Origin of the sequence: Mycobacterium sp. E3305, assembly GCF_001666785.1 — a bacterium.
GTDB lineage: Bacteria > Actinomycetota > Actinomycetes > Mycobacteriales > Mycobacteriaceae > Mycobacterium.
In genome coordinates this window covers 1-57,336 of record NZ_LZJA01000241.1, presented here as the reverse complement: position 1 = coordinate 57,336, position 57,336 = coordinate 1, and the positions used below count along the sequence as shown (strand labels likewise).

Sequence of the window (57,336 nt, the reverse complement as noted above, 5' to 3'; positions counted from 1 at the left end):
AACATCCGCTCGCTGCGGGTTTCCGGCGCGTTGTCGGCGTCGTCGCGCAGGTATTTGTTCGGCAGCGACAGCTTGGCCAGCGTGCGCCACGTCTTGCCGTACTGCACCAGGAACGACCCGGTCGTGTAGGGCAGGTCGTACTTGTCGCAGATTTCGCGCACCCGCACCGCGATCTCCGCATACCGGTTGCTCGGCAGGTCCGGGAACAGGTGGTGCTCGATCTGGTGGGACAGGTTGCCGCTCATGAACCGCAGCGCGGGACCCGCCTCGAAGTTGGCGCTGCCCAGCATCTGGCGCAGGTACCACTGCCCCTTGGTTTCGCCGATCATGTCGGTCTTGGTGAATTTCTCTGCGCCATCAGGGAAATGGCCGCAGAAGATGACCGCATTGGCCCACACGTTGCGGATGATGTTGGCCACCGCGTTGGCCTTCAGCGTGGATCGGTACGTCGCGCCGGGCGACAGGGCGGTCAGCGCCGGGAACGCGACATAGTCCTTCACCACCTGCCGGCCGGCCTTGGCCAGGAACTCGTCGACCCGCTGCCGGGCGTCGTCGTGCTCCATCCGCTTCTTGACGATCTTGCCGATCTCCACATGCTGCAGGCCGACGCCCCACTCGAAGAGCAGCGCCAGCATGGTGTTGTAGACCAGGTTGAAGATGTTGAAGCGCTTCCAGCGCTGGTCGCGGGTGACGCGCAGCAGGCCGTAGCCGACATCGTCGTCCATCCCGAGGATGTTCGTGTACTTGTGGTGCACGAAGTTGTGGGTGTAGCGCCAGTGCTTGGACGACCCGCTCATGTCCCACTCCCACGTCGAGGAGTGAATCTCGGGGTCGTTCATCCAGTCCCACTGGCCGTGCATGACGTTGTGGCCGATCTCCATGTTCTCGATGATCTTGGCCACGCCCAGCGTTACGGTGCCGGCCCACCAGGCCGAGCGGCGAGAACTGGCGGCCAGCAGCAGCCGGCCGGATACCTCCAGCGCACGCTGGGCCGCGATGGTGCGGCGGATGTAGCGGGCGTCCCGCTCGCCGCGCGAGTCTTCGATGTCCTGGCGGATGGCGTCCAGCTCAACGGCCAGGTTTTCGATGTCGGCGTCCGTCAGATGGGCGAATACGTCGACGTCGGTGATCGCCATCGTCTTCTTCTCCCTACGGTTTGATTTGTCCGTCCTGAACAGGTCAAGACCTACGCTATCGTAACCTACGAACCCGTAGGTTACCTGTGAGTAGCCTTTAGATGTCGAGCACGCAGTCGCCCGAGGCGGCCGAGACACACGTCTGAATCCGGGTGCCCGGATCGTGTTCCACGCCGGTGCGCAGGTCGCGAACGTGACCTTCCACCAGACCCACCACGCACGACTGACATATACCCATTCGGCAGCCGAACGGCATCTGCACGCCCGCCCCCTCCCCCGCGTCCATCAACGACGTGGCGGCGTCGGCGGCGACGGCGCGGCCGCTCTGCGCGAAGGTGACCGTTCCGCCCGCGCCGGCCGGCGCGGCCTTGGACACCGCGAACCGCTCCAGGTGCAGCCGGTCGCCGATGCCCGCGGCCGACCAGATCTTCTCGGCCTGGGCCAGCATGCCCTCCGGCCCGCAGGCCCAGGTGTGGCGTTCGCGCCAGTCCGGCACCTCGTGGTCGAGCAGGGCAAGGTCGAGCCGGCCCTGCGAGCGGGTCTCCCGCAGCTTCAGTCGGTAGCCCGGGTGCTCGGCCGCGAGCGTGGCCAGCTCGGCGCGAAACATCACGTCGGATTCGGTGGGCGCCGAATGCACGTGCGTGATGTCACCGATCTGGTTGCGCCGCAGCAGGGTTCGCAGCATCGACATCACCGGCGTGATCCCGGATCCGGCGGTGAGGAACAGGATCGACGACGGCGCCGGGTCGGGCAGCACAAAGTTGCCCTGGGGCGCGGCCAGCCGGACGATGGTCCCGCGCGCGACGCCGGCCACCAGGTGGGTCGAGAGGAAACCCTCGGGCATCGCCTTGACGGTGATGGTGACGGTGCGCGCGGAGCCGGATCCGGACGTCGCGGCAGGGCTGGACGTCAGCGAATACGACCGCCAGCGCCAGCGTCCGTCGACCAGCAGGCCGATCCCGATGTACTGACCCGGCTGGTAGTCGAAGTCGAAGCCCCACCCCGGCTTGATCACCAGGGTCGCGGAATCCTCCGTCTCGCGGCGCACCTCGAGGATGCGGCCCCGCAGTTCTCGCGCGGACCACAAGGGGTTCGCCAGGTGCAGGTAGTCGTCGGGCAGCAACGGTGTGGTGATGCGCGCGGCGATCTTGCGCAGCGCGTGCCAGCCGGGATGCCGGTCCGCGCCCGCGACAACGGGTCGCTTGGTCTCGACGACGTTGCCCTTGATAGCGGGGTTACGTCTGCCCAGAGGAAGCTCCTGCTCACTACGCGGCGTCTTGGTTGCGCTCACCATTGTGGTCGATTCCTGGGGCCTCACGAAACCTACGGTAGCGTAACCTACGGTTGCGTAGCCAGGGTGGCACGCCCCGAACGCGTCACATTCGGCGTCAGAGCAGCTCGAGCAGGAACGGCAGCTCCTGGTTTGCGTACCAGGCCAGATCGTGGTCCTGAGCGTCACCGACTACCAGCTCGGCGTCCTCGTCACCCAGGTCGGCGGCGTCGATGACCTCGATGGCCTTCGTCACATCCGGCTCGGCCGCCGCGTTGTCGACGTAGGCGGCGACCACTTCGTCGAGTGCGACGGGCGCGCCGAGCCTCACCACGGCGTCGTCGAGGTCGGGACGGAAGGTGACGTCGCCGACCTCGGCGGCCAGCACCGCGCGCCGCGGCGGCAAGCCCCCCTCCGCTTCCGAGTCGGCCAGCAGACGTAGCGACGCCAGCGCGGCCTCGCGCAGCGCGACCTCGGCGAGTTCGTCGTCGTCGCCCTCGGCGTAGGACTCCCGCAACGTCGGCGTCAGCGCGAACGCGGTGCCGTTGACGGGCATCAACGAGCCGTCGGCGACCAGATGCTGCAACATGGCCAGCGTGGCCGGGATGTAGACCAGCGTCACGTATCCCCCATCAGTGTGGCCGCGTAGTCGTCGACGTACTTGGACAGCTCACGCGGCGGGCGCTGGTAGTTCCCGCTCACCACCGGGGTCTTGGGCAGTTTGACGTGGGGCCGCTCGACGTCGTGGTATTCGATGGTAGCCAGCAGATGCGCCATCATGTTCAGCCGCGCATGCTTCTTGATGTCCGATTCCACGACGTACCAAGGGCTGACGGGGGTGTCGGTGTGCACCATCATTTCGTCCTTGGCGCGTGAATAGTCCTCCCGCCGATACAGCGACTCGGTGTCCATCGGGCTGAGTTTCCATTGCCGCACAGGGTCACTCAGGCGCGCCTTGAACCGGCGCAGCTGCTCGTTAGCGGAGACCGAGAACCAATATTTGCGCAGCAGTATCCCGTCGTCGATCAGCATCTGCTCGAAGATCGGCGTCTGCCGCAAGAACAGCGCATGCTCCTGCGGCGTGCAAAATCCCATGACCTTTTCGACGCCGGCGCGGTTGTACCAGGACCGGTCGAACAGCACGATCTCCCCTTTGGCGGGCAGATGGGCGATGTAGCGCTGGTAGTACCACTGGCCGCGTTCGCGTTCCGTCGGCGAGGGCAACGCCGCGATGCGGGCGACGCGCGGGTTGAGATATTCGGTGATCCGCTTGATGGTGCCGCCCTTGCCCGCCCCGTCGCGGCCTTCGAAGATCACCACGAGGCGCTGGCCGGTGTGCCGTACCCACTCTTGCAGCTTCACGAATTCCGTTTGCAGGCGGAACAATTCGGCGCGGTATACCTCTTCGGAAATCTTGGGCGCTTTCGGCTCCGCCGATTTCGCCGGTTTCGCCTTGGGGCTTTTCGTCGCGGTGCTCACATCAACGAATGATAGAACCGGCCACAGGTTTTCACCTGGACTAATTACCGGGAAGCTTCCAGCAATTCCTCGAGCGATTGGCTCAACAGGCCGGGCAGCAGTTCCACGTCGCTCATCGCTTCGCGGTCGGCGTTGATGCCGAAATACAGCATGCCGTTGTACGACGTCACGCTGATGGCCAGCGCCTGGTTGTGCAGCAACGGCGGCACGGAGTAGGTCTCCAGCAGCTTGGTGCCGGCGACATACATCTGCGACTGGGCCCCGGGCGCGTTGGTGATCAGCAGGTTGAACGTCCGCCGGGAGAAGGTGGGGAAGCTGGTGGCGACGCGGATACCCATGGCGTGCAGCGTGGGCGGCGCGAAGCCCGACAGGGTGACGATGGTCCTGGCGTCCACCAGGCGCGCACCCGTCGGGTTGGATTCGGTGGCGTGCGCGATCTGCGACAGCCGCACCACCGCGTTCGGCTCCCCCACCGGCAGGTCGACCAGGAAGGGCGTCACCTGGCTGATGGCCTGGCCGGGGCCGGTCGCGTCGAGCTGGCCGTCGGCGTAGACCGGCAGCGGCGCCATGGCCCGCACCGTCGCCGTCGGCGACACCGCCACTCCGCGTGACATCAGCCAGTTGCCCAGCGCCCCGGTGATCACCGCGAGCACCACGTCGTTGACGTCGCAGTCATACCGCGCGCGCACCGTGCGGTAGTCCTCGAGGTTGCAGCTCGCCACCGTGAACCGCCGGTGGCGCGAGACCGTGGCGTTGAGCGGGCTGCTCGGCGCGGTGCCGCGCGCCACCGCCCGCGCGAAATCGACGACCCGCCGGCCGGCCGCGAGGAGCTCGCCATGGTTGGTCACCAGGCCGCCGACGGCCGACCCGACGGCCTGCAGCTGGGTGCCCGGCCCCACGAACCAGTCGCCGATGGCGCCGAAGATCAGCCGCGCGTTACCCGGGTCGCGCTCCGGGACCCAGATGTCCTCGGGCAGCGCCGGGGGACGCCTGGTGCGGTCGGCGATGACGTGGTTGATCTCCAGCGCCGCCATGCCGTTGATCAAGGCTTGATGCGACTTCGTGTACAGGGCGACCCGGTTCTTGGCCAGGCCCTCGACCAGATACATCTCCCACAGCGGCCGCGTCTTGTCCAGCGGCCGGGCGGCCAGGCGGGCGATCAGCTCGTGCAGCTGTTCGTCGCTGCCCGGCGACGGCAACGCGGAGCGCCGCACGTGATAGGTGATGTCGAAGTCGGCGTCGTCGACCCACACCGGGCGGGCCGAACCGACCCGGACCTCCCGGACCTTCTGCCGGTAGCGCGGGATCTGCGGCAGCCGTTGTTCGACGGTGGCCAGCAGCGTCTCATAGCTCAATCCCGCGCGCGGCTTGCGCAGGATCGACAGCGATCCGACGTACATCGGGGTGGCCGTGTTTTCCAGCCGAAAAAACGACGCGTCCGATGGGGACAGCCGGGTCACCATAAGGGCGCAGTCCTCCTCGTCGAATCATCGCCCTGTTGCTTAAGGAGATGCCCCGCCCACGGTAATCGTCTCGACGGGTCCCGGCCGAGCGCGGGTACGCGCGGGCCGCGGTTGTGCCATGATGACCACTGCCTGCCCCTCTCCAGCGGGCTCACGGTTCGACCGAAGAGTTGGAGAGTGCGTGGTGAACAGCAGTCCTGTCGCGGGTCCGTCCGACGCCTTCGCCGTCCTGCCCGTCGTCGACTACGAGCCTCCCCCGCAAGACGTCCCGCCGAGCGTTCCCGCGTGCCGGCCATCGGCGCGGGCACCGCTGCGCCGCCGCGGCCCCCGCCCCTACCCGCCCGGGCGGCAACCCGCGGAGCCGGTCCGCGCGGCCACGTCGCCGCAGATGCGCCAGGCGGCGGCGTTCGCCGACGCTGCGCTGCGCCGGGTGCTGGAGGTCATCGACCGCCGCCGACCGGCCGCGCAACTGCGCCCCTTGCTGACGCCCAGCCTGGTGGATTCCGTTGTCGCGGTGAGTCAGTCGGCCACCGGGCGCGCGGGCGCCGCGGTGTTGCGCCGGGTGCGGCTGCAGCCGGCCGGTCATCGGGACCCGGATGCCGCCGCCGAGGTGTCCGGCTCCTACAGCCGGGGGAACCGGGTCCATGCCATCGCCTGCCGTGTCGAGCGGATGCCCGCCGACGCCGGCGCCCGGTGGCTGGTGGTGGCCCTCCACATCGGTTGACCGCCGGTGATCAAGGCCCGGCCGCGGGCGTCAGCGGGCCGCCGGCGTGTAGCGGGTGAGCACTGGACCCAGAATCGCCATGACGAACACGTACGACGTCGCCAGCGCGGCGACCGCGGGGATCGACGTGCCGGCCAAGCCGATGATGATCAGCGAGAATTCGCCGCGGGCGACGAGCGCCGTGCCCGCCCGCAGCTGCCCGCGCCGCGCCACCCCGTCGCGCCGGGCGGCGAAGATCCCGGTGGCCACCTTGGTCGCCGCCGTCACCGCGGCCAATATCAGCGCCGCCGGAAGCATCGGGATCAGCGCGTGCGGGTCGACCGAAAAGCCGATCGCCAGGAAGAAGATCGCGGCGAACAGGTCCCGCAGGGGGCCCAGCACCTGACGGGCGCGTTCCGCCGTCTCGCCGGTCAGCGTCAGCCCCACCAGGAACGCGCCCACGGCGGCGGATGCGTGCAGGGACTCGGCCAACGCCGCCACGATCAGGGTGATGCCGAGCACGCGGAGCAGCAGCTGTTCGGAGTCGGGGTGTTCGACCAGCCGTCCCACGTGGTGGCCCCAGCGGTAGGACGCGGCGAACGCCGCCAGCAGCGCGGCCACCGCCACCACCATGCCGCCGACCGCGTGCAGCCACCCGCCGCCCGCGGCGAGCACGGCGAACAGCGGCAGGTAGGCCGCCATCGCGAAGTCCTCGAGCACCAGCACGGACAGCACCGCCGGCGTCTCCCGGTTACCGAGGCGGTGCAGGTCCTCCAGCAGGCGCGCGATCACACCGGACGAGGAGATGTAGGTGACGCCGGCCAGGCACAGGATCGCGACGCCGTCCAGTCCGAGCAGCCAGCCCGCGACCGCGCCGGGCGCCGCGTTGAGCACGATGTCGACGCCCGCCGACGGCAGGTGGTGGCGCAGGCTGGTGGCGAACTCGGCTGCGGAGAACTCCAGGCCCAGGGTCAGCAGCAGCAGCACGACGCCGATGGGCGCGCTCGTCGTGATGAACTGGCCGCCCGCGTCCAACGGCAGGATGCCGCCCTTACCGAGGGACAGGCCCGCGAGCAGGTAGACCGGTATCGGCGACAAAGCGAATCGTCGTGCCGCGGCGCCCAATACGGCCAGCGTGGCCAGGAGGGCGCCGAGCTGTAGCAGCAGCGCCCACGAAATTTGCACCGGCTCAGCCTTTGTCGATTATCTGCTCGACGCCGGCGATGCCGTCCTGGGTTCCGATGACGATCAAAACGTCTCGGGCATGGAGCATTTCGGCCGGCCCGGGCGATGCGAGCACTTCGTCGTTGCGCACGATCGCGACGATGGAGGCGCCGGTGCGGGTGCGGGCGTGGGTGTCGCCCAAGGGGTGGTCGACGAACGGGCTGCCGGCCAGGATGTGAACCTGCCCGGTCTCGAGCCCGGGTATTTCCCGGGCCAGTTCGGTGAACCGCTCGGCGATCCGGGGCGCCCCGAGGATCGCGGCCACCACCTCGGCCTCTTCCTCGCTGAGGTGCAGGAGCGGGCGGGCCTCGTCGGGATCCTCCCGGGCGTAGACGACGACCTCGAAATCGCCGCCTCGCCGGGCGATGATGCCGATGCGGTCGCCCTTGTGATCGGTGAACTCGTAGCGAAGACCGACGCCCGGCAGCAGCACCTCCTTGACATCCATACCGTCAATCCTGACAGGTGGGACGGGGGCGCGGGCGCCGGATCGCCGACCTCCTACGGAACTGCTAGAGACTCAGCCCTGCCGCGCCATCCCCGCAGCTCGGCGTCGCGGAATAGGCACAAGCATCGACACCTCGCGGCGGTAATCGAGGTATTGGTGGCCCAGCGACGCGACCAGGTCCCGCTCCTCCAGCTGGGTGGCGACCAGGATGTAGAGCGTCATGCCGACCGAGAACAACAGATGCCCGGCCGTCATGACGGGCGCGGCCCAGAACGCGATGCCCATCCCGAGCATCAGGGGGTGCCGCACCACGCGGTAGAGGAGCCGGACGCGGAATTCGACGCTGGTGTAAGGCTGTTGGCGCGACGCCAGATACACCTGCCGGAGCCCGAACAGGTCGAAGTGGTTGATCAGGAACGTCGCCAGCAGCGCGATCGCCCAGCCGAGCCAGAACAGCGCCCACAGCAGCGCGCGGGCCGCCGGCATCCGCACCTCCCAGACGACCGTTGGCATCGTCCGCCATTGCCAGTACATCAGGGCGAGCACGACGCTCGAGAACACCACGTAGGTGCTGCGCTCGATCGACGACGGCACGAAGCGTGCCCACCACCGCTTGAACGCGGGCCGGGCCATCACGCTGTGCTGCACCCCGAAGAGGGTGACCAGGACCGCGTTGATCGGGATGGCCTGGGCGATGGGCGCGGCGAGCCCATGATCGACGCTTCGGGGCACCGCGAAATTGCCCACGAAACCGATGAGATACAGGAAGGCCGCGAGGAAGAGCAGGTACGCCGCGGCGCCGTAACCAAGCGTCAGATATCGCTTCATGGGCTAAGTGTCCGCCGCGTGCGAGCGCTCGACCATAGGTCGTTTGCCTCATCTTCCCCGGGCGGGGCACTAGGTATTTTTGACCAGTCCGTTGCGCAGCGCGTACATGCTGGCGCCGATGCGGTTCGAAACGCCGATCTTGGCGTAGGTGCGCTCGACGTGGTTGCGGGCGGTCTTCTCGCTGATCACCAGCGACGCCGCGATGTCCTTGTTGGAGGCGCCGCGCGCGACCAGGCACAGCACTTCGATCTCCCTGGGGGTCAACCCGTCCGGCCGCATTTTGGGCCGCTGCGCGGGTTGACCGGCCGCGTGCAGCACCGCTTCGACGGCGACCGATTCCAGTTCACCGGCCTGCGCCCGGCCGCGCAGCCGCCTGGCCGCCGCGTCCGGCGACATCTGCTCGCGATACGGCCTGGGCTCGCAGGCGGACTGATAGCAGACCGCGGCGGCCAGGATCCGGTCCGGCAGACCGAGCGCGGAGCCGGCGAGCCCACGCGGATACCCCGAACCGTCCAGGCATTCATGGTGATTGCCCGCGACCTCCGCGAGCTGCCGCAGGCCGGGCACCTGGTTGAGGATGCGGACCGTCAGATACGGGTGCAGCCGCACGCGTTCGAATTCCGAGGCCGTCAGCGGCCCCTCCCGGGACCAGATCTGGTTCGACACCCCGATGCGGCCCAGGTCGTGGACGTGACCCGCGCGTCGCGTCAGGGCCACCGCGTCGGCGTCGACGCCCGCGGCCCGCGCGGCGTCCCCGGCGAGCCGGGCGACCGCGCGCGAATGCCCAAGGGTGAACGGGCATTTCAGGTCGACGAAGTCGCCGAGGGCGACGAGCAGGGCGTCCAGCGACCGGTCGTCGAGCCGCTGATCCCGATCGGGCGCGGCGGCCAGTGCCGCGGCCCAGGAGTCGCCGGCCTGCGGGCCGGCCAGGATCTGCTCGCCGTGACGCAGGAAGGCGTCGGCGACCTGGGGGTCGAATTGCCCGCCGCGCCGATCACGCACCATGGCCTCGGCCCCCGCGACGCCGTAGGTGCGATGGTGCACCTCGACCATGTCGGCCAGCTGAGCGATGCGCATCTGGATCGGGATCTCGTCGCCCCGGGCGCCTGCGGGCAACCCGCCGCCGTCGTAGCGCTCGAAGGCGAACGCCACGGCCGCCTGCACGTCGGGCCCCAGCCCCATTCGGTCGGCCAGGACGGCCGCCGAGGTGCAATGCGAGTGGATCAGGCGGGAGATGTGGCCGCGCGCGTTGGCGAAAAGCGTTGCCATGACGCTCAATCGGTGCGTCAGCGGCTGGCCGCGCCCCACGTTGCCGGCCAGGAACCGCAGGTAGGGCAGCCCGGACCAGTCGACGAGATACGAGTCGTGGCGCACGGCGATGTCGTCGCCGAACCACCGCGCGTATTCGTGGGAGTCGGCGTGACAGCCGATCCACATGATCAGGGTCGTGTAATAGGTGCAATCCCGTTCGTCGGTGTCGAGCCCGAGCCGGTCGGCAAGCCTGGTCGCGATCAGCGCCGCCCGGAGCATGTGCTCGGCGGGCTGGCCCAAACCCAGGTCGATCGCCACCGACAGCGCGGCCAGCAGCTCCGCCCGGGTCGGCAGTTCGGGCTCCGACATGGGCCTCATTGTGCCCAGCTCATCGGTCCGCGGTCAGCCGATTGGCACAGTGCGTCCGACGGCGTGATGGCGGCCGGCGTCGAAGGTTTCGAAATGGCCCGAACCCACCACGAACAGGCCGCGCTGCGGCGGCCGGAAACCGGCCAGCCGCGGTTGGTGCGGCAGCGGCCCGACCAGCCCGAGGTCCACCCCGCGCCATGCCGCGCGCGAACCCGCCACCGCCCACACTTGCGCCGGGGCGATCATGAACCGCTGCCCGTTGGGCGCGGTGCCGGACAGGCGGACCCGGCCGGCCCGCAGCGTCGGGCCCGCGGCCCGGCCGAGGGCGGCCAGCAGCGCGCGGTTGGTCCACGCCCGCGCCGGCAACCGCCCGCCGACCGTGCTCATCAGTCGGGTGGACGCGGTGGTGCCGATATCGATGTGCCAGGCCAGCAATCCCGGGATCTCGACGAACAGCGACCACGGGGTGACCCAGGCGACGTCGATGTCGCACTGCACCGCATCGTTGGGCGTCGCCGAGCTGAAGAACCGGGCGCAGCTCTGCGGGCCCGGTGTCGTCGCGTAGAAGGTCCACGCCCCGTCGGGGTCGCGGTGCCACACCGACCGGTAGCCGGGCGAAAACGACGTGGCCGGAAATACCCGCAACGCCAGATAGTGTCCGCTGGCGAACGGAAGGCCCATCACGCCGAAGCCGACGAACCGTTCGTCGTCTCCGGACGGCAGGCGGGGGTTCTGCAGGACGGCCGTGGCGGCCGCCAAAGGCGATGTGATCATGCGGGAATCGTGCGCGCGGGGGTGCCGTCGACGCATGGGGCGACTGCCTCAAATCCCCGGGCCGTGGCGAGCGTGAAGCGAGCCGCACCTTCGGCGCCGAGCGTGAAGCTAGCCGCACACTCGGCGAGAAAGGCGCGCGCTAGCGGCGCTTGACCGACTTCGGCGGCTTGGCGCCGCGGCCTTGCTGCCTGGCGGCCGCGCGGCGCTCGCGCCGGGAACCGCCGCCCGCCACGCCCGCCGGCGTCCGCTGACCGTCGCCGCCGTTGCGTTGCACCTGCGCCGAGCCGTCCTCCGACGGGCCGGAGTAGGTCATCGCCGGCGCCTCGTTGTCAATCCCCTTGGCGCGTAACTGGGTTGGCGGCTCTTCCCGCGGGGGCGGGGCGGCCTCGCCCTGGTCCGCCGCGGTTCCCAGATCCTTGAGCCCCTCCGGCGTTTCCACCGGCGCGACCTGTGGGGTGGGCACCGCCTCGACCGTGACGTTGAACAGAAATCCGACCGACTCCTCTTTCATGCCGTCGAGCATCGCCATGAACATGTCGTAGCCCTCGCGCTGGTACTCCACCAGCGGGTCGCGCTGCGCCATCGCACGCAGCCCGATGCCTTCCTTGAGGTAGTCCATCTCGTAGAGGTGCTCGCGCCACTTGCGGTCGATGACGTTGAGCAACACGTTGCGTTCCAGCTGGCGCATCGCGCCCTCGCCGGCGATCTCTTCCAGCTCGGCTTCCCTTGCGGCATAAGCCCGTTCGGCGTCCTTGAGCAGCTCGTCGAGCAGCTCCTCGCGGGTGAGGTCGTCGCGGTCGGAGTCGGCGTCCACGCGCATCAACGTCTCGTGGTCGATGCCGACCGGGTACAGGGTCTTGAGCGCGGTCCACAACGCCTCGAGGTCCCAGTCCTCGGCGTAGCCGTCGGCGGTCGCACCGTTAACGTAGGCGGTGACCACGTCGCGGACCATGTCCAGCGCCTGCTCCTTGAGGTTCTCGCCCTCCAGGATGCGGCGGCGCTCGGCGTAGATCACCTTGCGCTGCTGGTTCATCACCTCGTCGTACTTGAGGACGTTCTTGCGGACCTCGAAGTTCTGCTGCTCGACCTGTGTCTGGGCACTCTTGATCGCGCGGGTGACCATCTTGGCTTCGATGGGCACGTCGTCGGGCAGGTTGAGCCGGTTGAGCATCGCCTCCAGCGCGGCGCCGTTGAACCGGCGCATGAGCTCGTCGCCCAGTGACAGATAGAAGCGGGACTCGCCCGGGTCGCCCTGGCGGCCGGAGCGGCCGCGCAGCTGGTTGTCGATGCGCCGCGACTCGTGCCGCTCGGTGCCCAGCACGTACAGGCCGCCGGCCTCGACCACCTCGGCGGCCTCCTTGCCGGCCTCCTCCTTGACCTTGGGCAGCTCCTCGTGCCAGGCCGCCTCGTACTCCTCGGGCGTCTCCACCGGGTCGAGGCCGCGCTCGCGCAGCCGCTGGTCGGTGAGGAAGTCGACGTTGCCGCCCAGCACGATGTCGGTACCGCGGCCGGCCATGTTGGTCGCCACCGTGACCCCGCCGCGGCGGCCCGCCACGGCGACGATGCCCGCCTCCTGCTCGTGGTACTTGGCGTTGAGCACGTTGTGCGGGACGCGGCGCTTCTGGAACTGGCGCGACAGGTACTCGGAGCGCTCGACGCTGGTGGTACCGATCAGGACGGGCTGGCCCTTCTCGTAACGCTCGACGACGTCGTCGACCACCGCGATGTACTTGGCCTCCTCGGTCTTGTAGATGAGGTCGGACTGGTCGGTGCGGACCATCGGCTTGTTGGTCGGGATGGGCACCACGCCCAGCTTGTAGATCTCGTGCAGCTCGGCCGCCTCGGTCTGGGCGGTACCGGTCATGCCGGCGAGCTTGTCGTAGAGCCGGAAGTAGTTCTGCAGCGTGATGGTGGCCAGCGTCTGGTTCTCGGCCTTGATCTCGACGTGCTCCTTGGCCTCGATGGCCTGGTGCATGCCCTCGTTGTAGCGGCGGCCGTAGAGCACGCGGCCGGTGAACTCGTCGACGATCAGCACCTCGCCGTCGCGGACGATGTAGTCCTTGTCGCGGTTGAACAGCTCCTTGGCCTTCAGCGCGTTGTTGAGGTAGCTGACCAGCGGCGAGTTGGCGGCCTCGTAGAGGTTGTCGATGCCGAGCTGGTCTTCGACGAACTCCACACCCAGTTCGTGCACGCCGACGGTGCGCTTGCGCAGGTCGACCTCGTAGTGGACGTCCTTTTCCATCAGCGGCGCCAGCCGGGCGAACTCGAGGTACCAGTTGGAGGCGCCGTCGGCGGGGCCGGAGATGATCAGCGGGGTGCGGGCCTCGTCGATCAGGATGGAGTCGACCTCGTCGACGATGGCGAAGTTGTGCCCGCGCTGCACCAGGTCGTCGAGCGAATGCGCCATGTTGTCGCGCAGGTAGTCGAAGCCGAATTCGTTGTTGGTGCCGTAGGTGATGTCGGCGGCATACGCCACCCGGCGCTCGTCGGGGGTCATCTGGGCGAGGATCACGCCGACCTCGAGACCGAGGAAGCGGTGCACGCGGCCCATCCACTCGCTGTCGCGTTTGGCCAGGTAGTCGTTGACGGTGACGACGTGCACGCCCTTGCCGCCGATGCCGTTGAGGTAGGCCGGCAACACCGAGGTCAGGGTCTTGCCCTCACCGGTCTTCATCTCCGCCACGTTGCCGAAGTGCAGCGCCGCCGCGCCCATCACCTGCACGTCGAACGGGCGCTGGTCGAGCACCCGCCAGGCCGCCTCGCGGGCCACCGCGAAGGCCTCGGGCAGCAGGTCGTCGAGGCTTTCGCCGTCGGCATGCCGCTTCTTGAACTCGTCGGTCTTGGCCCGCAGCTCCGCGTCGGTCAGCTTTTCGACCTCGTCGGACAGGGTGTTGACGTAGTCAGCCACCCGCTTGAGACGCTTGAGCATGCGACCTTCGCCAAGGCGCAGCAACTTCGACAGCACAGCTATGTCCCCTGTTGGTTAGGAGTCTCTTCTCTTAAGGCGACTCCCATCGTAGGTGACGACGCCGTGATGGCCGTCGTACCTCAGGAGAGCCTGATCAGCCCGTAGTCGTAGGCGTGCCGCCGGTAGACCACGCAGGGCCGCTCGGTCTGCTTGTCGTGGAAGAGGAAGAAGTCGTGCCCGACGAGCTCCATCTCGTAGAGCGCGTCGTCGACCGTCATCGGCGTAGCCGGGTGTTCCTTGGTCCGCACGATCCGACCGGGCTCGTGGCCGGCCTCGGCGCCGTCATGCTCGGCCGGCGGTTCGGGCGCACGTTCCTGCGCCGGCGGCGGCACGACCGCGGTGGCGGCGGCCAGCGACACCGGCGTCTTGTCGCCGTAGTGGACCTTGCGGCGATCCTTGGCGCGGCGCAGCCGGTTCTCCAGCTTGTCGACCGCGGACTCGAATGCCGCGTAGAAGCTGTCGGCGCAGGCCTCCGCCCGGCTTACCGGCCCGCGGCCGCGGGCGGTGATCTCGACGCGTTGACACGATTTGCGCTGTCGCCGGTTGGGCGCGTGCTTGAGCTCGACATCGAAGAGATAGATGGAGCGATCGAACCGCTCGAGGCGGGCGAGTTTCTGGGAGACGTACACCCGATAGTGGTCGGGGATTTCTACGTTGCGGCCCTTGAAGACGACTTCGGCGTTGGTCATCGGTTGAACTTGGCCGTCGGTTTGCGTCGGCGGTTGGTCGAGAATTTGACCGGAATCCACGGATAGCCTTGACATACGTGACAACTCGTTTCTCTTTCACGTCGCACGCGCCCTGCGTGCCCGGCTTGCTGACGACGCGCCGACGAGGTGGGGAGAGCGGGTCTTTTCACCTGAATCACCGCTGCAGGCTGCTCGCCGATGCAAGGTGTCGAATACTCACCCCTTCCCGCGAGTGGGGTCTCAACCTGGGAATGTCGCGACCAGTGAGTCAGACCAGTGAGTCGATTAACGTTGTTCTCGACGTTAGCTCTTGTTCGCCTCGCCATGCCACTGATTTCGCGGAGCTGTTGCGAGTTCTTCACATACTCTTGGCGACCGCACAGCCTCACGCGGCCGCGACCGTCAGCACTGCGGTGACCCGGACCCCCGCCGCCCGCAGTACCCGCACCGACTCCCGTGCCGTGGCCCCGGTGGTGACGATGTCGTCGACGATCAAGACCTCGGTGGGCGGCGCCGCGCGCCGCAGCCGCACCCGGCCCGCGACGTTGCGCTCGCGGGCCGCGGTGCCCAGGCCCACCGAGTCGCGCACCAGCGCCCTCATCCGCAGCGCCGGGGCGACGGCGATCGCGGGATGGCCGGCCACCGCCGCGCGCGCGAGCCGGGTGACCGGGTCGCCGCCGCGTCGGCGCGCCGCCGAACGGCGCGTCGGGGCCGGCACGACGGTCAGCGGGAGCTCGACGATGCCCCAGGACAGCAGCCGGTGCACACCGGCGGCCAGCGCCCCCGCCAACGGCCCGACGAGATCCGTGCGGCCGTGCTCCTTGAGCGCCAAGATCGCCTGGCGGCGGGCGCCCGCGTAGCGGCCGAGCGCGAACACCGGCACCTGCGGATCGACGCGCGGGGTCACCACATGGGGTTGGTCGGCGGCCACCGATAGCTCCCGTGTGCAGGCGGCGCACCAACGGGTCGACGGCGCCCCGCAGCCGCCGCACTGCAGCGGCAGGATGAGATCCAGCACGGGGTCAGTGTCGCCGGCGGGACCGACAACCGGGGTGATGGTGGCGACCCGCCACGCCCGGCTCCGCCGCGCTCGCGATCGCCACTAGCCAGGCAGGACCGGCGCCGCCCCGAACACCATCAGGCCCGGCACCTCCGACCACCCCTGCTGGCTTTCGGCGGCGGCCGCCGAATACTGCAGCACCCCTTGGGGAGCCCCGACGTAGACCGTCGACGGGTTGGCGGCGACCGTCAGCACCGGCATCTGCAGACCCCGGGACGGCGCGTCGGAGTTCACCCCGTCGAGGTTGACGTACGACACCGGATGGCTGGCGTCCGTGCGGGTCACCACGATGTCGTCACCGGTGCGCCAGGACAGCGACACCACCGAGTTGCCCAGCCCGAAGCCGAGCCGCCGCGGGTAGGTCAGTGCGTACTGGCCGGCCTGGGTCTGCTCGACGCTGGCCAGGATCACCTGGCCACCGATCACCATCGCGGCGCGCGTGCTGTCGCGGGACAGCTGCAGGTCGGTGATCGGACCCGGGAAGCGGGTGGACACGGCGACGGAATCGACGGGAATGCGGGCGGGCTGCCCCGACGCCGGTTCCTGGATCGCGCGCAAGACGTTGTTGCCGTCCACCACCACCCACACGGCATCGTCCAGCGACCAGCTCGGCCGCGTCAGGCCATGCCCGTCGGCGGACTGGACCGCCTCGCCGCCCAGGTCGCCGATCCACAGCGAGGCCGCCTCATCCGGCGCGCCGCGGTGCAGGGTGACGACGGACGCGACCTGTCGCCCGCTGCGCGACAGCGCGGCGCCGGTCTGGTCGCCCATCCGCCCGAAGGCCCCGGGCACATTGGCGAAGTGCTGGCCGTCCAGGGAGACCAGCGACCCGTTCACCAGCGCATGCAGCCCGGCGCCCGCGCCGTCGGCGACGCCCGGGTCGGTGGCGGCGACGTCGGAGGTCGTCCAGCCCTCCGCGAACCGGTCGTCGAGCGGGGCGCCGTCGGCGTTGATCACGTACGGGCCCCTGATGTCGGCCCGCGCCAGCGTCCAAATGATCTGCGCGGCAAGCAAAGCCCTGCTGTGCGGGTCGGTGGTGGACAGCTTCTCCAGGTCGATGCGCGCGCCCCCATAACCGCGCCCGATCCCGTTCTTGCCGCCGTCGGCCCGGGTCACCGGCCCGCGCAGCCGCAGCGGCGGGGCGAGCAGGTTGCGCACCGTGTGCGCCATCTCGGGGCGCGGCCCGCCGATCAGCTTGGAGACCAGCTCGGTCGCCAATTGGTCGTGGTCGGCCACCGCCACGTAGCGCGGATCGGGCACCACCGTCTTGCCGGTCGGGTCGGCGAAGTAGAGCGTGTTGCGCTTGTACGTCGACTGGAACTGCTGCCAGTCCAGGAACACCCCGTTGGGCAGGCGGTCGATCCGCCACCCGCCCGAGGTCTTGACCAACTCGATCGGGCCGGGGTCGGGCAGCACCCCCTCGGCGGTCTCGAACACCCCCATGTCCGACAGCGACCCCAGGATGTCGGCCCGCATGTTCGCCGAAACCCGTTCGGCGGCACGGGTTTCCACGAACACCACGTGGTCGATCAGCAGAGCGCTACCGGCGTCGTCCCAGGCGTTGGACGCCGACTGGGTGAGGAACTGGCGGGCCGCCAGGTGCCGGTTCGCGGGATCGGCTGTGGCCTTGAGGAATTCGCGCAGCAGGACGTCGGGGTCCATGCCGGGGGTCGGCTTGGGCAGGTTCGACGGCGCGGGTCGCTCGACCGTGCCGATGGCCTGCGGCGCCGACGAGCTGGGCACGCCCGCGCAACCGGCCAGCAGCAAGGCCAGCATCAGCAGGCCCAGCAGCCGGCGCATCATCCGCTCCTCTCCGCGTGTTCGCGTTGCCGCGAACGGTCTTTGGGTTGCGGGCCGGTGTTGGCGGTCGGCGGGATGGGTTTCATGGGCAGCGGGCTGGTGGTGACCTTGTGCCCGCGGACCAGCGGCAGCGTGAGCCGGAAGCACGAGCCCTCGCCGGGCTCGCCCCACGCCTCCAGCCGGCCCTGGTGCAGGCGCGCGTCCTCGACGCTGATCGCCAGGCCCAGGCCGGTGCCGCCCGACCGGCGCACCCGCGAAGGGTCGGCCCGCCAGAACCGGCTGAACACCAGCTTCTCCTCGCCCGGCCGCAGCCCCACCCCGTAGTCGCGGACGGTGACCGCGACGGTGTCCTCGTCGGCGCCCATCCGGATCTGCACCGGCTTGTGTTCGGCGTGGTCGATGGCGTTGGCGATCAGGTTGCGCAGGATCCGCTCCACCCGCCGGGTGTCCACCTCGGCGATCACCTCCTCGTCGGGCAGGTCGACGAGCAGCTCGATGCCGGCGTCCTCGGCCAGGTGGCCCACATTGCCGAGCGCGCTTTGCACGGTGCTTCGCAAATCCACCGCCTCGACGGACAATTCGGCCACGCCCGCGTCGTGGCGGGAGATCTCCAGCAGGTCGTTGAGCAGCGACTCGAACCGGTCGAGTTCGTTGACCATCAGCTCGGTGGAGCGCGCCAGGGTGGGGTCGAGGTCGGCGCTGTGGTCATAGATGAGGTCGGCGGCCATCCGGACCGTGGTCAGCGGCGTGCGGAGTTCGTGGCTGACGTCTGAGGTGAACCGGCGCTGCAGGTTGCCGAACTCCTCGAGCTGGGTGATCTGGCGGGACAGGCTCTCCGCCATGTCGTTGAACGACACCGCGAGCCGGGCCATGTCGTCCTCGCCGCGCACCGGCATCCGTTCGGACAGGTGCCCCTCGGCGAACCGTTCGGCGATCCGCGACGCCGACCGCACCGGCACCACCACCTGGCGGGACACCAGCAGGGCGATCCCGGCGAGCAGCACCAGCAGCACGGCGCCGCCGGTGATCATCGTGCCGCGGACCAGCGTGATGGTGGCCTGCTCGTTCTTCAGCGGGAAGATCAGGTACAGCTCCAGGTTGGCCACCTGCGACGAGGCGGGGGTGCCCATGATCAGCGCCGGCCCGGAGAAGCCGTCGGTGTGTACGGTCGCGTACTGGTAGGACGCCTGCCCGGCCTTGACGAAGCCGCGCAGCGAATTGGGCACCTGGTCTACGGGTCCGGCCGTGGACGCCGCGCGCGGCCCATCGCCCGGCACGATCAGCACCGCGTCGAACGCGCCGGCCAACCCGGCGCCCGACGCGGGGTCGGTCTTGGACGTCAGCGTGTTGCGGGCCAGTTGCAGGCTGCTGTCCAGGGAGCGGGTTTCCTCGCCGCTGACGATCCCGCCGACGGTGGTGCGCGCCCGCTCGATCTGTTCGATGCCCGCCTTGACCTTGACGTCGAGCACCCGATTGGTGACCTGAGAAGTCAGCACGAAGCCGAGCGCGAGAATCACCGCCAGTGACATTCCGAGCGTCAGCGCGACGACGCGCAGCTGCAACGACCGGCGCCACGCGACGGCAACGGCGCGACTCACCGCACCCATGCCGCGGGTCATGGGACCCGAACGCCCCCAGCGGCTCCTAGTCCGTCGCGGCGAGCGCCAAATCAAGGACGCTCCCGGATCACGGAGGTCCGGCCTTGTATCCCACTCCTCGAACGGTCAGCACCACGGTCGGGTTCTCCGGGTCCTTCTCAACCTTGGCCCGCAGACGCTGGACATGCACGTTCACCAGGCGGGTGTCCGCCGGGTGCCGGTAGCCCCACACCTGTTCGAGCAGCACATCACGAGTAAACACCTGCCGCGGTTTGCGCGCCAACGCGACCAGCAGGTCGAACTCGAGCGGCGTCAGGGAGATCTGCTCGCCGTTGCGCGTCACCTTGTGGGCCGGCACGTCGATCTCCACGTCGGCGATGGACAGCATCTCGGCCGGCTCGTCGTCGTTGCGCCGCAGCCGCGCCCGCACCCGGGCCACCAGCTCCTTGGGCTTGAACGGCTTCATGATGTAGTCGTCGGCACCCGACTCGAGGCCGAGGACCACGTCCACGGTGTCGGTCTTGGCCGTGAGCATCACGATCGGGACGCCCGAATCGGCGCGCAGCACGCGACAGACGTCGATGCCATTCATGCCCGGCAGCATCAGGTCCAACAACACCAGATCGGGGCGCAGTTCGCGCACCGCAGTCAGGGCCTGGGTGCCGTCACCGATGACCGCGGTGTCGAAACCCTCCCCACGCAACACGATGGTGAGCATCTCGGCCAGCGAAGCGTCGTCATCGACGACGAGAATCCTTTGCCTCATGGAGTCCATGGTGTCACCAGATCGGGACAAAACTCGGACACCACACGGGTGTTTCTTCCCCGATAAGGGCGAATCGAGACCAAATTGTGCTAACCGGCGTCCAAAGAGACGGCCAACCGGCCAGGATCGACGTCCGCGTCGACCACCAGCCACCGGCCGCCCCAGTCCGCTTCGGCGAGTCCGGCGTAGACGGCGCCGGTGCGCCGCTGGAGGCCGTCGTCGCGTTCGTAGCTGTCCCGGGCCCGCCCCGGCTCGTGCTCGGCCCGGTGCCGGGCGCGCCGCGCGGCGAGCTCGACCGGCACTCCGAGCAGCAACTGCCAGTCGGGCGACGGCAGGCCCAGCCGCTCATATTCCAGCCGCCGCACCCACTCGACCGCCGGCCCGCCCGCGTCCTGGTGCAGGCGCGCGGCGCTGTAGGCCGCGTTCGAGGCGACGTAGCGATCCAGGATGACGACGTCGTGGTCGCGGCGCAGCGCCTCGATGTCGTCGACGGCGCCCGCCCGGTCGAGCGCGAACAGCATCGCCATCCCGTAGACCGACGACGACAGGTCCCCGTGGTCGCCGTGCAGGGCCTCGGCCGCGACGTCGGCGGTCACCGATTTCCCGTAGCGGGGGAAGGCCATGATCGCCACCGACTTCCCGGTCGCCTCGAAAGCCCTGCGCAAGCCGTCGGACAGCGTCCGCTTGCCTGCGCCGTCAACCCCTTCGATCGCGATCAGCACGGCGCCAGCCTAAGCGCGACGCCGAATGCCGCGCTGGCGCGACGCTCGGCGGGCCAGCAATGACTCAGTAGCGGTAGTGGTCGGCCTTGTAGGGACCGTCGACGTCGACGCCGATGTACTCGGCCTGCTCCTTGGTCAGCTTGGTCAGCTTTCCGCCGAGCGCCTCCACGTGGATGCGGGCCACCTTCTCGTCGAGGTGCTTGGGCAGCCGGTACACCTCGTTGTCGTACTCGTCGTTCTTGGTCCACAGCTCGATCTGCGCGATCACCTGGTTGGAGAAGCTGTTGCTCATCACGAACGACGGGTGGCCGGTGGCGTTGCCCAGGTTCAGCAGCCGGCCCTCGGAGAGCAGGATGATCGACTTGCCGCTGTCGGGGAACGTCCACACATCGACCTGCGGCCGGATGTTGGTCTTGGTCGCGCCGGAGCGCTCCAGCTGGGCGACCTGGATCTCGTTGTCGAAGTGCCCGATGTTGCCGAGGACGGCGTAGTCCTTCATCGCCTTCATGTGCTCGAGGGTGATGATGTCCTTGTTGCCGGTGGCGGTGATGACGATGTCCGCCGTCCCGATCGCGTCCTCGACCGTCTCGACGTCGTAGCCCTCCATCAGGGCCTGCAGCGCGTTGATCGGGTCGATCTCCGTGACGACGACGCGCGCGCCCTGACCCTTGACCGAGTCGGCGCAGCCCTTGCCGACGTCGCCGTAGCCGCAGACCAGCACCTTCTTGCCGCCGATCAGCACGTCGGTGCCGCGGTTGATCCCGTCGATCAGCGAGTGCCGGCAGCCGTACTTGTTGTCGAACTTGGACTTGGTCACCGAGTCGTTGACATTGATCGCCGGGAACGCCAGGTCACCGGCCGCGGCGAACTGGTACAGGCGCAGCACGCCGGTGGTGGTCTCCTCGGTGACACCCTTGACCGACTCGGAGATCTTGGTCCACTTGTCCTTGTCGGTCTCGAAGCGGTTGCGCAGCAGCTCCAGGAAGACCTTCCATTCGGTGGGGTCGTCCTCTTCGGCGGGCGGCACCACGCCGGCCTTCTCGTATTGCGCGCCGCGCAGCACCAGCATGGTGGCGTCACCGCCGTCGTCGAGGATCATATTGGCCGGCTCGTCGGGCCAGGTCAGCATCTGCTCGGCGGCCCACCAGTACTCCTCCAGCGTCTCGCCCTTCCAGGCGAACACCGGAACACCCTTGGGCTCCTCGGGCGTGCCGTACGGCCCGACGACCACCGCGGCGGCGGCGTGGTCCTGGGTGGAGAAGATGTTGCACGACGCCCAGCGGACCTGCGCGCCCAGCGAAACGAGGGTCTCGATGAGGACCGCGGTCTGCACCGTCATGTGCAGCGAGCCCGAGATCCGCGCCCCCTTGAGCGGCTGCACGTCGGCGTATTCGCGGCGCAGCGACATCAGACCTGGCATCTCCTGCTCGGAGAGCTCGATGTCCCGGCGACCGTAGTCCGCGAGCGACAGGTCGGCGACCTTGAAGTCGATGCCGTTGCGGACGTCGGCGGTCAGCGAACTTTCAGTCGTCGTCATTAAAGTTCCATTCCTTCTGCGGCTTGGTTCGAAAGAGGATTACTTAGCTTAGGTATACGCTCTTGCGCCACTGTAGTCGGCGGCCCAGGCGCCGGCCGTCGTCAGGGGACGTTGACGACGCCGTGACGCTCGGCGAACGGCGTCATCAGCCGCGCGAGGTCCGCCGCCACGTCATGGTCGGCCTCGGGCGGCATCGAGACGTAGCTCATCGCCAGCCGCACGATGGCCCGCGCCAGCACGCCGGCATCCTCGTCGCTGGTGGCCACCCAGCTCTGGGTGAACGCCGTGCTCAGCCGTTCCGACGCCCGGGTGATGATGGGCCCGCTGTCGGTGGTGATGATCTGCAGCAGGTCCGGCTTGGCGACCCCGGTCAGCAGCGAGATCACCAGCGGGTCCGCCGCCGACTCCGCGAAGAAGGCCCGAAAGCCCTGCAGGAACGCCTCGTAGATCTTGCCGACGTTGGCGACGATGGCGGTATGGACGGCGTCGACCAGCCGGTCGGCCAGGCGCAGGGCGTAACCCTGCGCCAGACCCTGCCGCGACCCGAACTCGTTGTAGATGGTCTGCCGGCTGATGCCCGCGGCGCGGGCCACGTCCGAGAGCGTGATGGCGGACCAGTCGCGGGTCAGCAACAGCTCGCGCATCGCGTCCAGCACCGAGTCGCGCAGCAGGGCGCGCGACGCCTCGGGGTAGGGCATCCGCTTCACAGGCGCGACAATAGCCGCTTCGGCCATGCCGTTGGTGCCGATCACGCCCGGGCTATCTCGACCATCTCGAAGTCGGATTTCGCCGCGCCGCAGTCCGGGCAGCTCCAGTCTTCGGGGATGTCGTCCCAGCGGGTCCCGGGCGCGATGCCGTCCTCCGGCCAGCCCTTGGCCTCGTCGTATTCGAATCCGCACTGCACGCAGATGAAGAGCTTGTAATCGGTCATCGGATGGCTCCTGTCTCCTGGAAATCGATCTTTTCGCGCACCGAACAGTCGGGGCAGCACCAGTCGTCGGGAATCTCGGCGAAGGGCGTGCCCGCGGGAAGGCTTTCCCGCGGAGCGCCTTTCGCCTCGTCGTAGATGTAGTCGCAGCCCGGGCAGCGGTAGGCGCTCATGCCCTCACCCCGTAGCGGGCCAGCACCCGCTTACGCACCCGCGGGTGGATGTTCACCTTGGTGATGTCGCCGTCGTAGTGTTCGAGCACCCGGTGGTCCATCACCTTGCGCCACAGCGGCGGGACGTAGGTCAGCGAGATCATCGACGCGTACCCGCTGGGCAGGTTGGGCGCGCCCGCCATGCTGCGCAGCGTCTGGTAACGCCGCGTCGGGTTGGCGTGGTGATCGCTGTGCCGCTGCAGGTGGTACAGGAACAAGTTGGTGACGACGTGGTCGGAGTTCCAGCTGTGCACCGGTGCGCACCGCTCGTAGCGACCGCTAGCGTTCTTCTGCCGCAGCAGCCCGTAATGCTCCAGGTAGTTGACCGCCTCGAGCAGGCTGAAGCCGAAGACGGCCTGGATGATGACGAACGGGATGAGCGCCGGGCCGAAGACCGCGATCAGCACGCCCCACAACACGATCGACAGCAGCCACGCGTTGAGCACGTCGTTGGACAGGTACGTCGCGGGGTTCCACGGGTTCTTGTCCAGGCGGCGCAGGCGCTGGGCCTCCAGCCGCAGCGACGAGCGCAGGCTGCCGAACACGCTGCGCGGCAGGAACTCCCAGAAGGTCTCCCCGAAACGGGCCGACGCGGGGTCCTCGGGCGTGGACACCCGCACGTGGTGGCCGCGGTTGTGCTCGATGTAGAAGTGGCCGTAGCAGGTCTGCGCCAGGGTGATCTTGGACAGCCACCGCTCCAGCGAGTCCTTCTTGTGGCCCATTTCGTGGGCGGTGTTGATGCCGACGCCGCCGAGGACGCCGACCGACAGCGCCACGCCCAGCTTGCCCGCCCAGCCCAGCGCGCCGTCATAGCCCAGCCAGCTCAGGTTGGAGGCGGTGAACAGGTACGCGCCGAAGACCACGCTGAGGTACTGGAACGGGATGAAGATGTAGGTGCAGTAGCGGTAGTACTTGTCGTTCTCCAGCTGCTCCATCACCTCGTCGGGCGGGTTCTGCCCGTCGGGCCCGAAGCGCAGGTCGAGGATCGGCAGCAGCACGTAGACGAGGATCGGCCCGATCCACAGCGGCGCCTGCGCGGCGGCGTGCCAGCCGAGCTGGTTGAGCCCCCAGACGATCGGCAGCATCACGAAGAGCGCCGTCGGGGCGATCAGTCCCATCAGCCAGAGGCGTCGCTTCTTGTCCCGCCAGACGGGCGGCTCCACCGCCTCGGCGTCTGCCTGCTGTTCGAGTGTGGTCATATGCCAAACCTCCTTGTGAGTCACACCACGTTGGAGATTGACAATATCGCCATCAGCGTCTCGTGTCTAGACACAAGAGGTACTTTTGTAAACGGATTCGCTAGGGCACGGCGTCGGGCTCGGCCCGGGCGGGCGGTGCGACGCCCTCCGCCTCGCGGCGGCCCTGCACGGAGTGCCGATAGCCGTAGCCGACATAGATCGCGGTGCCGACCGCCAGCCAGACGCCGAACCGCACCCAGGTCAGCGCAGTCAGGTTGACCATCAGCCAGACGCACGCGGCGATCGACGCGATCGGCAGGACCGGCACCCACGGGGCGCGGAAGCCCCGCTCCAGGTCCGGGCGGGTGCGGCGCAACACCATCACGCCGGCCGAGACCAGGACGAACGCGAACAGCGTGCCGACGTTGACCATCTCCTCGAGCTTGGCGATCGGGAACACCGAGGCCGTCGCGGCCACCACCACCGCGACGAGCACGGTGATCCGGACCGGGGTGCCGTGGGAGCCGGTCTTCGCCAACTGGCGCGGCAGCAAGCCGTCGCGCGCCATCGCGAACAGCACGCGGCATTGGCCGAGCATCAGCACCATCACCACGGTGGTCAATCCGGCCAGCGCCCCGATCGCGATGATCTTGCTGGCCCAATGGATGCCGTTCGCGGTGAACGCCGTGGCGAGGTTGGCCGGCTTGTGGCCGGGCATCGTCTTGAGCTGGGTGTAGGAGACCATCCCGGACAGCACCACCGAGACCGCCACGTAGAGCACGGTCACGATCGCCAGCGACGCCAGGATGCCCCGCGGAACGTCGCGCTGGGGCCGCTTGGTCTCCTCAGCCATGGTCGCGACGATGTCGAACCCGATGAACGCGAAGAACACGATCGACGCTCCCGCCAACACCCCGTACCAGCCGTAGTGGCTGCTGTGCGCCCCGGTCATCAGCGACAGCACCGACTGGTTGACGCCCGACGCCTCGTGCCCCGCCTCCGGCTTGGGGATGAACGGCGAATAGTTGGAGCCCTTGATGTAGAAGGCGCCGACGACGACGACCAGCAGCACCACCGACACCTTGATGCCGGTGATCACCGCGGAGAACCGCGACGACAGCTTGGTGCCCAGGGCGATCAGCACGGCAACCCCGGTGACGATCAGCAGCGCGCCCCAGTCCAGGCTGACCGAACCGAGCTGCGTAGTGCCGCCGGCAAACCCGAACACGTTGCCCAGGTAGCTCGACCAGCCCTTGGCCACGACCGCGGCGCCGATCGCCAACTCGAGCAGCAGGTTCCAGCCGATGATCCAGGCGAGGAACTCCCCGAAGGTGGCGTAGGAGAAGGTGTAGGCGCTGCCGGCGACCGGCAGCGTGGAGGCGAACTCGGCGTAGCACAGCGCCGCCAGCGCGCAGGTGACCGCCGCGATCACGAACGAGATCCAGATCGCCGGGCCGGTGATGTCACCGGTCGTCGACGCGGTGACGGTGAAGATACCGGCGCCGATCACCACGGCGACCCCGAAGACGACCAGGTCCAACCAGGTCAATTCCTTGCGTAACCGGGTGTCTGGCTCGTCGGTGTCGGCGATCGATTGTTCGACCGACTTCATGCGCCATCGGTTGGCCATCCGTCGCCCTTTCCCTCTACGAAGGGGACCCATTGGTCCGTCACAGTACTGGGTACTCTGCCGAGATGGCGGACACCAAAGCAAACACCAGGGACCATGCGGTGGTCATCGGCGGCAGCATCGCCGGGCTGTGCGCCGCGCAGGTGCTCTCGGATGCGTTCTCCCGGGTCACGGTCTACGAGCGCGACGAGTTGCCGAGCACACCGTCGAGCCGGGCGACCGTTCCGCAGGACCGGCACCTGCACATGCTGATGGCCCGCGGCGCAATGGAGTTCGAGAGCCTTTTCCCCGGGCTGCTGGAAGACATGGTGGCCGCGGGCGTGCCCATGCTGGAGAACCGGCCCGACTGCATTCATCTCGGCGCCGCGGGCCACGTGCTCGGCACCGGACACACACTGCGTGACGAATTCACCGCGTACGTGCCCAGCCGGCCGCACCTGGAGTGGCAGCTGCGCAAACGCGTCCGCAACACGGACAACGTCACGATGGTGCGGCGCTCGGTGGCCGAACCGCGGTTCGACCCGGCGCGCCAGCGGGTGACCGGGGTGCTGCTGGATCCCGTCGACGGCGAGGATCCGGAATTCGTCGCGGCCGACCTCGTCGTCGACGCGGCAGGCAGGGGCACCCGGCTGCCGACGTGGCTGACGCAGTGGGGCTACGAGCGCCCGCGGGAAGACCTCCTCGACATCGGCATCTACTACGCGACCCAGCAATTTCGCATCCCGGACGGCTTGATAGCGGAGAAGGTAGTGGTCGCCGGCGCGTCGCACGACAAGTCGCTGGGGCTCGGCATGCTCTGCTACGAGGACGGCACCTGGGTGCTGACGACGTTCGGGGTGGCGAACGTCAAGCCGCCGCAGACGTTTCCGGAGATGCTGGAACTGGCCGAGGAGCTGGTCCCGCCCCACGTCAACGCGGCGCTGAAGCAGGCCGATCCCATCGGCGAGCCGGCGTTCCACGCCTTTCCGGCCAGCAAGTGGCGCCGCTACGACAAGCTGGACCGCTTCCCCGCCGGCATCATCCCCCTCGGCGACGCCGTGGCCAGCTTCAACCCCACCTTCGGGCAGGGCATGACGATGACCTCGCTGCAGGCCGGCCATCTGCGTCGCGCGCTGAAACTGCCCGACGACCAGCTGGCCGCCGAACTCAGTCGGGCCACCGCCAAGTCGACCTTCCCGGTGTGGACGATGAACGCCATCGGCGACGTCACCTTCCACCACGCCGAGACCAAGGGGCCCATTCCCTGGTGGTGGCGGCCCTCGGGCGCGCTGTTCGACCAGTTCCTCGGGGCCGCCGAGACCGATCCCGTTCTGGCCGAATGGTTTTTGCGCCGGTTCTCGCTGCTCGACAGCCTCTACATGGTCCCGCCGCCGCGCATCGTCGGCCGCACGATCGCCCACAATCTGCGGCTGTGGCTGGGCGAACGCCGTCAGGCCGCCCGTGGCGATCGCCGGCGCACCCCTACAGCCCTACGGTCGCCCTGAACAGCTTGGTGGGCTCGCGCGCGACCAGCCGGATCGGGGCGTCGTCGGCCGCCACCCAGGCGGCCATCCCCCGCTGCAGCGTCAGCGACCCGGACTTGCCGTGCACCGTCGTGCACCCCTCGGTGCACAGCAGGATCTGCGGACCCTCGTGGCTGCACGAGGCGTCGACCTCGTGGCCCAGGTAGTCGCCGTCGAGCTCCAGCAGCGCGACCGCGAATTCCTCGGCCGGAGTCTCGTAGATCAGGCCGAAGCCCTCGCGGCGCACGTGGGGGCGCACCTGTTCCTCGGTGGTCGGGGTGAAGTCGAGCACCCGTAGCAGTTCGGGGACGTCGACGTGCTTGGGGGTCAGGCCGCCGCGTAACACGTTGTCGGAGTTGGCCATCACCTCCAGGGCGAAACCGCGCAGGTAGGTGTGCAGGCTGCCGGCCGACACGAAGATCGCCTCGCCCGGGGCCAGCGTGATGCGGTTCAGCAACAGCGCGGCCAGCACCCCGGCGTCGCCGGGGTAGCGTTCCCCGAGCTCCAGCACCGTCTTGACCTCGCCGGCGAATTCCGTTGCCCCGGAGCTGATGTACTGGATGGCGCCGTCCAGCACCGCGGGCACCAGCACGTCGATGTCAGGCTGCGGCGCGGTGATCCAGGTGGTGAACAGCGCGCGCAGGCCATCGGCGTCGGACTGGTCGTTGAGCAGGTCGATGAAGGGGTCGAGGTCGGAGACGGACAGCGCCCGCAGCAACTCGACCGTGCGGGAGGCCTGCCGGAATCCGGCGAGCGCCTCGAATGGCTGCAGCGCCACCAGCAATTCGGGCTTGTGCGAGGTGTCGCGATAGTTGCGGACCGGCGAGTTCAGCGGAATGCCCAGCCGCTCCTCCCGCAGGTAACCCTCGGCCGCCTGCGCCGCGCTCGGATGGGCCTGCAGCGACAGCGGCTCGTCGGCCGCGAGCACCTTGACCAGGAACGGCAGCACGTCGCCGAACCGGGCGCGGGCCCCGGGGCCCAGCTGGCCTTCCGGGTCGGCGACCAGCGCGTCGAGCAACGAGATCTCGCCGGCGTCCGTTTCCAGCCAGGCCGGGTCGCCCGGATGCGCCCCGAACCAGAGTTCGGCCTCCGGATGGGCAGCCGGGACCGTCCGCCCGGTGAATTCGGCGATGGCGGTACGCGATCCCCAGGCGTACGTGCGTAAGGCCCCGCGAAGCAGTTCCACTGTGTTATCTATCCCCGCGCCAGGCGCGCGTAAACCGCGGCCATCTCCAGTCGAACGGCCAATACTGCCAGTTGCTGCTCGGCGCTGATGGCGCCGCCCAACGCGGGCGCGACCGTCGACCCGGCAGAGCCGCCGGGACCGTCGGGCACGTCCTCGGCGGCGAGCAGGTACACGTCGTCGAGCCCGGCGGTCCGGGCCGCCACGATGGTCTGCTCGGCGGACAACGTGAGGGCCAGCACCAGCAGCCGCCGCGGCAGCGGCCCGTCGATCTGTTCGTCGTGGAAGAGCGCGTCGGCGGGATCGGCGAAGCCGCCGGAGACCCCGGCCCGCAGCGCGACGACGGCATCCGACAGCCCGGTCGCGGCAACCACCTGGTGCGCGATCCGCAGCAGGACGGAACTGCCGTGCCGGGCCAGCGCGAGCGTCGCGGCGCAGTCGCCGGCCAGCGCCACCTGCCGATCGGCGATGCGCGCGGCAATCGTCTTGGCCGGGTTGGTGAACAGCTCGCGGGCCGCACTGTTGCGCAGCGCCTCGGCGTCCAGCTCGTCGGCCAGCGCCCGCAGGTCGACGCTGGGTCGCTGGTCGACCGCCTGCACCACCGCCAGGGCGGCGGCCAGGTAGCGGCACAACCCGAACTCGTCGGGGATCGGAAGCCGCGGCGCCAGCACCGCCGCGCGGCCAGCGGTGGCGTCCCGCAGCGGACCCTCGTACGGCGCGACGACGACGACCCGCGCCCCGCGGCGCACCCCGGTGGCGGCCGCGGTGACCAGCGCCGGATCGCCGGGATCGTCGCCCGCGACGATCAGCACGTCGAGCGGGCCGATCCACGGCGGTACCTCGGCGGTCAGCGTGATCGGCTCGGAGGCCGCTCCGGCCACCGTCGCCGCGACCATCGCGCCGGCGTTGTCGGCGGTCCCGCGGCCGGCGACCCAGATCAGGCTGCGCGGCCGGTCGTCGGCCCGCAGCGGATCCAGGGCACCCTCGTCGACGGCCGCGGCGATCGCGCGCACCTGCGCGCCCGCCGACGACGCGGAGCGCAGCAGGCCGTCCCGGTCGGCGGCGAGCAGGCCCTCGGTGTCTTCGAGATCGATCGCCCGGACGGTGTTCACGGCGCGGCCCCGGCGGGCGCCGACTGCGCCTGGATCTGAGCGCTGATCTGCGCGACCACCGCGTCTACGTCGTCGGTGCTGCGCGCCTCGACGTTGAGCCGCAGCAACGGCTCGGTGTTGGAGCTGCGCAGGTTGAACCAGCTGCCGTCGCCGAGGTCGACCGTCACGCCGTCCACGTGGTCGATCGCGTGGATGCGGCTGCCGAAGGACTTCAGCACCGCCTCGGTGCACAGCGCGGCGTCCGCCACGGTGAAGTTGATCTCGCCTGACGACTCGTAGCGCTGGTAGTCGGCGGTCAGCTCCGACAGCGGCCGGTCCTGCTCGCCCAGGGCCGCCAGCACGTACAGCGCCGCCAGCATCCCGGAGTCCGCGCCCCAGAAGTCGCGGAAGTAATAGTGCGCCGAATGCTCGCCGCCGAAGATGGCGCCGGTGTCGGCCATCATCGCCTTGATATAGGAGTGCCCGACGCGTGAGCGCAGCGGTGTGCCGCCGCGCTCGGTGACCAACTCCGGCACCGCCCGGGACGTGATCACGTTGTGGATGATGGTGGCGCCGATCTCCCGGCTCAACTCGCGCGCGGCCACCAGGCTGGTCACGGTCGAGGGCGACACCGGCCGGCCGCGTTCGTCGACGACGAAGCAGCGGTCGGCGTCCCCGTCGAAGGCCAAACCGATATCGGCGCCCGTCTCGCGGACGTAGGCCTGCAGGTCCACCAGGTTGGCCGGGTCGAGCGGGTTGGCCTCGTGATTGGGGAACGAGCCGTCGAGCTCGAAGTACAACGGCAGCAACGTGATCGAGTCGATCGCCCCGAGCACCGCGGGCGCGGTGAGGCCGGCCATGCCGTTGCCCGCGTCCACCGCCACCCGCAGGGGGCGCAGCCCCGAGGTGCTGACCAGCGAGCGCAGAAACTTCCCGTAGTCGTCCAGCACGTCGCGGTCGCTCACGGTTCCGGGCTGTCCGTCATAGCGCTCGACCCCGGCGATCACGGACTCGCTGACGGTGCGCAGGCCGCTGTCGGCGCCGACCGGCTTCGCGGCCGCCCGGCACAACTTGATGCCGTTGTAGGCCGCCGGGTTGTGGCTCGCGGTGAACATCGCGCCCGGGCAGTCCAGCAACCCGGAGGCGAAGTAGAGCTGATCCGTGGAGGCGAGACCGATGCGGACCACGTCCAGGCCCTGGCCCGTCACACCGGAAGCGAAGGCCGCGGCCAGCGTGGGCGAACTGTCCCGCATGTCGTAACCGATCACCACCTGCCGAGCGCCCTCGTCGCGCATCAGCTTGGCGAACGCCGCGCCCAACGTGGTGACCAGCGGCCCGTCGAGTTCTTCGCCGACCAACCCCCGCACGTCGTAAGCCTTGACGACGCGGTGCACGGTCGCGGCGAGCCGAGACATGCGGGGGCCTCCTGACGCCTTGAAAGGGTTCGCGTTCCTTCGCCTCTTGGCCGTCAGCCTATCGGCCCCAGGGAAACACGGGCCGCAGCGGTGCGCGGGGGCCGCGCGCCACACCCGAACGGCTAGTCCTTGGGGTCGGGCAACACCCGCAGGTGTCCGCGGCGCCGGCCCGACCGATGCTCGGGTGGCGCCAGCACACTGCTGCTTGGCGCGGTGGCCCCGCCGTGATGAATGTGCGGGTCCGCGAAGCCGTTCAGGGGCGTGCCGGTGCCGCCATAGGGCACGGCGCGCTCGACCTGGCCGCCTTCGCGCACCGCGTCGGCGAGGGCGACCAGGTCGTCCTCGTCGGGGTGCGTGGGCTCAGCATGCAGGGGACCGGCGTGGCGCACGAGATCCCATCCGCGGGGTGCGGTGATCCGGCCGGCATGGCCGACGCACAGGTCCCACGAATGCGGCTCCCGCGCGGTCGCGAGTGGCCCCACCACTGCCGTCGAGTCCGAGTAGACGAACGTCAAGGTCGCCACGGCGTAGTGCGGACACCCGGGCCGGCAACAGCGACGGGGAACGTTCACGAGCGAAAGGCTATCGTGCGCAAACGCCGGTGAAGCGCCGGACACGCGCAACCGGCGGGCCCCCGATGTTCAACCGTTACCATCGGCGCGTGGGCGATTCGCGCAGCTTCCCGCGGAGGGATCGGCCCCAGGGCCGATTCGCTTCCCACCGGTCCTCCCGCCGGGGCCGCGATGTGCGCGGCCCGCTGCTGCCGCCGACGGTGCCCGGGTGGCGCAGCCGGGCCGAGCGATTCGACATGGCGGTGCTGGAGGCCTACGAACCCATCGAGCGGAATTGGCAGGCGCGCCTCGCCGATCTCGACGTGGCGGTCGACGAGATTCCCCGCATCGCGGCCAAGGATCCCGACAGCGTGCAGTGGCCGCCGGAGGTCATCGCCGACGGGCCGATCCCGCTGGCGCGATTGATCCCGGCCGGTGTCGACGTCCGCGGCAACGCCACGCGGGCGCGAATCGTTCTGTTCCGCAAGCCGATTGAGCGACGGGCCAAGGACACCGTCGAGCTCGGTGATTTGTTGCACGAAATATTGGTGGCCCAGGTGGCCATCTACCTCGACGTGGAGCCGTCGATCATCGACCCGACGATCGACGACGAATGATGTTGCGGCGCGGCGTCAGATGATGCCGCGCTTGAGGCGGCGGCGCTCGCGCTCGGAGAGCCCGCCCCAAATGCCGAAGCGCTCGTCGTGCTCCAGGGCGTACTCCAGGCACTCGTGGCGTACCTCGCACCCCAGGCAGATCTTCTTGGCCTCGCGGGTGGAGCCGCCCTTCTCCGGGAAGAACGCCTCGGGATCGGTTTGGGCGCACAACGCCCGGTCCTGCCACTGGTCCGCGACGGGGGCCGGCATCGGCTCGGGTTCGAATGCGACTGGCGCATCAGGAACCACGGTCAAGTGCGGCCGGGCCGGTCGGACCGGCGCCGAGACGATGGGGGTGTGCGGCGTGCTCGCCATGACTCCTCGAAGATGTTCGTAAGACATACGGTCGTCCGCCTCCTCAGTTTGATTGAGAGAGTGAGTGGTTCCCACTATTTCTGATGTGTACAGACAATTCGAACAAGTGATCGAATCTCGGTCTGCGACACCGGAACCGGCCGGCCAACCGGGAAATGACACTGTTGTGATTAGACACGGGTTGACCAGCCGGGTCAAGCATTACGGCGCATTTCCATACCATCTCGTGACCGAATTACGGCGTTTCCGTTGTTTTGCGCATTCGGCGTGTCGATCACACCGACCACGACTACGCTTAAGGGCCGCGTAACGGCCCCGCCACCGCAAGGTCGCCGGGCAGTACTGTCGTCCACGTGAAGGTCACCGTTCTGGTCGGTGGGGTTGGCGGCGCCCGATTCCTGCTGGGGATTCAACAGCTGCTCGGGCTCGGTCAGTTCGGAACGCAACAGCACCCAGAAGCGGGAACCGGCAACCACGAACTTAACGCAATCGTCAACATCGGCGACGACGCTTGGATTCATGGACTGCGGGTCTGCCCGGATTTGGACACCTGCATGTACACCTTAGGTGGAGGGGTAGACCCGGAGCGCGGGTGGGGTCACCGCGACGAAACCTGGCACGCCAAAGAGGAATTGGCGCGCTACGGCGTGCAGCCGGACTGGTTCGGGCTCGGCGACCGGGATATCGCCACCCACCTGGTGCGCACCCAGATGCTCAACGCCGGCTACCCGCTGTCACAGATCACCACCGCGCTGTGCGACCGCTGGCAACCCGGTGCTCGATTGCTGCCGGCGAGCGACGACCGCTGCGAGACGCACGTGGTGATCACCGATCCCGACGACGGCACCCGCCGCGCGATCCACTTCCAGGAGTGGTGGGTGCGCTACCGGGCCGAGGTGCCCACGCACAGCTTCGCCTTCGTCGGCGCCGAAAAGGCCACCGCCACAAGTGAAGCGGTGGCGGCCATCGCCGACGCCGACGCCATCCTGCTGGCGCCGTCGAACCCGGTGGTCAGCGTCGGCGCCATCCTTGCGGTCCCCGGGATTCGCGCGGCGTTGCGCTCGGCGACCGCCCCGGTCGTCGGCTACTCCCCGATCATCCGTGGAAAACCCTTGCGCGGCATGGCCGATGCGTGCCTGTCGGTGATCGGGGTGGAATCCACCGCGGAGGCGGTCGGCCGGCACTACGGGGCGCGCGGCGGCACCGGGATACTGGACTGCTGGCTGGTGCACGAGGGCGATCACGCCGACGTCGACGGCGTCGCGGTGACCGCCGTGCCGCTGTTGATGACCGACCCCAAGGCGACGGCCGAGATGGTGCGGGCCGGTCTCGAGCTCGCGGGCGTCACCCCATGACCGAACACGGCGCCGCCGCGGCGATCGAGATCCTGCCCGTGACCGGGCTTCCCGAGTTCCGGCCCGGCGACGACCTGAGCGCGGCGCTGGCCTCGGCCGCGCCCTGGCTGCGCGACCGCGACGTCGTCGTGGTGACCAGCAAGGTGGTGTCCAAGTGCGAGGGCCGGCTGGTGCCGGCCCCGCAGGACGCCGAGCAGCGCGACGAACTGCGGCGCAAGCTCGTCGACGACGAGGCCGTGCGGGTGCTGGCGCGCAAGGGCCGCACCCTGATCACCGAGAACCGCATCGGCCTGATCCAGGCCGCCGCGGGCGTGGACGGATCCAACGTGGGCCGCGACGAACTCGCGCTGCTGCCGGTCGACCCCGACGCCAGCGCCGCGGCGCTGCGGGCCGGGCTGCGCGAGCGGCTGGGCGTCGACGTGGCGGTGGTCATCACCGACACGATGGGCCGCGCCTGGCGCAACGGCCAGATCGACGCCGCGGTGGGCTCGTCGGGTCTGGCTGTGCTGCACGGGTATTCGGGGGCCGTCGACCGGCACGGCAACGAGCTGGTGGTCACCGAGATCGCGGTCGCCGACGAGGTCGCGGCCGCGGCCGATCTGGTGAAGGGCAAGCTGACCGCCATGCCGGTCGCCGTGGTGCGCGGCCTCACGGTGGCCGACGACGGCTCGACGGCCCGGCAGCTGTTGCGGCCCGGCGAGGAGGACCTGTTCTGGCTCGGCACCGCCGAGGCCCTCGACATGGGGCGCCGGCAGGCCCAGCTGCTGCGCCGGTCCGTGCGCCGGTTCAGCGCCGAGCCCGTCGCGCCCGGGCTGATCGAAGACGCCGTCGCCGAAGCCCTCACCGCCCCGGCCCCGCACCACACCCGCCCGGTCCGGTTCGTCTGGTTGCGGACTCCCGACGTCCGGCTGCGGCTGCTGGACCGGATGAAGGACAAGTGGCGCTCCGACCTCGCCGGCGACGGCCGGCCCGCCGACTCGGTGGAACGCCGGGTGGCGCGGGGCCAGATCCTCTACGACGCACCCGAGGTCGTCATCCCGATGCTGGCTCTCGACGGCGCGCACACGTACCCCGACGCCGCCCGCACCGAGGCCGAGCACACCATGTTCACCGTCGCCGTCGGGGCGGCCGTGCAGGCCCTGCTCGTCGCCCTGGCCGTGCGGGGGGTGGGCAGCTGCTGGATCGGCTCGACCATCTTCGCCCCCGACCTGGTGCGCGCCGAACTCGAATTGCCCGCCGATTGGGAGCCGTTGGGCGCCATCGCGATCGGTTACCCCGAGGAACCCGCCGGCCCGCGCGACGCCGCGGACGCCGGGGATTTGTTGATCCGCAAGTGATACTGGCCCCATGAGATTCGCGGGCAAGGCGGCGGCGTCCGCCGACAAGGCCCGCGGCGGCTACTACACGCCCGCGCCCGTGGCCCGGTTCCTGGCCGGCTGGGTTCGCGAAGCCGGACCGCGCATCGTCGAACCCTCCTGCGGCGACGGTGCCATCCTGCGCGAGCTGGCCGCCCTCGGCGGACGGCCCCGCGGCGTCGAACTCGTCGGCGAGGAGGCGGCCAAGGCAAGGCAATTCGCGCCCGTAGACGCCGCGAACCTGTTCGGCTGGCTCGCCACCACCGAACCCGGCGCCTGGGACGGCGTCGCCGGGAACCCGCCCTACATCCGGTTCGGCAACTGGGCGGCCGAGCAGCGCGAGCCCGCGCTGGAACTGATGAGGCGCGCGGGCCTGCGGCCCAGCCGCCTGACCAACGCCTGGGTCCCCTTCGTGGTGGCGAGCTCGATCTTGGTGCGCGACGGCGGCCGGGTGGGACTGGTGCTGCCGGCCGAATTGCTTCAGGTCACCTACGCCGCGCAGCTGCGCGAGTTCCTGCTGAGCCGGTTCAGCGACATCACCCTGGTGACGTTCGAGCGCTTGGTGTTCGACGGCATCCTGCAGGAGGTCGTGCTGTTCTGCGGGGTCGCCGGCGCCGGGCCGGCCCGCATCCGCACCCTGCACCTCACCGACGCCGACGCGCTCGCGCGCGCGGCCCTGGACGTCGACTGGGCTCCCGCGCTGCTGCACGAGAACGAGAAGTGGACCAAATATTTTCTGCGCCCTGACGCGATCCGGGCGCTGCGAACGCTCAAGGGATCGGCGGCCATGACCCGCCTCGGCTCGGTCGCCGACGTGGACGTCGGCATCGTCACGGGCCGCAACAGCTTCTTCACGTTCACCGACGCGCAGGCCCGCGAACTCGCGCTGCTGCCCCACTGCGTGCCGCTCGTCTCGCGCAGCGCGCAGCTATCCGGGCTGTTCTACGACACCGACTGCCGGGCAGGCGATGTCGCGGCCGGGCGTCGGACCTGGCTGCTCGACGCGCCGCGCGAGCCGGACGACCCCGCGCTGATCGCACACATCCGGGCCGGTGAGTCCGCCGGCGTGCACCGGGGCTACAAATGCTCGATCCGCAAGCCGTGGTGGAGCACTCCGTCGCCGTGGGTCCCGGATCTGTTCCTGCTGCGACAGATTCACCTGGCGCCGCGGCTGACCGTCAACGCCGCCGACGCGACGAGCACCGACACCGTGCACCGGGTCCGGCTCTCCCCCGGCGTCGAGGCGGCCGCGCTGGCCACCGCCTTCCACAACAGCGTGACGTTCGCCTTCGCCGAGATCATCGGCCGCAGTTACGGCGGGGGGATCTTGGAGCTGGAACCCCGCGAGGCCGAGCAGCTGCCCATTCCCCCACCGGCGCTGGCCGGCCCGGGGCTGGCCGGCGACGTCGACCTGCTGTTGAAGGCCAACGAGATCGACAAGGCGCTGGACCTCGTCGACCGCCACGTCCTGATCGACCGCCTGGGTCTGCAACCCGAGGTGGTGGCGCGGTGCCGCGCGGCATGGGCCTCGCTGCGGGATCGCCGGAAGCGGCGGGGCGCCCGGTGAGCGTCCGGGAGTCGGCTATCGCGCTGCTGTCCGACTGGCAGGCGCCCGACGCCGGGCAGGATTCGTTGCGCCACGCGGTGCTTGCCTTCGTGCTCGCCCGTCCCGACGCGTGCCGCCGCGAGTGCGTGCCCGGCCACGTCACGGCGTCGGCGCTGGTGGTCGACCACACCGGCGACCGCGTGCTGCTGACGTTGCATCCGCGGCTGGGCCGCTGGGTGCAGCTGGGCGGCCACTGCGACGATGACGACCGCGACATCGCCGCCGCCGCCCTGCGCGAGGCCACCGAGGAGTCCGGCGTCGACGGCCTGCGCATCGAACCCCGGCTGGCCGCGGTGCACGTCCACCCGGTCACCTGCTCGCTGGGCGTGCCCACCCGCCACCTGGATCTGCAGTTCGTGGCGCACGCGCCGGCCGGCGCGCGAATCGCGATCAGCGACGAGTCGGATGACCTGCGGTGGTGGCCGGCCGACGCCCTGCCGGACGGGACCGACCACGCGCTGGCGTATTTGGTCGCGCGCGCTCGGGGCACCACCCGGTCGCGCGGGTCACGCTAGCGTGACCGACGGCGCCGGGCGCCACGCTGGCGTGACGCTCGGCGGAAGAGGGCGTGCGCCTTAGACGTCGCTCGAGTAGCGGATCCCGCCGTCGGGAATCGCAACGCCGGGCCAGACCCGGGCGCCGCGCAGCAGCTCGCAGCGCGCGCCGATGTCGGCGCCGTCGCCGATCACGCCGTCGCGGATCAGCGCCCGCGGGCCGATGCGCGCGCCGAAGCCGATGATCGAGCGCTCGATCACGCTGCCGGCCTCGACCTTGACGCCGTCGAAGATCACCGCGCCGTCCAGCCGCACGCCGGGCCCGATCTCGGCGCCCCGCCCGACGACGGTGCCGCCGACCAGCACCGCGCCCGGCGACACCGCCGCGCCGTCGTGCACCAGCTGCTCGCCGCGGTGGCCGTGCAGCGCGGGTGACGGCGCGATGCCGCGCACCAGGTCCGCCGAGCCGCGCACGAAGTCCTCCGGTGTGCCCATGTCCCGCCAGTAGGTGGCGTCGACGTAGCCGCAGACCTTGACGTCCGGGTCCTTGAGCAGGGCCGGGAACACCTCGCGTTCGACCGACACCTCGCGGCCCCGCGGGATCCGGTCGATGATGCCGCGGGCGAACACGTAAGTGCCCGCGTTGATCTGGTCGGTCGGCGGGTCCTGCGTCTTCTCCACGAAGGCGGTGACCCGGCCGTTCTCGTCGGTGGTGACGCAGCCGAAGGCCCGGGGGTCGCCCACCCGCACCAGGTGCAGCGTGACGTCGGACTGCTGGGCCCGGTGGAAGTCGATGATCTGGTTGAGGTCCGAGCCCGAGAGCACGTCGCCGTTGAACACCAGCACGGTGTCGTGGCGCAGGTGGCCGGCGACGTTGGCGATGCCGCCGCCGGTCCCCAGGGGGCTGTCCTCGGTGACGTATTCGATCTGCAGGCCCAGCTTGGATCCGTCGCCGAACTCCGCCTCGAACACCGCGGCCTGGTACGAGGTGCTCAGGATGACGTGCTCGATGCCCGCTGCGGCGATCCTCGACAGGAGGTGGGTCAGGAACGGCAGACCGGCGGTGGGCAGCATCGGCTTGGGCGCCGAGAGCGTCAGCGGCCGCAGCCGGGTGCCCTTGCCGCCGACCAGAATCACCGCATCGACTTGCGGGTTAGCCATTTGCGCGCCGCCCTTCCGCCAGTTTCCGTCTCCGATCCCGCAGCGCGCCGCGCACCATCAGGCGGGACCGCAACGCCAACGAGCCCCGCAGCACCCAGCGCAGCGGCGCCCGCCACCACCCCGCGTGCCGGTCGGCCAGGAACAGGTAGGTGCTCTCGTGATGCGCGGCCAGGTGGCTCGCCGGGTCGTCCCCGGTGGAGTGGCCCTTGTGGTGCAACACCTCGGCCGACGGCACGTAGACGCTCAGCCAGCCGGCCCGGCCGAGCCGGTCCCCGAGGTCGACGTCTTCCATATACATGAAGTAGCGCTCGTCGAACCCGCCGACCTGGGCGAAGGCGGACCGACGGACCAGCAGACAAGACCCGGACAACCAGCCCACCGGGCGTTCGGTGGGCTCCAGCCGCTCCTGCCGGTAGGCCGCCGACCACGGGTTGCGCTTCCAGACCGGGCCGACGACCGCGTGCATGCCGCCGCGGACCAGGCTGGGCAGGTGCCGCGCCGACGGGTACACCGAGCCGTCCGGGTCGCGAATCAGCGGGCCGAGTGCGCCGGCGCGCGGCCAGCGGGTCGCGGCGTCCAGCAGGGCGTCGATGCTGCCCGGACCCCATTGCACGTCCGGGTTTGCCACGATCACCCAGTCGTCGCCCGGGTCGAGTTGTTCGACCGCCCGGTTCACCGCGGTGCCGTACCCGAGGTTGGCCCCGGTGTGGAACAGCCGAACGTTCGGGTAGCGCTCGACGGCGGCCTCCGGCGTCCCGTCGGTGGAGCCGTTGTCGGCCATCAGCACGCACACGGGCCGCTCGGTGGCCAGCGACAGCGAGGCCAGGAAGCGCTCGAGGTGTGGGCCCGGTGAGTAGGTCACCGTCACGACCGGCAGGACGTCAGTCACGCGTCGAGGGTAACGGTCGGTCGGCGGCCGCGAGCGCCGCGACAAGCGCGGGGCGCCAGGGCCGTAACGGCCGCAGGCCCGCCGCGGCGGACTCGCGGCCCGACAGCGCGGAGTAGGCCGGGCGCGGCGCGGGCCTGGGAAACTCGGCGGTGCTGACCGGCCGGACGCGCTCGGGGTCGGCGCCGCATGCCTCGAAAATCGCGCGGGTCTGCTCGAAGCGGGACACCGCGCCCTCGTTGGCGGCGTGCAGGATCGGCCCGGGCACGCCGTCGTCGGCGATCTGCAGTAGCGCCTCCGCCAGGTCGCCCACGTAGGTGGGCGACCCGACCTGGTCGTCGACCACGTTGACCGGGCCGTCCCCGGCGGCCAGCCGGCGCATGACGGCGACGAAGTCCTTGCCGTCGGCGCCGGTGTAGACCCAGGCGGTGCGGACGATGACGGCCTCGGGAAGCGCCGCCAGCACGGCCTGCTCCCCGGCGAGCTTGCTGCGCCCGTAGACCCCCGACGGCGCGGTCCGGTCGCTGGGCTCATACGGGCGCGGGTCGGCGCCGTCGAAGTCCCCGTTGAAGACGTAGTCGGTGGAGACGTGGATGAACCGGGCGCCGACGCGCGCGCAGGCGCGGGCGATGTTCTCCGGTCCGGTGGAGTTGACGGCGTAGGCGCCGGCCTCGTCGCTCTCGGCGCCGTCGACGTCGGTGTACGCCGCGCAGTTGATCACCACGTCGCCACCGCGGACGATCCGCTCGGCGGCGGCGGGGTCGGTGATGTCCCACTCCGACGACGTGAGGGCCAGCACGTCACGGCCCTGACCGGCCGCGAGCGAGCGCAAGTAGCGGCCCAGTTGGCCCCCGGCACCGGCGATCACGATCCTGCTCGACATGGTTTGAGTTTGGCATGCGCGCAAAAGCGCGGGCGACGGCCGGGGCGCGCGGGGGTTCGCTACCCGCGAAGCGTCTGTGTCGCAAGTAACCTAGTGGGATGCCTGTGCAACGTGTGGTTCGTGTGATTGCCACTGCGCTCACGCTCGTTGTCGTCCTCGGCACCGGGCTGGCGTGGAGCAACGTCCGCTCCTTCGAGGACGGCATCTTCCACATGTCCGCACCCTCGCTCGGCAAGGGCGGCGACGACGGCGCGATCGACATCCTGCTGGTCGGCCTCGACAGCCGCACCGACGCCCACGGCAACCCGCTGTCGCAGGAGGAACTGGCCACCCTGCGCGCCGGCGACGAGGAAGCGACCAACACCGACACGATCATCCTGATCCGGATCCCCAACAACGGGAAGTCGGCGACCGCCATCTCGATCCCCCGCGACTCCTACGTCGCGGCCCCCGGCCTGGGCAAGACGAAGATCAACGGCGTCTACGGCCAGACCCGCGAGGCCAAGCGCACCAGCCTGGTCAAGGCCGGCGACTCGGCCGAGGACGCCGCCGCGCAGGGCACCGAGGCCGGGCGCGAAGCGCTGATCAAGACCGTCGCCGACCTCACCGGCGTCACCGTGGACCACTACGCCGAGATCGGCCTGCTCGGGTTCTCGTTGATCACCGACGCGCTCGGCGGCGTGGACGTCTGCCTCAAAGAGCCGGTGTTCGAACCGCTTTCGGGTGCCGACTTCCCGGCCGGCCCGCAGCGGCTGGACGGGCCGGAGGCGCTGAGCTTCGTCCGCCAGCGGCACGAGCTGCCGCGCGGCGACCTGGACCGGGTGGTGCGCCAGCAGGTGGTGATGGCCTCGCTGGCCCACCGGGTCATCTCCGGCAAGACGCTGTCCAGCCCCACCACGGTCAAGAGGCTCGAGGCGGCCGTGCAGCGCTCGGTGGTGATCTCGTCGGGTTGGGACGTCATGGACTTCGTGCAGCAGATGCAGAAACTGGCCGGTGGCAATGTCGCGTTCGCCACCATCCCGGTGCTCGACGGCGCCGGCTGGAGCGACGACGGCATGCAGAGCGTGGTGCGGGTGGATCCGCACCAGGTCGCCGACTGGGTCAGCGGGCTGCTGCACGACCAGGAGCAGGGCAAGACCGAGGAGATCGCCTACACCCCGGCGAAGACCACCGCCAGCGTGGTCAACGACACCGACATCAACGGGCTGGCGTCGGCGGTGTCGCAGGTGTTGACGTCCAAGGGATTTGGTGCGGGCACGGTTGGCAACAACGATGGCGGCCACGTCAAGGGCAGCCAGGTGCGGGCCGCCAAGACCGACGACGTGGGCGCCCAGGAGGTGTCCAAGGAGCTGGGCGGGTTGCCGGTGGTCGCTGATCCGTCCCTGGCACCGGGCTCGGTTCGGGTGGTGCTGGGCAACGACTACAGCGGCCCCGGTTCGGGCCTGTCCGGCACCGGGACGGTGATGCCCGCCCGGGTGTCCAACGTCGGTTCGGTGGCGGCGGACCCCAACGTCCCGGCGCCCTCGCCGATCCTGACCGCCGGTTCCGACAAGCCCGAGTGCATCAACTGAGCACGCTTTCCGGCGCCATCCTGGACCCGATGCTGCGGGCCGATCCGGTCGGCCCGCGCATCACCTATTACGACGACGCCACCGGCGAGCGCATCGAGTTGTCCGCGGTCACGCTGGCCAACTGGGCGGCCAAGACCGGCAACCTGTTGCGCGACGAGCTGGGCGCCGGGCCGGGCAGCCGGGTCGCGATCCTGCTGCCGGCGCACTGGCAGACCGCGGCCGTGTTGTTCGGCGTGTGGTGGATCGGCGCCGAGGCGGTGCTCGAACCGGGCGCGGCGGACCTCGCACTGTGCACCGCCGGGCGGCTGGACGAGGCGGACTCGATGGCCGGTGAGGTGGCGGTGCTGTCGCTGGACCCGTTCGGTCGTCCGGCCGCGGACCTCCCGATCGGCGTCACCGACTACGCCACCGCCGTGCGCGTGCACGGCGACCAAATCGTCGCCGAACGCCATCCCGGCCCGGCGCTGGCCGGCCGGTCCGTCGACGAGGTGCTGGCCGACTGCCAAAGCTCTGCCGCCGCAAGGGAATTGACCGCCAAGGACCGGGTGCTTTCCACCGCCGCGTGGCCAGGCCCCCGGGAACTGGTGGACGGCCTGTTGGCGATCCTGGCCGTCGGCGCGTCGCTGGTGCAGGTCGCCCATCCCGACCCGTCGGCGCTGGCGCGCCGGATCGAGACCGAGAAGGTCACCCGGGTGCTCTAGGGACGCGCGATTCATATTGATATCGCTATATTTCAATGTTAACGTCGAGCGAGCGTCGGTTGACGCGGCGACGACAAGGAGGTCCGGGCAATGGCGGGGTACGCGCTCTTGGCAAAGGCGGCATCGACTGTGGTCACCGGCCTCGTCGGCGTGACGGCTTACGAGGTGGTGCGCAAGGCCGTGGCCAAGGCGCCGCTGCACGAGACCGCGGTGTCGGCGGCGGAGCTCGGGCTGCGCGGAACCCGCAAGGCCGAGGAGGCCGCCGAGTCGGCCCGGCTCAAGATCGCCGACGTCATGGCAGAAGCCCGCGAGCGCATCGGCGAGGAAGCGCCCACCCCGGCCGTCGCCGACGTCCACCAGCACGACCACTGACCCCCGTTTACATGGCGCTCGCCACCGCCCTCGAGCCGGTCCGCTCGAAAGACCCTGCGCTGCAGGTTATTTCGGATGCGGCCGGGCGCATGCGGGTTTCCGTCGACTGGCTGCGGTGCGACTCCCGGCGCGCGGTGGCGGTCGAGGAGGCCGTCGCCAAGGAGGACGGCGTGCGTGTGGTGCACGCCTACCCGCGCACCGGATCGGTCGTCGTCTGGTACTCGCCCCGGCGGTGTGACCGCGCCGCGGTGCTGGCGGCGATTGCCTCCGCCGCGCACGTCGCCGCCGAGCTGATCCCGGCCCGCGCTCCGCATTCGTCGGAGATCCGCAATACCGACGTGCTGCGGATGGTCATCGGCGGCGCGGCGCTGGCCCTGCTCGGCGTGCGCCGCTACGTGTTCGCCCGGCCACCGCTGTTGGGCCCGAACGGCCGGATCCTGGCCACCGGCGTCACCATCTTCACCGGCTACCCGTTCCTGCGCGGGGCGCTGCGCTCGTTGCGCTCGGGCCGGGCCGGCACCGACGCCCTGGTGTCGGCCGCGACGGTGGCGAGCCTGGTGCTGCGCGAGAACGTGGTGGCGCTCACCGTGCTGTGGCTGCTCAACATCGGTGAGTACCTGCAGGACCTGACTTTGCGCCGCACCCGGCGGGCGATCTCGGAGCTGCTGCGCGGCAGCCAGGACACGGCCTGGATCCGGCTCGCCGACGGGGCCGAGGTCCAGGTCCCCATCGATACAGTGGAGATCGGCGACGAGGTGATCATTCACGACCACGTCGCGATCCCGGTCGACGGCGAGGTCGTCGACGGCGAGGCGATCGTCAACCAGTCCGCGATCACCGGTGAGAACCTGCCCGTTTCGGTCGCAGTGGGCGCGCACGTGCACGCCGGGTCGGTCGTGGTGCGCGGGCGCCTCGTGGTGCGGGCCGAGGCCGTCGGCAACCAGACGGCGATCGGACGCATCATCACCCGCGTCGAGGAGGCGCAGCACGACCGGGCGCCCATCCAGACCGTCGGCGAAAACTTCTCCCGCCGTTTCGTTCCCACCTCGTTCATCGTCTCGGCGCTCACCCTGGCGGTCACCGGGGACGTGCGCCGCGCGATGACCATGCTGCTGATCGCCTGCCCCTGCGCGGTGGGCCTGTCCACCCCGACGGCCATCAGCGCCGCGATCGGCAACGGCGCGCGCCGCGGCATCCTGATCAAGGGCGGATCGCACCTCGAGCAGGCCGGCCGGGTGGACGCGATCGTGTTCGACAAGACCGGCACGCTGACCGTCGGCCGTCCGGTGGTCACCAACATCATTGCGTTGCACAAGGATTGGGAGCCCGAGCAGGTGCTGGCCTACGCGGCCAGCTCGGAGATCCACTCCCGCCATCCACTGGCCGAGGCGGTGATCCGCTCGACCGAGGAGCGCCACATCACCATCCCGCCGCACGAGGAGTGCGAGGTCCTGGTCGGCCTGGGCATGCGCACCTGGGCCGACGGCCGCACCCTGCTGCTCGGCAGCCCCGGCCTGCTGCGCGCCGAGAAGGTGCGGGTGTCGAAGAAGGCCTCGGAGTGGGTGGACAGGCTGCGGCGCCAGGCCGAGACCCCGCTGTTGCTCGCGGTCGACGGCAAGCTGGTGGGCTTGATCAGCCTGCGCGACGAGGTGCGCACCGAAGCGGTCGAGGTGCTTAAACAGTTGCGGGACAATGGGATTCGCCGCATCGTCATGCTCACCGGCGACCATCCCGACATCGCCCAGGTGGTCGCCGAGGAACTGGGGATCGACGAGTGGCGCGCCGAGGTGATGCCGGAGGACAAGCTCGAGGTGGTGCGCGGCCTGCAGAACGACGGCTACGTGGTCGGCATGGTCGGTGACGGCATCAACGACGCCCCGGCACTGGCGGCGGCCGACATCGGGATCGCGATGGGCCTGGCCGGAACGGACGTCGCGGTGGAGACCGCCGATGTGGCGCTGGCCAACGACGACCTGCATCGCCTGCTCGACGTCCGGGATCTGGGCGCCCGGGCCGTCGACGTCATCCGGGAGAACTACGGCATGTCGATCGCGGTCAACGCCGCCGGGCTGATCATCGGCGCGGGCGGCGCGCTGTCCCCCGTGCTGGCCGCGATCCTGCACAACGCGTCGTCGGTCGCGGTGGTGGCCAACAGCTCCCGGCTGATCCGGTACCGGCTCGACTAGCTCAGCAGCAGCCGCAGTCGTGGCCGCGCCAGGCCCTCACACCCTGCCAGGCCGCGACGCCGGCGATCCCGAGCCCGACCGCCGGGTCGATCCACCAGCCGCCGGACCAAAGCGCCATCGTCGCCAGCCCGACGAGCACCCCGGCCGCCTGGGCGGCGCACAGGTAGTTCTGCATCCCCTCGGCCTCGGTGGCGCCCGAGTCCAGCCGCGCGCCCAGTCGGCGGTTGGCCCGGCCGAGGATCGGCATCAGCAGCAACCCGGCGGCGGTCAGCGCGAGCCCGATCGCCGACGCCTCGGCGCGGTGCTCACCGATCAGCTCCCGCACGGATTCCGCGGCGATGTACGGGGCGGTCAGCCAGAACGACACCGCGACACCGCGTTGCGCGCGCCGCTCGGCGTCTGCCGAGAAGGTCCTGGCTCCGCTGAACCGCCACACCACCATCGCGCTGCCCAGCGCCTCGGACACCCCGCCGAGCGCCCAGCCGGTCAGCGCCACCGACCCGACCGCCAGGCCCTGCCACAGCCCGACGGCGCCCTCGACCAGCACCGCGACCAGGCTGATCCACGCGAGGCGCCGCGCCCACTCGGCGCTGCGCCGCCAACCGGCGTCCCGCGCCGCGGCGAGGGCGTGGCCGTCGGCGGTGAGCGAGAAGGTGGTCATGGCGCGAGGCTAGCGGCGATCACGCCCGGCGGCAGTCCCGGACACCAGCTAGTAACACAACCGTGTCAAACCTGACCGGTCAGCACCCGCTTGAGCACCTTTCCGCCCGCGTTGCGGGGCAGCGCGTCGACGAACAGCACGTCGCGGGGGACCTTGAAGCGGGCCAGCCGGTCCCGCACGTACTGCCTGACGTCATCCTCCGTCAGCGTCGCGCCCGGCCGCACCACGACGTAGGCACGCAACCGCTGCCCGAACTCCTCGTCGCCGACCCCGACCACCGCGACGTCGAGGACGTCGGGGTGGTGTGAGAGCGCCTCCTCGACCTCGCCGGGGTAGACGTTCTCCCCGCCGGAGACGATCATCTCGTCGTCGCGCCCATCGATGAAGAGCCGGCCGTCGGCGTCGAAGTGACCGACGTCGCCCGTGGACATCAGGCCCCGGATCGACTCCTTGGTGCCGCCACCGGTGTAGCCCTCGAAGGCCAGCACGTTGCCGACGAAGATGCGCCCCGGCGTCCCCGGCGGCGCCTCACGCCCGTCGGCGGTGAAGACCTTGACCACCGAGCCGGGCACCACCGCACCCACGCAGCCCGGCGCGACGGCCAGATCCGCGGGCGTGGCGATGGTGGCGTAGGCGACCTCGGTCGACCCGTACATGTTGTAGACCACGGGCCCGAGCGCCTCGAGCGCGCGAGTGGCCAGCGCGGCGCCCAGCTGCGAGCCGCCGATGAACACGATGCGCAGCGCCGACAGGTCGTGCTCGGCCAGGGCGGCGGGGCCCAGGTCGAGCAGGCGCCGCAACATGATCGGCACCACGATCATGGCGCTGGCCCGGTGTGCGGCCAGGCTGGCCAGCGTCTCCCGGGCATCGAAGTGGCGGCGCAGCACCAGGGTCGAGCCCAGCACCATGCCGTACATCGCATGGCTGAAACCCATCGAATGGAACAGCGGCACACAGCATTCGGTGACTTCCCGGCCGCGGAACGGGACCTTCCCGAGCAGGCCGCCGACCGGTATCAGCGAGTAGGGCTCCGAACGCGCGGCGCCCTTCGGCGTTCCGGTCGTCCCGCTGGTCGAGATGACGATCTTGGGCCGCCCGCCGGAGGCCGGCGGCGGGGCGGGATCACCCCGCTCGATCAGCGCGTCGAGCGAGTCGGAATCGGGCGTCTCCGTCCAGGCCAGGACGCGGCCGAGCGGCGGCCGGGCGTCGGCGACGACGGCGCCGTACTCCTCGTCGTAGACCAGGAGATCGGCGCGTTCGGAGGCCAGCATCCCGGCCAGCTGCGGGGCGCCGAAGCCGGTGTTGAGCAGCAGGACACCGGCGCCGCACTTGCCTGCGGCGTAGACGGCTTCCAGAAAGCCGCGGTGATTGCCGACCAGGATGGCCACGCCGTGACCCGGGCCCAGGCCGCGCCGGCGCCACTCGTTGGCCAGCGCGTTGGTCCGGCGGTCAAGTTCACCGAACGTCAGCGGGCCGCGCTCGTCGATCAGCGCCACCCCGTCGGGGTCCCGTCCGGCGGCGATCGCCGTCGCCGCACCCAGGATGCCGTAGCGCCGAACGGCGCCCAGCACCGGCGCGACGCGGCCGGGCGGTATCCACCGCAATCCCCCGGACCGGGCGTAGAGGAGCAGTGACCGGGCTTCCGCACCCGCGCGCCGAAGAATTTGCACACGTCGATGCTGCCGCCCGACACCGCGCCGGATAAGGGCGCAACGCCACTACGGACGGGGTCTTTCGTCACCATCGTTATTCTGGCTAACGACTAGACGGAAGGGGACGATTGCCGATGACGCGCACCGACAACGACAGCTGGGACCTGGCCACGAGTGTGGGGGCGACCGCCACCATGGTGGCCGCCGGACGGGCCCGGGCCACCCGCGACGGGCTGATCGACGACCCGTTCGCCGAGCCGCTGGTGCGGGCGGTCGGGGTGGACTTCATGACGCGCTGGGCGGCCGGCGAACTGGACTCCGCCGACGTCGACGAGCCCGGGGCGCCGTGGGGCATGCAACGCATGACCGACATGCTGGCCGCCCGCACGCGCTACATCGACGCCTTCTTCGCCGAGGCCGGCGCCGCGGGGATAAGCCAGGTGGTGATCCTGGCCTCCGGCCTGGACGCGCGGGCCTACCGGCTGCCCTGGCCGGCGGGCACCACGGTGTACGAGATCGACCAGCCGGAGGTCATCGAGTTCAAGACCGCCACCATCGCCGAGCTCGGTGCCCGGCCCACCGCCGAGGTGCGCGCCGTGCCGATCGACCTGCGCCACGATTGGCCGTCGGCGCTGCGAGACGCCGGATTCGACACCGCTCGACCCACCGCCTGGGCCGCCGAGGGATTGCTCGGCTTCCTGCCGCCCGAGGCGCAGGACCGGCTGCTCGACGACATCACCGCGCTGAGCGCCGCCGGCAGCCGGCTGGTGGCCGAGGTCTTCATCAACTCCGGCGCCAACGGGGACGCCCTGAACGCCGCCAGCCAGAAGTGGCGGGACAACGGCCTCGACATCGCGCTCGGCGACCTGGGCTTTCCGGGTGAGCGCAACGACGCGGCGACCCACCTGGAGCGGCACGGCTGGCGCCCGACTCGCACACCCCTGAATCAGCTGTTGGCCGACAACGGGTTACCTTTGCAGCGCACCGATCCCGGTGCGCCGTTCGCCCAGAACTACTACTGCATCGCAGAGTTGCACGCGGCCCGTTGACGGAAGGCCACCGATGGCAGACAGCACGCCCGCCAAGCCACTTGACGGATTCCGGGTACTCGATTTCACCCAGAACATTGCCGGGCCGCTGGCCGGTCAGGTGCTGGCCGACCTGGGCGCCGAGGTGATCAAAGTGGAGGCGCCCCACGGTGAGGCGGCGCGGCAGATCACCGCGGTGCTGCCCGGGCGCCCGCCGCTGCCCACGTTGTTTCTGCCCCACAACCGGGGCAAGAAGTCGGTGGCGGTGGACCTCACCGACGACGAGGCCAAGCAGCAGATCCTGCGGCTGGTCGACACGGCCGACGTCGTGCTGGAGGGATTCCGCCCCGGCGTGATGGAGCGCATGGGCCTGGGCCCCGATGACCTGCGCGCACGCAACCCCAGGCTGATCTACGCGCGGCTGTCGGCCTACGGCGGCAACGGCCCGCACGGCAGCAGGCCGGGCGTCGACCTGATGGTCGCCGCCGAGTCGGGCATGACCACCGGGATGCCCACGCCGACCGGCAAGCCCCAGATCATCCCGTTCCAGCTCGTCGACGCCGCCAGCGGTCACGTACTGGCGCAGGCGGTGCTGGCCGCGCTGCTCAACCGGGAGCGCCACGGGGTGGCCGACGTGGTGCGGGTGGCAATGTACGACGTCGCGGTCAACCTGCAGGCCGGCCAGCTCACGATCCACCTGAACAAGCCGAGCGAGGCGCCCAAACCCGATGCGGCACCGAAAGCCAAGAAGCGCAAGGGAGTCGGCTTCGCCACCCAGCCGTCGGACGCGTTCAAGGCCGCCGACGGGTACCTGGTGATCAGCGCGTACGTGCCCAAGCACTGGGCGAAGCTGTGCCAGATCATCGGCCGCCCCGACCTGCTGACCGACCAGCGGTTCATCGACCAGCGTTCGCGCGCAATGAATTACCACGAACTGACCGAGGAGCTCGAGTCTGCGCTGGCCGCCAAGACCGCGGCCGAATGGGTCGAGCTGCTTCAAGAAGGCGGCCTGATGGCCTGCCTGGCCTACACCTGGAAGCAGGTGGTGGACACCCCGCTGTTCGCCGAGAACGAGCTCGCCCTGCGCGTCGGCGACGGCGACGACACCGTCACGGTGGTCCGTATGCCCGCGCGCTACTCGAGCTTCGACGCGGCGGCCACCGAACCGCCGCCCGCGCCGGGACAGCACAACGACGAGTTCCTCACCGCGCCGCAGACCACGTCGTAAGCCGTCACTGGCTGGGCAGCCGCACCACCTGGACGAAGAACTCGTCGATCTGCTGGACGGCCTTCATGAACTGGTCCAGGTCAACGGGTTTGGTGACATACGCGTTGGCGTGCAGCTTGTAGCTGCGCAGAATGTCCTCCTCCGCCGATGAGGTGGTGAGCACGACGACCGGGATGCGGGCCAGATCGGGGTCGGACTTGACCTTCTCCAGCAGCTGACGGCCGTCGTATTTCGGCAGGTTCAGGTCCAGCAGGATGAGGTCGGGCCGCGGCGCGTCGGAGAACTGACCGCGCCGGTAGAGGTAGTCGAGGCCTTCCTCGCCGTCGTGCGCGACATGAAGCCGGTTGTTGAGTTTGTTGTGCTCGAACGCTTCTCGCGTGATCAGCTCGTCCCCCGGGTCGTCTTCGACGAGCAGGATGTCGATCGCTCTACCTTCTGACGTCATTGATGCGCTCCTTCCAAAGCGTCTGCGTCTGCTTCGCCAACGGGCTCGGGCTCGGGCATGGACATGGGCAGGGTGAACTCGAACCGGGTGCCCTCGGTGCGGGTCGTGTCGATCCGGATGGTGCCGCCGTGGTGCTCGACGATCTTCTTGACCAGCGCGAGGCCGACGCCGGTCCCGGCGTACACGTCGCGGCCGTGCAGGCGTTGGAAGATGACGAAGACCTTGTCGGCGAACTCCGCCGGGATGCCGATGCCGTTGTCCGACACGGTGATCACCCATTCGCGGTCATGAGCGGCGGTGCCCGGTGCGCACTCGATGACGACGCGTGGCCTGCGGTCCTTGTGCCGGAACTTCACCGCGTTGCCGATGAGGTTCTGCCACAGCATCGTCAGCAGCATCGGGTCGCCCTTGATCCGCGGCAGGGAGTCGGGTCGCACGACCTCGGCGTCGGATTCCTCGATCGCGGTGGCCAGGTTGGCCAGACCGGAGTCCAGCGTGGTGTCGAGGTCGACGTCGGTTTCCGTGGTGCCGAGCCGGCCGACGCGCGAAAAGGTGAGCAGGTCGTTGATCAGCGCCTGCATCCGCTTGGCCCCGTCGACCGCGAAGCCGATGTATTCGATGCCGCGCTCGTCGAGCTGATCGCCGTAGCGCCGCTCCAGCAGCTGGCAGAACGAGGCGACCTTGCGCAGCGGCTCCTGCAGGTCGTGCGACGCCACGTAAGCGAACTGCTCGAGTTCGGTGTTGGACCGGCGCAATTCGGCCGCCTGCTCGTCCAGTTGCGCCTGCGCCGAGTGTGAGATCTCGAGCTCCTCGACCATCCGCCTGCGCATGTTCTCCACGTCGATCGCCATGTCGCGAACGTCCTTGGGCCGCTTCGGCGCCGCGATGCTTTCCTCGAAGCTGCCCTGGGTGATCCGGCGGCACGCCGCGGCCAGCGCCGCGAGCGGCCGGGCGACCGTCTCCCGGATCAGGAACCCCAGCATCCCGGCCGTGACGAAGAACAACAACACCATGGCACCGAAAGCCCTGTCGCGCCAGGCATCAACGCGTTTGAGTTCGCCCGCCGCGGCCGCCCGGGCCGCGGACAGGTTCGCATTCTGGGTATCGAAAAGCATTCGCAGATGGTCGAATTCGGCCTTACCGCGCTCGGCCGACGGCTTGCTGTTGACGTTCTTGCCGTTCGGCAGCACGGTCGCGATCACCGGTTCGGCATAGCTTTCCCGCCACCTGGCCGCCGCGTCCTCGATCGCGTCCAGGTCACCCAACAGGTCCGGACGCCCACCCAGCCGGCGCCGGATCTCTTCCACCGCAGCCTGTTCGCTGTGCTGACCGTCGTAGTACGGCGTGAGGAATTGCCGGTCTCCGGCGATCAGGTAGCCGCGGATGCCGGTCTCCTGGTCGCGCAGCGCGGCCTGCAGCTGGAAGGCGGCCACGCGCGCCGGCTGGATGTTGTCGACGAGGTCGCGCGTCATCTGGTCCGTGCGATTCAGCAGCAACGCACCGACCACCGCGCCGGCGAGCACCATCGCGCCCATGCTGACCAACACGAGCGCCTGCCATCCGCGCACGGTGAGCTGCGACAGTCGCGGGCGGCGCAACCTCGGGGTCACGTGGTGGTCCTTTCCACCCGCAGCACCGCGATGTCGTCGGTGAGCCCGCCGTGCGACTGGGCGAGCTGCTGCGCGCCGTCGATGAGCGCATCGACGAACTCCGGGCCCGGCTTGGCCGCGTGCGATCGCGCCAGCGCGAGCAGGCCGTCCTCGCCGAGGCGCCGGATGCCTTGTCCCGAATATCCCTCGAACAGCCCGTCGGTCAGCAGCAGCAGCCCCTGACCCGGGGGCAGGTCCATCTCGAACCGCGGCCAGTCATCGTCGGCGCGCAGGCCCAGCGCCGGACCGCCCGGCGGCTCCACCCATTCCACGGCGCCGTCGCGCTGCAACAGCATCCCCGGATGGCCGGCGCGGATGGCGGTGATGCGCGTGCTGTCGGGCGGGATCTCCAAGCTGAGCACGGTCGCGAAAACGCCTGTGTCCGTTCGCTCCGAGTGCAGCACCCGCTCGAGCTGCCGCATCACTTCCACCCCGTGCACGCCGGCGAAGGTGAGCGCGCGAAACGCGATCCGCAGCGCCGCACCCAGGGCGGCCTCGTGCGGCCCGTGGCCGGCGACGTCACCGATCAGGACGTGCACGATCCGATCGGGTGTCTGGACCACGTCGTAGAAGTCCCCGCACAGCAACGCGTCCTCGCGACTCGGGCGGTACCGCGCGACGATGTCGACGCCCGGCTTGTCCAGCAGCAGCGGGGAGGGCAGCAGCCCGCGCTCCAGCAGCGCGTTCTCCCGCGCCCGCAGCCGGGTCGCGTGCAGGTCGGCCGCGATCAGCTCGGCCCGCTTGCGTTCGATCGCATACAGCAGCGCGCGCCGCAGCATCTCCGGCTCGACCCGGCCCTTGACCAGATAGTCCTGGGCGCCCGCAGCGACCGCGGACGCCCCGAAGTACTCGTCGTTCAGTCCGGTCAGCACCACGATCGGCACGGTGGCGTCGTGCTTGGCGATGCGGTCCAGCGCGTCGATGCCGTTGGCGTCGGGCAGGTGCAGGTCCAGCAGCACGCAGTCGGGCCGGGCGGAGGCCAGCTCGCGTTCGGCGTGGGCCATCGACTGCGCCCACACCACCCGGATATCGGCGACGGCGTCGGCGATCAGGTCTTCCACGAGCACCGCGTCCGCCCGGTCGTCCTCGACCAACAGCAACGACAATGACTGCCAACTCGCCGCCGGGGTCACTGGTGCGCGCACGGGCATCAATTCCCGGTCGTCCGGGGATGCGCCAAGGTAGCCACGCTGTTCACTTCAGACCCCCTGGCCGCGGTAAGACACATTTGTTCGACTTTACGTGTGGCCCTACCACCCCGATGGTTAACCGACGGAGATCCTATAGGTCAGCGCAGCAGCGCCCGCGACATGACCACGCGTTGGATCTGATTCGTGCCCTCGTAGATCTGAGTGATCTTGGCGTCGCGCATCATTCGCTCCACCGGGAAGTCGACGGTGTAGCCCGCGCCGCCGAACAGCTGCACGGCGTCGGTGGTCACCTCCATCGCCACGTCGGACGCCCAGCACTTGGACGCCGCGGAGATGAAGCCCAGGTTGGATTCGCCGCGCTCGGCGCGGGCGGCGGCGTGGTAGACCATCAGCCGCGCGGACTCGAGCTTCATGGCCATGTCGGCGAGCATGAACTGCACGCCCTGGTTGTCGCTGACCGGGCGGCCGAACTGCTTGCGGTCCTTGGTGTAGGCGATCGCGGCGTCCAGCGCCCCCTGCGCGATGCCGACCGCCTGCGCGCCGATCGTGGGCCGGGTGTGGTCCAGCGTCGCCAGCGCCGTCTTGAAGCCGGTGCCCGGCTCGCCGATGATCCGGTCGCCCGGGATGCGGCAGTTCTCGAAGTACAGCTCGGTGGTCGGCGAGCCCTTGATGCCGAGCTTGCGTTCCTTGGGACCGACCGTGAACCCCTCGTCGTCGGCGTGCACCATGAACGACGAGATGCCGTTGGCGCCCTTGTCCGGGTCGGTGACCGCCATGACGGTGTACCAGCTCGACTTGCCGCCGTTGGTGATCCAGCACTTGGCGCCGTTGAGAATCCAGTCGTCGCCGTCGGCCTTGGCCCGGGTCCGCATCGAGGCCGCGTCGCTGCCGGCCTCCCGCTCCGAGAGGGCGTAGGACGCCATCGCGGTGCCGTCGGCGATCGACGGCAGCACCTGCTTCTTGAGCTCGTCGGAGCCGCGCAGGATCAGCCCCATGGTGCCCAGCTTGTTCACCGCGGGAATCAGCGACGCCGAGGCGTCGACGCGGGCCACTTCCTCGATCACGATGCACGCCGCCACCGAATCCGCGCCCTGCCCGCCGTACTCCTCGGGCACGTGCACGGCGTTGAACCCCGACGCATTCAGCGCCTCGAGCGCCTCCTGTGGGAACCGCGCATTCTCATCCACGTCGGCCGCGTGCGGGGCGATCTCCTTCTCCGCCAGCGCGCGGATCGCCGCCCGCAACTCCTGGTGTTCCTCGGGCAACTGGAACAGATCGAACGTGGGGTCTCCGGCCCAACCAGCCATCGTGGCCTCCTCTAGCTACTAGCCAGTAACTTTACCCTGGCGCTTTTGCAGCGCCTCATCCTTGGCCCGCACGCTCTCGGCCAGCCGGCCCTGAAACTCGACGATGCGCGCCCGCAGCGCCGGGTCGGACGACCCGAGCATGCGCACGGCGAGCAGGCCCGCGTTGCGGGCGCCGCCGATCGAGACCGTGGCCACCGGCACGCCCGCCGGCATCTGCACGATCGACAGCAGCGAGTCGAGGCCGTCCAGCCGCGCCAGCGGGACGGGCACCCCGATCACCGGCAGCGGCGTCGCCGACGCGACCATCCCCGGCAGGTGTGCGGCGCCGCCGGCGCCCGCGATGATCACCTCGATGCCGCGGTCGGCCGCGCCGCGCGCATAGTCGAACATCACCTGTGGGGTCCGGTGCGCGGAGACCACCCGAACCTCGGCCGGAATGTCGAACTCGGCGAGCGCCTCGGCCGCGTCCTTCATCACCGACCAGTCGCTGTCGCTGCCCATGATCACGCCGACCCTGGGGTTGCTAGTCATGCGGATCCCATCCGTCCGTCCATTGCCCGTGTGACAACCAGTGTGCCGCGAGCTCGGCGCGCTCCCGCAGCGCGGCCAGCTGCGCCATGTCGGAGCCCAGGAAATTGACGTGGCCGACCTTGCGGCCGGGCCGTTCCTCCTTGCCGTAGAGGTGAACCCGCGCGTCGGGCATCCGCGCGAACAGGTGGTGCAACCGCTCGTCGACCGTCATCGCCGGCCGCTGCGCGGCGCCCAGGACGTTCGCCATCACCGTCACCGGGGCGATGGCATCGGTGTCGCCGAGCGGGTAGTCCAGCACCGCCCGCACGTGCTGTTCGAACTGGCTGGTGCGCGCCCCGTCCATGGTCCAGTGCCCGGAGTTGTGCGGCCGCATCGCGAGCTCGTTGACCAGCAGCTCACCCTGGACGGTCTCGAACAGCTCCACCGCGAGCACCCCGACCACGCCGAGTTCGGCGGCCAGCCGCAACGCCAGCTGCTGCGCGGCCGCGGCCACGTGCTCGGGCAGGTTCGGGGCGGGCGCGATCACCTGGACGCAGATCCCGTCGCGCTGGACCGTCTCCACCACCGGCCAGGCCGCGCCCTGGCCGAACGGCGACCGCGCCACCAGCGCCGACAGTTCGCGGCGCAGGTTCACCTGCTCCTCGGCCATCACCGGCACGCCATCGGCCAGGAAGCTGGTCGCGATATCGCGGGCGTGCGAGGGGTCGCGCGCCATCCGCACCCCGCGCCCGTCGTAGCCGCCGCGGACGGCCTTCACCACCACGGGGCCGCCGACGAGCTGCGCGAAGGCGTCCAGCTCCTCGAGATTCGCGATGCCGGCGTAGCGCGGGACCGGGGCGCCCATCGCGTCCAGCCGCCGGCGCATCACCAGCTTGTCCTGGGCGTGCACCAGCGCCTCCGGCGGCGGCGCGACGTTCACCCCCTCGGCAACCAGCTTCTCCAGCAGCTCGTTCGGCACGTGCTCGTGGTCGAACGTCAGCACATGGGCCCCGGCCGCGACCCGGCGCAGGTCGTCCAGCTCGGTGTGCGAACCGATCACGACGTCGGGCGTGACCTGCGCGGCCGGCTCGTCGGCGGCGGTGGCCAGCACGCGCAGCGTCTGCCCGAGGGCGATCGCGGCCTGGTGGGTCATCCGGGCCAGCTGTCCGCCGCCGACCATGGCGACCACCGGCGCTATCGTGGGTGCGGCCCCGGGAGGGCGTATGTTCGGCACGGCCATCATGGTGTCACGGCGCGGGCGGCGTGTTGACCGGCGGTGACGCCGAATCGTTATGTACGATTTTGCGTCTATTTTGTGTCCGTCCGTACACTGACCACTTGTGCCCTTCGCCGACGCCGCAATCGAGCGCATGCCCGGCTTTATTCAGCCCTATTTGCTGCGCCACCACGAACTGATCAAATTCGCCATCGTCGGCGGTACCACGTTCGTGATCGACTCGGCGATTTTCTACACGCTGAAACTGACAATTCTGGACTCCAAGCCGGTCACCGCGAAGGTCATCGCCGGCATCGTCGCGGTCATCGCGTCCTACGTGCTGAACCGGGAGTGGAGCTTCCGCGATCGCGGCGGCCGGGAGCGTCACCACGAGGCGCTGCTGTTCTTCGCGTTCAGCGGGGTGGGCGTGCTGCTGTCGATGGCGCCGCTGTGGTTCTCCAGCTACGTCCTGCAGCTGCGGGAGCCGATGGTGTCGCTGACCGTGGAGAACATCGCCGACTTCATCTCGGCCTACATCATCGGCAACCTGCTGCAGATGGCGTTCCGCTTCTATGCGTTCCGGCGCTGGGTGTTCCCCGACGAGTTCGCGCGCAACCCGGACAAGGCGCTGGAATCCGCCCTCACCGCGGGTGGTATCGCCGAAATGCTCGAGGACGAGATCGAGGGCGGCAACGTCACGCTGCTGCGGTCCTGGCGCAACCGGGCCGGCCGGCTGACTCAGCCGGGCGACTCCTCGGAACCCAGGGTGTCGAAGACTTCGTGATACAGCAGCGCGTGCACCTCGCGCAGCCGCGGTATGTCGTAGAACTCCAACGGGTCTTGTGACGCCGATTCGATAATCAACGTCCCGGTGCGAAACATCCGCTCGGTGATCCGGTCGCGGAATTCCACGCTGTTGATCCGCGCCAGCGGGATATCGATTCCGGTGCGGGTCAGCACCCCGTGCCGAAACATCACCCGCCGGTTCGTCACGACGAAATGGGTGGTCAGCCAGCTCAAGAACGGCCACAGCGTCAGCCAGCCGACGATCACCAGCCAGATGCCCCAGATGACGCCGTAGATGATGTTCTTGGCCAGCTGGCTCCAGTGCGTCGAGTTGAGGTATCCCGACCCGAACGCCGCGATCGCGGTCACCAGCAAAAGGACGACGAC

Annotated in this window: 54 protein-coding genes (1 of these 54 only partly in view); 14 read left to right on the top strand and 40 right to left on the bottom strand. The window is 69.8% G+C overall.

The window, feature by feature from the left end; all coding sequences use genetic code 11:
• The 5 genes from A5701_RS22440 to A5701_RS22420 all read right to left on the bottom strand — a co-directional run.
• Positions 1-1,136: the 5' portion of a fatty acid desaturase gene (locus A5701_RS22440; protein ID WP_067759066.1), read on the bottom strand. It extends 148 nt beyond the left edge of the window; 1,136 of the gene's 1,284 nt are visible here — the first part of the coding sequence; it begins with the start codon at positions 1,134-1,136; its stop codon lies beyond the left edge, outside the window.
• Between the two features lie 97 nt (positions 1,137-1,233).
• Positions 1,234-2,427 carry a ferredoxin reductase gene (locus A5701_RS22435; protein WP_369807440.1) on the bottom strand — a complete coding sequence of 398 codons (1,194 nt, stop codon included), beginning with the start codon at positions 2,425-2,427 and terminating at the stop codon, positions 1,234-1,236.
• A 97-nt stretch (positions 2,428-2,524) separates the two neighbouring features.
• A complete protein-coding gene (locus A5701_RS22430; RefSeq protein WP_156670214.1) occupies positions 2,525-3,028 on the bottom strand; it encodes a hypothetical protein in 504 nt (167 codons plus the stop codon).
• Positions 3,025-3,885: a polyphosphate kinase 2 gene (gene ppk2 / locus A5701_RS22425; protein ID WP_067759063.1), complete on the bottom strand. Its 861-nt coding sequence runs from the start codon at positions 3,883-3,885 to the stop codon at positions 3,025-3,027. Before ppk2 ends, A5701_RS22430 begins: the two co-directional genes overlap by 4 nt.
• A 44-nt stretch (positions 3,886-3,929) precedes the next feature.
• Positions 3,930-5,348: a wax ester/triacylglycerol synthase family O-acyltransferase gene (locus tag A5701_RS22420; protein WP_067759060.1), complete on the bottom strand. Its 1,419-nt coding sequence runs from the start codon at positions 5,346-5,348 to the stop codon at positions 3,930-3,932.
• Positions 5,349-5,532: 184 nt separating this feature from the next.
• On the opposite strand from A5701_RS22420, the gene A5701_RS22415 reads away from it, so the two are divergent.
• On the top strand, positions 5,533-6,072 hold the full coding sequence (locus A5701_RS22415; protein WP_197499031.1) for an Rv3235 family protein: 540 nt from the start codon (positions 5,533-5,535) through the stop codon (positions 6,070-6,072).
• Between the two features lie 30 nt (positions 6,073-6,102).
• Here A5701_RS22415 and A5701_RS22410 read toward each other — a convergent pair whose 3' ends face one another.
• The 18 genes from A5701_RS22410 to A5701_RS22325 form a co-directional block, all read right to left on the bottom strand.
• The gene (locus A5701_RS22410; protein WP_067759057.1) at positions 6,103-7,236 is read right to left on the bottom strand and encodes a cation:proton antiporter; all 1,134 of its coding nucleotides are present in this window, start codon (positions 7,234-7,236) and stop codon (positions 6,103-6,105) included.
• Positions 7,237-7,240: 4 nt separating this feature from the next.
• Positions 7,241-7,723 (bottom strand): cation:proton antiporter regulatory subunit, encoded by a 483-nt coding sequence (locus tag A5701_RS22405; RefSeq protein WP_067759055.1) that lies wholly within the window; start codon positions 7,721-7,723, stop codon positions 7,241-7,243.
• 72 nt (positions 7,724-7,795) lie between these two features.
• Positions 7,796-8,551 carry a methanethiol S-methyltransferase gene (gene mddA, locus A5701_RS22400; RefSeq protein ID WP_067759052.1) on the bottom strand — a complete coding sequence of 252 codons (756 nt, stop codon included), beginning with the start codon at positions 8,549-8,551 and terminating at the stop codon, positions 7,796-7,798.
• Between the two features lie 69 nt (positions 8,552-8,620).
• Complete coding sequence (locus tag A5701_RS22395; RefSeq protein ID WP_082954864.1) at positions 8,621-10,171, bottom strand: HD domain-containing phosphohydrolase; 1,551 nt, start codon at positions 10,169-10,171, stop codon at positions 8,621-8,623.
• Between the two features lie 33 nt (positions 10,172-10,204).
• A complete protein-coding gene (locus A5701_RS22390; protein WP_067759046.1) occupies positions 10,205-10,945 on the bottom strand; it encodes a hypothetical protein in 741 nt (246 codons plus the stop codon).
• 139 nt (positions 10,946-11,084) lie between these two features.
• Positions 11,085-13,910 (bottom strand): preprotein translocase subunit SecA, encoded by a 2,826-nt coding sequence (gene secA / locus A5701_RS22385; RefSeq protein WP_067759043.1) that lies wholly within the window; start codon positions 13,908-13,910, stop codon positions 11,085-11,087.
• A gap of 83 nt (positions 13,911-13,993) precedes the next feature.
• Positions 13,994-14,662 carry a ribosome hibernation-promoting factor, HPF/YfiA family gene (gene hpf, locus A5701_RS22380; protein ID WP_067759040.1) on the bottom strand — a complete coding sequence of 223 codons (669 nt, stop codon included), beginning with the start codon at positions 14,660-14,662 and terminating at the stop codon, positions 13,994-13,996.
• Between the two features lie 325 nt (positions 14,663-14,987).
• Entirely contained in the window at positions 14,988-15,620 is a 633-nt protein-coding gene (locus A5701_RS22375; protein WP_067759037.1) for a ComF family protein, read from the bottom strand.
• A gap of 84 nt (positions 15,621-15,704) precedes the next feature.
• Positions 15,705-17,465, bottom strand: coding sequence for an MtrAB system accessory lipoprotein LpqB (gene lpqB, locus A5701_RS22370; protein ID WP_067759034.1), 1,761 nt, complete (start codon positions 17,463-17,465; stop codon positions 15,705-15,707).
• Complete coding sequence (mtrB, locus tag A5701_RS22365) at positions 17,462-19,135, bottom strand: MtrAB system histidine kinase MtrB (protein ID WP_082950280.1); 1,674 nt, start codon at positions 19,133-19,135, stop codon at positions 17,462-17,464. The genes lpqB and mtrB overlap by 4 nt, the downstream gene beginning before the upstream one ends.
• Positions 19,136-19,148: 13 nt before the next feature.
• Entirely contained in the window at positions 19,149-19,835 is a 687-nt protein-coding gene (gene mtrA / locus A5701_RS22360) for a two-component system response regulator MtrA (RefSeq protein WP_007168097.1), read from the bottom strand.
• An 80-nt stretch (positions 19,836-19,915) separates the two neighbouring features.
• On the bottom strand, positions 19,916-20,548 hold the full coding sequence (locus A5701_RS22355) for a dTMP kinase (protein WP_067759028.1): 633 nt from the start codon (positions 20,546-20,548) through the stop codon (positions 19,916-19,918).
• A 64-nt stretch (positions 20,549-20,612) separates the two neighbouring features.
• Complete coding sequence (ahcY, locus tag A5701_RS22350; protein WP_067759025.1) at positions 20,613-22,085, bottom strand: adenosylhomocysteinase; 1,473 nt, start codon at positions 22,083-22,085, stop codon at positions 20,613-20,615.
• Between the two features lie 101 nt (positions 22,086-22,186).
• Entirely contained in the window at positions 22,187-22,819 is a 633-nt protein-coding gene (locus A5701_RS22345) for a TetR family transcriptional regulator (RefSeq protein ID WP_067759081.1), read from the bottom strand.
• A gap of 14 nt (positions 22,820-22,833) precedes the next feature.
• The gene (locus tag A5701_RS22340; protein WP_067759022.1) at positions 22,834-23,016 is read right to left on the bottom strand and encodes a rubredoxin; all 183 of its coding nucleotides are present in this window, start codon (positions 23,014-23,016) and stop codon (positions 22,834-22,836) included.
• A complete protein-coding gene (locus A5701_RS22335) occupies positions 23,013-23,186 on the bottom strand; it encodes a rubredoxin (protein ID WP_067759018.1) in 174 nt (57 codons plus the stop codon). Before A5701_RS22335 ends, A5701_RS22340 begins: the two co-directional genes overlap by 4 nt.
• Positions 23,183-24,424 (bottom strand): alkane 1-monooxygenase, encoded by a 1,242-nt coding sequence (locus A5701_RS22330; RefSeq protein WP_067759015.1) that lies wholly within the window; start codon positions 24,422-24,424, stop codon positions 23,183-23,185. The genes A5701_RS22335 and A5701_RS22330 overlap by 4 nt, the downstream gene beginning before the upstream one ends.
• 100 nt (positions 24,425-24,524) lie before the next feature.
• Entirely contained in the window at positions 24,525-26,033 is a 1,509-nt protein-coding gene (locus A5701_RS22325) for an APC family permease (RefSeq protein ID WP_067759012.1), read from the bottom strand.
• A gap of 101 nt (positions 26,034-26,134) precedes the next feature.
• On the opposite strand from A5701_RS22325, the gene A5701_RS22320 reads away from it, so the two are divergent.
• Complete coding sequence (locus A5701_RS22320) at positions 26,135-27,517, top strand: NAD(P)/FAD-dependent oxidoreductase (protein ID WP_197505037.1); 1,383 nt, start codon at positions 26,135-26,137, stop codon at positions 27,515-27,517.
• Here A5701_RS22320 and manA read toward each other — a convergent pair.
• From manA to A5701_RS22300, 4 genes are all read right to left on the bottom strand, one after another.
• On the bottom strand, positions 27,495-28,721 hold the full coding sequence (manA, locus tag A5701_RS22315; RefSeq protein WP_067759007.1) for a mannose-6-phosphate isomerase, class I: 1,227 nt from the start codon (positions 28,719-28,721) through the stop codon (positions 27,495-27,497). The genes A5701_RS22320 and manA overlap by 23 nt on opposite strands.
• Before the next feature lie 8 nt (positions 28,722-28,729).
• Positions 28,730-29,830 (bottom strand): TobH protein, encoded by a 1,101-nt coding sequence (locus tag A5701_RS22310; protein WP_067759004.1) that lies wholly within the window; start codon positions 29,828-29,830, stop codon positions 28,730-28,732.
• Positions 29,827-31,224 (bottom strand): phosphomannomutase/phosphoglucomutase, encoded by a 1,398-nt coding sequence (locus tag A5701_RS22305; protein WP_067759001.1) that lies wholly within the window; start codon positions 31,222-31,224, stop codon positions 29,827-29,829. The genes A5701_RS22310 and A5701_RS22305 overlap by 4 nt, the downstream gene beginning before the upstream one ends.
• Positions 31,225-31,346: 122 nt before the next feature.
• The gene (locus A5701_RS22300) at positions 31,347-31,796 is read right to left on the bottom strand and encodes a DUF3499 domain-containing protein (RefSeq protein WP_197498888.1); all 450 of its coding nucleotides are present in this window, start codon (positions 31,794-31,796) and stop codon (positions 31,347-31,349) included.
• Between the two features lie 173 nt (positions 31,797-31,969).
• On the opposite strand from A5701_RS22300, the gene A5701_RS22295 reads away from it, so the two are divergent.
• Positions 31,970-32,392 carry a metallopeptidase family protein gene (locus A5701_RS22295; RefSeq protein ID WP_067758997.1) on the top strand — a complete coding sequence of 141 codons (423 nt, stop codon included), beginning with the start codon at positions 31,970-31,972 and terminating at the stop codon, positions 32,390-32,392.
• 15 nt (positions 32,393-32,407) lie between these two features.
• Here the strand turns inward: A5701_RS22295 and A5701_RS22290 are convergent, their stop codons facing one another.
• Positions 32,408-32,746 (bottom strand): WhiB family transcriptional regulator, encoded by a 339-nt coding sequence (locus A5701_RS22290; RefSeq protein WP_007168083.1) that lies wholly within the window; start codon positions 32,744-32,746, stop codon positions 32,408-32,410.
• Between the two features lie 353 nt (positions 32,747-33,099).
• On the opposite strand from A5701_RS22290, the gene cofD reads away from it, so the two are divergent.
• Genes cofD through A5701_RS22270 form a run of 4 tightly spaced genes read left to right on the top strand, consistent with a single transcriptional unit; the run spans position 33,100 to position 37,577 of the window.
• Positions 33,100-34,101, top strand: coding sequence for a 2-phospho-L-lactate transferase (gene cofD, locus A5701_RS22285; RefSeq protein ID WP_067758995.1), 1,002 nt, complete (start codon positions 33,100-33,102; stop codon positions 34,099-34,101).
• The gene (locus A5701_RS22280) at positions 34,098-35,438 is read left to right on the top strand and encodes a coenzyme F420-0:L-glutamate ligase (RefSeq protein ID WP_067758993.1); all 1,341 of its coding nucleotides are present in this window, start codon (positions 34,098-34,100) and stop codon (positions 35,436-35,438) included. The genes cofD and A5701_RS22280 overlap by 4 nt, the downstream gene beginning before the upstream one ends.
• A 10-nt stretch (positions 35,439-35,448) precedes the next feature.
• Positions 35,449-37,023 carry a class I SAM-dependent methyltransferase gene (locus A5701_RS22275; RefSeq protein ID WP_067758991.1) on the top strand — a complete coding sequence of 525 codons (1,575 nt, stop codon included), beginning with the start codon at positions 35,449-35,451 and terminating at the stop codon, positions 37,021-37,023.
• Entirely contained in the window at positions 37,020-37,577 is a 558-nt protein-coding gene (locus A5701_RS22270; protein WP_197498887.1) for an NUDIX hydrolase, read from the top strand. Before A5701_RS22275 ends, A5701_RS22270 begins: the two co-directional genes overlap by 4 nt.
• A gap of 60 nt (positions 37,578-37,637) precedes the next feature.
• Here the strand turns inward: A5701_RS22270 and A5701_RS22265 are convergent, their stop codons facing one another.
• The 3 genes from A5701_RS22265 to rfbD are packed head-to-tail and all read right to left on the bottom strand — an operon-like array spanning position 37,638 to position 40,486.
• Positions 37,638-38,717, bottom strand: a complete 1,080-nt coding sequence (locus A5701_RS22265) for a sugar phosphate nucleotidyltransferase (RefSeq protein ID WP_067758988.1) — start codon at positions 38,715-38,717, stop codon at positions 37,638-37,640.
• Complete coding sequence (locus A5701_RS22260; protein ID WP_067758985.1) at positions 38,710-39,606, bottom strand: glycosyltransferase family 2 protein; 897 nt, start codon at positions 39,604-39,606, stop codon at positions 38,710-38,712. Before A5701_RS22260 ends, A5701_RS22265 begins: the two co-directional genes overlap by 8 nt.
• Positions 39,599-40,486, bottom strand: coding sequence for a dTDP-4-dehydrorhamnose reductase (gene rfbD / locus A5701_RS22255; RefSeq protein WP_067758982.1), 888 nt, complete (start codon positions 40,484-40,486; stop codon positions 39,599-39,601). Before rfbD ends, A5701_RS22260 begins: the two co-directional genes overlap by 8 nt.
• A gap of 98 nt (positions 40,487-40,584) precedes the next feature.
• On the opposite strand from rfbD, the gene A5701_RS22250 reads away from it, so the two are divergent.
• From A5701_RS22250 to ctpC, 4 genes are all read left to right on the top strand, one after another.
• Complete coding sequence (locus tag A5701_RS22250) at positions 40,585-42,057, top strand: LCP family protein (RefSeq protein WP_067758979.1); 1,473 nt, start codon at positions 40,585-40,587, stop codon at positions 42,055-42,057.
• The gene (locus tag A5701_RS22245; RefSeq protein WP_197498886.1) at positions 42,045-42,758 is read left to right on the top strand and encodes a TIGR03089 family protein; all 714 of its coding nucleotides are present in this window, start codon (positions 42,045-42,047) and stop codon (positions 42,756-42,758) included. Before A5701_RS22250 ends, A5701_RS22245 begins: the two co-directional genes overlap by 13 nt.
• A 90-nt stretch (positions 42,759-42,848) precedes the next feature.
• Entirely contained in the window at positions 42,849-43,130 is a 282-nt protein-coding gene (locus tag A5701_RS22240; protein WP_066949897.1) for a DUF1490 family protein, read from the top strand.
• An 11-nt stretch (positions 43,131-43,141) separates the two neighbouring features.
• Positions 43,142-45,316: a manganese-exporting P-type ATPase CtpC gene (gene ctpC / locus A5701_RS22235; protein ID WP_067758976.1), complete on the top strand. Its 2,175-nt coding sequence runs from the start codon at positions 43,142-43,144 to the stop codon at positions 45,314-45,316.
• Position 45,317: 1 nt separating this feature from the next.
• On the opposite strand, the gene A5701_RS22230 is transcribed toward ctpC, so the two are convergent.
• Positions 45,318-45,977: a cation transporter gene (locus A5701_RS22230; protein WP_067758972.1), complete on the bottom strand. Its 660-nt coding sequence runs from the start codon at positions 45,975-45,977 to the stop codon at positions 45,318-45,320.
• Positions 45,978-46,042: 65 nt separating this feature from the next.
• Positions 46,043-47,647: an AMP-binding protein gene (locus A5701_RS22225; RefSeq protein ID WP_067758969.1), complete on the bottom strand. Its 1,605-nt coding sequence runs from the start codon at positions 47,645-47,647 to the stop codon at positions 46,043-46,045.
• 116 nt (positions 47,648-47,763) lie between these two features.
• Between A5701_RS22225 and A5701_RS22220 the strand changes: the two genes are divergently transcribed.
• On the top strand, positions 47,764-48,678 hold the full coding sequence (locus A5701_RS22220; protein ID WP_067758966.1) for a class I SAM-dependent methyltransferase: 915 nt from the start codon (positions 47,764-47,766) through the stop codon (positions 48,676-48,678).
• A 13-nt stretch (positions 48,679-48,691) separates the two neighbouring features.
• Positions 48,692-49,885 (top strand): CoA transferase, encoded by a 1,194-nt coding sequence (locus A5701_RS22215; protein ID WP_067758963.1) that lies wholly within the window; start codon positions 48,692-48,694, stop codon positions 49,883-49,885.
• 4 nt (positions 49,886-49,889) lie between these two features.
• On the opposite strand, the gene A5701_RS22210 is transcribed toward A5701_RS22215, so the two are convergent.
• The 6 genes from A5701_RS22210 to A5701_RS22185 form a co-directional block, all read right to left on the bottom strand.
• Entirely contained in the window at positions 49,890-50,330 is a 441-nt protein-coding gene (locus A5701_RS22210; protein WP_067758960.1) for a response regulator, read from the bottom strand.
• Complete coding sequence (locus A5701_RS22205) at positions 50,327-51,865, bottom strand: CHASE3 domain-containing protein (RefSeq protein WP_082954865.1); 1,539 nt, start codon at positions 51,863-51,865, stop codon at positions 50,327-50,329. The genes A5701_RS22210 and A5701_RS22205 overlap by 4 nt, the downstream gene beginning before the upstream one ends.
• Before the next feature lie 71 nt (positions 51,866-51,936).
• On the bottom strand, positions 51,937-53,130 hold the full coding sequence (locus A5701_RS22200) for a PP2C family protein-serine/threonine phosphatase (RefSeq protein WP_067758956.1): 1,194 nt from the start codon (positions 53,128-53,130) through the stop codon (positions 51,937-51,939).
• A gap of 137 nt (positions 53,131-53,267) precedes the next feature.
• Complete coding sequence (locus A5701_RS22195) at positions 53,268-54,437, bottom strand: acyl-CoA dehydrogenase (protein WP_067758953.1); 1,170 nt, start codon at positions 54,435-54,437, stop codon at positions 53,268-53,270.
• Between the two features lie 18 nt (positions 54,438-54,455).
• The gene (purE, locus tag A5701_RS22190) at positions 54,456-54,968 is read right to left on the bottom strand and encodes a 5-(carboxyamino)imidazole ribonucleotide mutase (protein WP_067758950.1); all 513 of its coding nucleotides are present in this window, start codon (positions 54,966-54,968) and stop codon (positions 54,456-54,458) included.
• The gene (locus A5701_RS22185; RefSeq protein WP_082950278.1) at positions 54,961-56,190 is read right to left on the bottom strand and encodes a 5-(carboxyamino)imidazole ribonucleotide synthase; all 1,230 of its coding nucleotides are present in this window, start codon (positions 56,188-56,190) and stop codon (positions 54,961-54,963) included. Before A5701_RS22185 ends, purE begins: the two co-directional genes overlap by 8 nt.
• A 97-nt stretch (positions 56,191-56,287) precedes the next feature.
• On the opposite strand from A5701_RS22185, the gene A5701_RS22180 reads away from it, so the two are divergent.
• Entirely contained in the window at positions 56,288-56,947 is a 660-nt protein-coding gene (locus tag A5701_RS22180) for a GtrA family protein (RefSeq protein WP_067758944.1), read from the top strand.
• Here A5701_RS22180 and A5701_RS22175 read toward each other — a convergent pair.
• Positions 56,902-57,336, bottom strand: a 435-nt coding sequence (locus A5701_RS22175) for a PH domain-containing protein (RefSeq protein ID WP_067758941.1), incomplete at its 5' end; no start/stop codon positions are given. The two genes, A5701_RS22180 and A5701_RS22175, sit on opposite strands and share 46 nt — an antisense overlap.

Bases quoted from the DNA above. Each gene is read 5' to 3' on its own strand.
- A5701_RS22325 (WP_067759012.1), bottom strand. From the start codon at position 26,033: ATGGCCAACCGATGGCGCATGAAGTCGGTCGAACAATCGATCGCCGAC.
- A5701_RS22280 (WP_067758993.1), top strand. From the start codon at position 34,098: ATGACCGAACACGGCGCCGCCGCGGCGATCGAGATCCTGCCCGTGACC.
- A5701_RS22195 (WP_067758953.1), bottom strand. From the start codon at position 54,437: ATGGCTGGTTGGGCCGGAGACCCCACGTTCGATCTGTTCCAGTTGCCC.
- A5701_RS22345 (WP_067759081.1), bottom strand. From the start codon at position 22,819: ATGGCCGAAGCGGCTATTGTCGCGCCTGTGAAGCGGATGCCCTACCCC.
- A5701_RS22420 (WP_067759060.1), bottom strand. From the start codon at position 5,348: ATGGTGACCCGGCTGTCCCCATCGGACGCGTCGTTTTTTCGGCTGGAA.
- ctpC (WP_067758976.1), top strand. From the start codon at position 43,142: ATGGCGCTCGCCACCGCCCTCGAGCCGGTCCGCTCGAAAGACCCTGCG.
- A5701_RS22200 (WP_067758956.1), bottom strand. From the start codon at position 53,130: ATGCCCGTGCGCGCACCAGTGACCCCGGCGGCGAGTTGGCAGTCATTG.
- A5701_RS22250 (WP_067758979.1), top strand. From the start codon at position 40,585: ATGCCTGTGCAACGTGTGGTTCGTGTGATTGCCACTGCGCTCACGCTC.
- A5701_RS22290 (WP_007168083.1), bottom strand. From the start codon at position 32,746: ATGGCGAGCACGCCGCACACCCCCATCGTCTCGGCGCCGGTCCGACCG.
- purE (WP_067758950.1), bottom strand. From the start codon at position 54,968: ATGACTAGCAACCCCAGGGTCGGCGTGATCATGGGCAGCGACAGCGAC.
- rfbD (WP_067758982.1), bottom strand. From the start codon at position 40,486: ATGTCGAGCAGGATCGTGATCGCCGGTGCCGGGGGCCAACTGGGCCGC.
- A5701_RS22340 (WP_067759022.1), bottom strand. From the start codon at position 23,016: ATGACCGATTACAAGCTCTTCATCTGCGTGCAGTGCGGATTCGAATAC.
- mtrA (WP_007168097.1), bottom strand. From the start codon at position 19,835: ATGGACTCCATGAGGCAAAGGATTCTCGTCGTCGATGACGACGCTTCG.
- A5701_RS22390 (WP_067759046.1), bottom strand. From the start codon at position 10,945: ATGATCACATCGCCTTTGGCGGCCGCCACGGCCGTCCTGCAGAACCCC.
- A5701_RS22210 (WP_067758960.1), bottom strand. From the start codon at position 50,330: ATGACGTCAGAAGGTAGAGCGATCGACATCCTGCTCGTCGAAGACGAC.
- A5701_RS22265 (WP_067758988.1), bottom strand. From the start codon at position 38,717: ATGGCTAACCCGCAAGTCGATGCGGTGATTCTGGTCGGCGGCAAGGGC.
- A5701_RS22330 (WP_067759015.1), bottom strand. From the start codon at position 24,424: ATGACCACACTCGAACAGCAGGCAGACGCCGAGGCGGTGGAGCCGCCC.
- mddA (WP_067759052.1), bottom strand. From the start codon at position 8,551: ATGAAGCGATATCTGACGCTTGGTTACGGCGCCGCGGCGTACCTGCTC.
- lpqB (WP_067759034.1), bottom strand. From the start codon at position 17,465: ATGATGCGCCGGCTGCTGGGCCTGCTGATGCTGGCCTTGCTGCTGGCC.
- ahcY (WP_067759025.1), bottom strand. From the start codon at position 22,085: ATGACGACGACTGAAAGTTCGCTGACCGCCGACGTCCGCAACGGCATC.
- A5701_RS22205 (WP_082954865.1), bottom strand. From the start codon at position 51,865: ATGGGCGCGATGGTGCTCGCCGGCGCGGTGGTCGGTGCGTTGCTGCTG.
- A5701_RS22230 (WP_067758972.1), bottom strand. From the start codon at position 45,977: ATGACCACCTTCTCGCTCACCGCCGACGGCCACGCCCTCGCCGCGGCG.
- A5701_RS22305 (WP_067759001.1), bottom strand. From the start codon at position 31,224: ATGTCTCGGCTCGCCGCGACCGTGCACCGCGTCGTCAAGGCTTACGAC.
- A5701_RS22275 (WP_067758991.1), top strand. From the start codon at position 35,449: ATGAGATTCGCGGGCAAGGCGGCGGCGTCCGCCGACAAGGCCCGCGGC.
- A5701_RS22220 (WP_067758966.1), top strand. From the start codon at position 47,764: ATGACGCGCACCGACAACGACAGCTGGGACCTGGCCACGAGTGTGGGG.
- A5701_RS22335 (WP_067759018.1), bottom strand. From the start codon at position 23,186: ATGAGCGCCTACCGCTGCCCGGGCTGCGACTACATCTACGACGAGGCG.
- A5701_RS22405 (WP_067759055.1), bottom strand. From the start codon at position 7,723: ATGGATGTCAAGGAGGTGCTGCTGCCGGGCGTCGGTCTTCGCTACGAG.
- A5701_RS22240 (WP_066949897.1), top strand. From the start codon at position 42,849: ATGGCGGGGTACGCGCTCTTGGCAAAGGCGGCATCGACTGTGGTCACC.
- A5701_RS22215 (WP_067758963.1), top strand. From the start codon at position 48,692: ATGGCAGACAGCACGCCCGCCAAGCCACTTGACGGATTCCGGGTACTC.
- A5701_RS22185 (WP_082950278.1), bottom strand. From the start codon at position 56,190: ATGATGGCCGTGCCGAACATACGCCCTCCCGGGGCCGCACCCACGATA.
- A5701_RS22395 (WP_082954864.1), bottom strand. From the start codon at position 10,171: ATGTCGGAGCCCGAACTGCCGACCCGGGCGGAGCTGCTGGCCGCGCTG.